Origin of the sequence: Pseudomonas sp. CK-NBRI-02, assembly GCF_008124495.1 — a bacterium.
Classification (GTDB): Bacteria; Pseudomonadota; Gammaproteobacteria; order Pseudomonadales; family Pseudomonadaceae; genus Aquipseudomonas; species Aquipseudomonas guariconensis.
This window is the reverse complement of the sequence record NZ_VSJH01000022.1, coordinates 1-57,671: the sequence shown is the minus strand read 5'-3', so window position 1 is coordinate 57,671 and position 57,671 is coordinate 1. Positions and strand designations below refer to the sequence as shown.

Below are 57,671 nucleotides of genomic sequence, written 5' to 3'. Positions count from 1 at the left end.
ACGTTTCCTTGTTTGACCTTTTACTGCGCTTGCGCCGTTGCCGCGTGCTTCATACGTCCCTACTCTCGATCAGCTGTTGGTGCTGAATCATTAAGGGAAATACGTATGAGGTACATGAGTGTCTGAAGCCCGGTCGTTTATCAATCTTGAAACCAAAAATTACGAATCGCTTAAATCAGAGCTGATGCTTTCACGAAATCAACTCGCGAAATTCGATATCTTAAATGCGCATCTTGCCGGCGGTGTGGTGATAAAAGGTGAGCTGGTTATTCTCGGTGATCCTTCTACACCAAACTGCACCAGCCATGAGGCCTTTCTGATGGCCGAGGCTGCAAACATCCACGCCGATCTGGCCCGCAATGGTCCAGATGACTTCCTTATCCAGAACTTTGACTTCATTAAAGGCTTGCTGGCCCACGCTTCAATGGGGGTGGGCATGGCCAGTGATGCCTGGAGCAGGCATCTGGAGAGCATCAAGAAAACACTTCAGGAAATAGAAAAGCTTTATCAGGACTTTCTGAGGGATGGACGTGGCAACCGGCGTGATAGGTTTTATGTAAAGCGCGCGGATTTATTTGCGAGGTTGAGGCAGCAACTGCGCTTTTTCGCCTCCTTTGGCTCGGGGCTGCGGGGAGACGGATCGATAAAAAGCCGCTTGGGTATCTCCACGAAGAGCTTTTTGCACACCGGTGAAATACCGGGGTATGCCGAAAAGGTCGCGGGTGTGGTGCGGGCGTCGAATCTGCTCAAGAGGGGGACCTACCTAGCCATGACAATCGAGGTGGGTTCCACGGCATTGTCTATTAATAAAGCCTGCACCTTGGGACGTGAGGAGGAATGCCGTAAAGCCAAATATGTAGAAGGCGGAGCGCTGGTCGGTGGTGTCGGTGGAGGCTGGGGGGGAGGCATTCTCGGCGCCGGTGGCGCTTCGTACATATGTGCCGCACTCGGGATTTCTTCATTGGGCACAGGCGCATTGATTTGTTCAGTTCTGGGGGGAGCGGTAGGAGGAACAATAGGAGGGATGCGCGGGAGCGAGTTGGGCGAGGCACAAGGTCTCAAGTTATATGAGGGGGGAGGGCTTTGACTATCAGTTTCGGGCTAACGATAGGGTTATTGATATTGGGTTCGCTGTGGGTTTCTCTTTGCGTATTGGCATATGTGTCGTGGCGCTATCTAGACTATCTAGAATCCTTGATGTCGAGAAGCAAATATGTGGTAGAGACTCGAGAGTATTATTCGAATGCAGGGCTGCCGGGGCGAATGATTCGGCTCATCTCAATTTCTTTGGCGCTGTCTTATTCCAAGATTGGAGTACGTAAAGGATTTGTGAACGCTGAGGATGTAAAAAACTTTCCGCTGCATATAAAAAGAAGATTGCTTTTGCTGTTGTATTTTCTCCATTTTTCCTTAGCAGCGTTGATTCTCGGTAGTTATCTGACGCCAAGCTGACAAATTTTCGCTTGCAGATAAAAAAGAGTCTCTATCTCTGTCAAGCAGGGCAGGCGAAGCAGTGCTGCAAAGGGGCGCAATGCGCCCCAAAACGCCACCGATCAATGCCTCGGCTCCAGATCCCCGGAATACAACTCATCCTCCGACTCTTCCGAAGCCGGAATCTTATGCTCCTCAGCCGCCCACGCGCCCAGGTCGATCAGCTTGCAACGATCAGAACAAAACGGCCGAAACGGGCTTTTCTCGCTCCATTCCACAGGGGCCCCGCAAGTCGGGCAGTCAACGGTCAATGGCTGGCTCATGGCTGGCCTCCTCGTAAAGTCAGGTAAAAGTGATGCAGACGATCGATCTGCTCATGCAACCAGCCCAGGTCTCGGTCGTTGACCACCACGTCATCGGCATGGCGCAACCGCTCCTCGCGGGCGGCCTGGGCCTTGAGAATCGCCTGCACCTGTTCCGGGCTGGTGTTGTCGCGGGCCAGGGTGCGTTGGATCTGCAACTCCTGTGGCGCATCGATCACCAGCACACGCTGGGTCTTCGCGATCTGGCCGGACTCCACCAGCAGCGGCGATACATAGATCGCATAAGGCGACTCCGCCTTGGCCAGGTAGCTGAAGATTTCCTGGCCGATCAGCGGATGCAGCAACGCCTCTAGCCATTGGCGCTGAGCGGGGTCTGCGAAGATCAGCTTGCGCAGGGCTGCGCGGTCGAGCTGGCCGTCCTCCTGCAATACGCCCGCGCCGAAGCGCTCGACGATACTCGCCAGCGCCGGCCGGCCAGGCTCGACGACCCAACGCGCTGCCTGGTCGGCATCGACCAGATGTACACCCAGCTCGACGAATCGCTCGGCCGCAGCGCTTTTGCCGCTGCCGATGCCGCCGGTGAGCCCGAGAATCCAGGGGGTAAATGCCGCAGTGGTCATCAGTGTCCAAACAGTTGCAGGTAGGAGACGTACATTTCATCACCCCAGAGCACTGCGATCCAGCCCGCAATGGCCAGATACGGCCCAAACGGCATGGCCGACCCCATCGATGCTCGGCGCAAGCGCAACAGGCACAGCCCAATCACCGCCCCCACCACCGATGACATTACCAGCGTCAACGGCAATACCTGCCAACCGCCCCAGGCGCCGATCAAGGCCAGCAACTTGAAGTCGCCATAGCCCAGCCCTTCCTTGCCAGTGAGCAGCTTGAATAGCCAATACACCCCCCAAAGGCTCAGATAGCCGATGGCCGCACCCCAGAGCGCATCGGGCAAAGGCGTGAACAGGCCAAAGGCATTGCACAACAGCCCCAGCCAGAGCGTGGGCATCACCAGTACGTCGGGCAGCAGTTGGTGGTCTGCATCGATCAAGCTCAGGCTCAGCAGGCACCAGGTCAACAACAGGGCGAACAACGCTTGCAGCGACGGCCCGAAATGCCAGGCCACCACTATCGAAAGCACTGCACAGCCCAGCTCCACCAACGGATAACGTGCATCGATGGCAACCTTGCACGCCGAGCAGCGACCGCGCAGCCACAGATAGCTCAGTACCGGGATGTTCTCCCAGGCGCGAATGCGATGGCCGCAATGGGAGCAGCGCGAGGCCGGCAGGCACAGGTCGAAGCGCTCATGCGTCACCACCGGCAGGCCCAGCACCTCCTGCGCCTCGCGCTGCCACTGACGCTCGAGCATGATCGGCAAGCGATACGCCAGCACATTGATGAAGCTGCCGAGCAACAGCCCCAGCAGCCCGGCGAAGGTCAGAAACAGCACCGGCTGATTGGCGAAAACAATCCAAAGATTCATGTCAGACCAAATTACCCAGCTGGAAGATCGGCAGATACATGGCGACCACCAGGCCACCCACCACCACCCCAAGGACCAGCACGATGGTCGGCTCCAACAGGCCGGTCAACTGGTCGAGTGCCTGGTTGACCTGTTCCTCATAATGGGCCGCGGCCTTGTTCAGCATCTGGTCCAGCGTGCCACTGGACTCACCGATCGCCGCCAACTGCACCAGCATCGGCGGAAACAACCCATCCGCCTCCATCGCCTGATGCAGCCCCTGGCCGTTGCCCATGGCCTGGCGCAGCCGCCCAATCGCCTGTTCATGCACCGGCCCACCGCTCACCGCCGCCACCGTGCCCAGCGCATCGAGCAGCGGCACCCCAGCCCCATAGGCCGTGCCCAGGCTGCGGGAAAATCGCGCCAACGCCGCTTCGGCCAGCAACGTGCCGAGCACAGGCAAGCGCAACACCTGGCGAGATATCCACAGGCGGGCAGGGGCATGGCGTTGATACAGCTGGCGCAACGACACACCCAACATTACAAGCGCGCCCAGCAACCACGGCGCATGCCGACCCAGCGCTGTGGATAAGTCGATCACCCACTGCGTGAACGGGGGCAGCGCCGAATCGAAACTGGCGAACAACCCCTGAAACCGCGGCACGACCTCCAGCAACAACAACGCCGATACCCCCAAGCCCGTCAGCAACAGCAGCAGCGGATACAGCATCGCCTTGCGCACCCGCCGCTGCAGCGCCCGGCGCCGCTCCAGCAGGTTGGCGAGTTGCTCGAGCTGCCGATCCAGCGTGCCGGACTGCTCACCCACCCGCACCAGGTTGCAATACAACCGGTCGAACCACCTCGGGTGACGCTGCAGCGCATCGGCCAGGCCCAGCCCTGCGCCCACATCCTGTTGCAATTGCGTCAGCAGCCGCCCCAGGTGTTCATCCCCACCGCTGCGCCCCATCACCTCGAATGCCTGCAACAGCGGCACCCCGGCCCTGAGCAAGGTCGCCAGTTGCCGGCTGAAGCCCGCCGCATCCGCCTTGTCGCGCCCAGCGCGCCAGCGCCACTGCACCCGGCTCGCCGGCCGCACGCGGGCAGCGCGGATGCCCTGGCGCTGTAACTCGGCCCGCACGAACGCCTGGCTGCGCCCCTCGGTGCGGCCATTGATCTTGTTGCCGTTTATGGTGGTGCCTTCCCAGGCGTACATGCGTGTCGAATGGCTCATGCAAACGTCCTTAATTGCCGCCCCGACAAGCCCCGTAACAGCTTGTCGCGTCCCTGACCGGGCGGGTTTCCCTATTGCTCACTAGAGTAGTCCAGCGAGCCCGGCCACCTGACGGGCAGGGGTGACAAAAGGTGTCGGTTCGGCTCTACTGCGCGCCTGTCTGCCTAGGTGCCGAGACTGCAACCCAGGCATAGCCGTATCAACAAGGAAAAGCGTTCATGAAAGGGCAACGGGGCATCACCCTGATCGAGCTGATGATTGTCGTGGCGATCATCGGCATCGTGGCGACCATCGCCATACCCATGTACACCAACCAGCAAGCCCGCGCCAAAGCCGGCGCCGGCCTTGCGGAAATCTCCGCACTCAAGACCGCAATGGAACTGCGCCTGAACGAAGGCAAGGACGTCACCGACGTCACCGCCCTCGGTGGCCAGCCCAGCACCGCCCACTGCGCCATCACCGCCCGCGGCACCGCCGCCGATGGCACGGCCAGCATCACCTGCACCCTCGCCGAGGCCCCCGCCAACGTGCTCGGCAAAACCCTCACGCTCACCCGCTCCGCCACCGGCTGGACGTGCACCACCAACGTCGAAGCAGACCTCGCCCCGACCGGGTGCAAGGCCTCCTGACCCAGGCGCCGGGGGAGGGGGAATAAGCGAGGCGAAACAGGCGTTTGCGTAACCGCCACGGCAGTGGTAGCGTTGCGCTCACGCCGGTGTAGCTCAGTCGGTAGAGCAGCGCACTCGTAACGCGAAGGTCGCAGGTTCGATTCCTGTCTCCGGCACCAGTTCAGGTTCCAGCGAAGGCCAGCAAAATCTCTGGAACCCCCGTAAAGCCCGCCTTCTGGCGGGTTTTTTCGTTATGGCGTTCCGTCGGATTCCGGCAGCAGCCAGCCGATTTAGGGGTAACGTTTGGGATAAAGTCGATTCGATAAAGGGGTTTACCCTTATGGCTCGTACTACTGCTCCCCTGACTGACACCGCCTGCCGTTCGGCCAAGCCTACTGAACGCCCCTACAAGCTTTTCGACGGTGACGGTCTTTACCTCCTTGTTTACCCAATGGCCGCAAAGGCTGGCGCTTCCGGTATGTGAAACCGGATGGGCGAGAGGGGCTGACCTCGTTTGGCAACTACCCTGTCATCGGGCTTGCAGATGCTCGGCAGAAGCGTCTGGAGACTAAGCGGATGCTGGCTGAAGGCATTGATCCGATTGAATCCAAGCAACAGGCCAAGGCCGAGGCGGTTGTCAGAGGCCACACATTCGAGCGCGTTGCCTTGGACTGGCATAAGGAAATGTCCGTGAAGTGGGCGCCTGGCCATTCCAGGACCGTGCTGAGTCGTTTGAAGACTCATGTATTCCCGCTGCTAGGCGCGCGCGCCATCGTTGATCTGGATACCTTTGACCTCATGCAGCCGCTTGAGGCGATCAAGAAGCGCGGCACGATCGATGTGGCCTTAAGGGTACAAAACTACCTGCAGAGCATCATGCGTGAGGCGAAGCGGCTGCGGCTGATCACGGTGAACCCGGCATATGACCTTGAGGGCTTCATCAGCGCACCACGGGTTACGCATCGGCCTGCACTCCCGCTCTCACGTCTGCCAGAGTTGATGGACCGCATCGAGAATTACAAGGGACGCACGCTCACTCGGCTGACCGTCATGCTGTCCCTGCATGTGTTCGTACGCTCCAGTGAATTGCGCTTCGCACGTTGGAGTGAGTTCGACCTGAAGCGCGGTATTTGGGAGATACCTGATACACGGCCCGCGTTAGACGGCGTTCCGTACTCGACCAGAGGGACAAAGATGGCGGGCGACATCCACCTTGTCCCGCTTTCACCGCAAGCGGTGATGTTGCTCGACCAGATTCATGCGATCACGGGGTACTTCGACCTGGTGTTCACCAGTGACGCTCGCTCGTGGAAGCCAATGTCCGAAAACACGGTCAACAGCGCTTTGCGGAACATGGGCTACGACACCAAGACCGAAATCTGCGGGCATGGCTTCCGGTCCATGGCGTGCAGTGCTTTGGTCGAATCTGGACTTTGGTCAGAGACGGCTATTGAGCGGCAAATGAGCCACAGGGAGCGGAACAACGTTCGGGCGGCATATATCCACAAGGCCGAGTTCCTGGAGGAACGGCGAATGATCATGAGTTGGTGGAGCCGTTACCTCGAAGCGAACCGGCAGGAGCATATCTCGCCGCATGAGTTCGCGAGTCAGACCGGGGCAAACGTTTCTAGCCTAAGAGCATGGCGTGGCGCAGCCGAGTGAGTGCACGACTTTGAAATTTAGATGATCCGCTTTTCATGCGGGTCCATCCAAACAGGGCTGCAAAGCCGCCCTGTTTGGATGGACCTTACCTAAAAAGATCAAAAGCACCACATCGGCCACTGGTTGCCTCGGTGTTCCGCACACGCCCAGTACCATTTTCAATCGCAAACCATGCGGGACACATCGCTTGACCCCCTAGGATTGCGGGCGTAGAAAAGACAGTGCAAAGGCTGTCGTTGACAGCACCCCAGGTGACCCGAGCCTTCAAGGTCACGCCGCTCCTGCGGTGGTTCTCCCCCCAAATGGCGATTCGCGTCCGGCAGCTCGCCCGGTCACTTCCCAGTGATGGATGCTCTTACACATATGGCCCTCGTGCGCCAGACACACCGTACCTCGCTGCCCTGCAGCAACCTATCCGCTTGGCCGACTATTGCGCCAACCTGTGCCCGTCTCTTTCTTCTGGAAAGAGACGGGCACTTCTACCACTGCTGCAGCCCTGATCGCACAAGGCTTTGCGGAATTCCCCCTCGTGACAATCGGCGTGACAAACGCCGATGTCACCAGCAACAGCGCTGTAGATGATGGTGCCGCAGACCAAGGAATGGACTGCACCTGACTGACAGTCAGGCATGCCCCGGTCATCGCATTGCTGCTTGCACCTGGCTCAGGATCTCGCGGCACTGGTCTCGTCAGCCAATGCAGCCTCCACCCGCCCACCGGTAATGGTGCTCAGGAGGCCAGATCATGAGATGCCCTTGCTCCCGGACGTAAGGAGCCGCCAGTCCCGCGTAGTGGACATTCCCCCACAGGTCGCAGGGGCCTTGATCCCTGATAACACTCAACATTCTTGGCGGGATGACGTGGGGCGAGGATCGGAGAACAGGCGATGAGGTGATCGACATGGCATTGGTAGGTAGGCGGGATGGCCGTAATTTTGGGTACGGCAGGCAACTGAGCTACGCAGGGCCACAAGCGCTGAAAGACATGTTCGGCGGAGGCCACTACGGCACGGTCAAGGCGCACTGTGATCGGTGGCAGGCATTCGTGAAATGGTGCCGCTCCGAACAAGGGCCCGGTATCAATGACGCGCGGCAGATTGATCGGAAGGTATTGGCGGACTATGCGGCGTATCTGCGCGACGTGGTTAGGCGCGGTGACCTTGCTGTCAGCACCGCACAAAATCGCCTATCCAGCGTTAACAGGACTATGGCAGCTCTTCGCGGTGATCAGTACGTGACATTGCCCAGTCCGAGCAAGGCGTTGGGTATGCAGCGCACCGGGGTTCGTCACGCCATCCCGCAGGGCCAGGATCGCAAACAGGTTGAGCAGATCGTCGATGCGCTTTGCAGTCGTGACCAGAGACGGGCCGCCGCGATCGTATTATTGGCGCGAGCCACCGGCATGCGCCTGCGTGAGACCATCTTGGCTGATCTGCCACGACTAAGCCGTGAGGCTAACGATCTAGGCAAGATCAACATTCAGGATGGCACCAAAGGCGGTCGCTCCGGAGCCTCGGCGCCGCGATGGATTGCAGTGGACGATCATGTTCGCGAGGCGCTTGGGTTTGCACGGCAGGTATCGCCTGCGGGTAGCTGCAACCTGATTGCGCGACACGAAAGCTATCTGACGTTTCTGCAAGAAATCGTCCGCCCTGCGCGGATCATCCTGCATGCAAACAATCTCAAGGGCTTCCATGAGCTACGAGCGGTGTACGCATGTGAGCGCTATGAACAAATCACCCAGCATCGCCCGCCTATCAACGGCGGTCAGTGCTGCCAGGTAGATAGGAACCTTGATCGCAACGCACGGAGGCGAATCAGTTACGAACTGGGGCACGGTCGGATAGATGTGGCCGCAGCTTACATCGGAGGACGGACATGACTAAGGCATTTGATATGGAACTATTCCTGGCTGGCGTGCTGACCGGGTCGACTGCCACGCGACAGCGTCATTTGTGGCAGGCGAAGCTTATCCACGCCGAAATCGCAGAGCGCTGGCAGCTAGATACGCCATGGGTTTGGAGGAGAAAACACGTGGCTTGGTTTCTTTATCATCGCCAAGGCCTGCGAAGTGAGGCAACGCGGTATTACTATTCACTCACTGTGCGACTGCTGGTTCGACGGTTGGGAAAAACTTGGATATTCGACGTCTGAGATAATATCTGCTGGCTGCAGACAGTACTCGGCTACCTTGTGTGTCGTTCTACGGCAGCCTCAAGGGATTGGTTTTCAGAGATTATGGACTACCAAGCAGAGCCACCATGTGGTATTTTCAACGCGGTGGCTGGATGAGCGACTGCGGTTATGTCCGTGAGTACGAGTCCGTACTCGACTATTTGAAGTCTTACAAATTCCATCCAGCCACCTCCTTCCTCACATCAGTTCAATACAATGACTACTACCAAACTTTTAGATATTCATGATCTAGCAGAGCTGTCTTATGCAGTGGGAGTTAGGGCTGAGCTGATAGAAGAATATTTAACCGCCCCTAGGCAGGTTGATTATTACGAAGTGATAAGAATAGCTAAGCGGGGAAGAAATCGTAAAGGAGAATACAGGCAGGTCTACAAAGCGAAAAGCAATTGGCTTTCGCAACTGCATCGATCTATATCTATGATTGTTACGAACAGTGTGGAGTTTGGCGAGCATGTACAAGGGTTTTTAAATGGTCGCTCAGCAGTTTCTAATGCGAAGTTGCATATGCGAAAAGACATCGTTGTGCATGCTGATATTAAAGATTTCTTTAACGCTATAACTGAAGCCCAAGTCTGTCAGTCAATAATGTCGCTTGGTTGTGCGCAATTTATAGCTAGTATTATAGCACGAGCATGTACTATCGATGGGCGTTTGTTGCAGGGCACTAGATGTAGTCCTGTTATATCCAATGTAGTGTGCAGAAATCTGGATTTAGATATGCTGGAGCTGGCCCGTGCCACGAAATCTACATTCAGTCGGTATGCAGATAACATAACGTTCTCCGGTAAGGCGCCTCCAAACAAAGAAAACATAGAAGCAGTTGTCAATGCGAGAGGATTTATTTTACAGCCAAAAGGTTGTTATGTTCAGTATCGTGGCTCGCGTCAATTTGTAACGGGGTTGTCAGTTGTTGATGGTGTAATGCCAAGGCTTCCAAAGCAGGTGAAGAAGAAATTAAGGCTAATTGCCTATTATGTAAAAAAATATGGTGACGGACATTTCGAATTTTCCTCAGGAAATCATTCGATAGCACCAACAAGAACTCAACTTGAGGGGTTCATCGCTTATGCCCACTCGGTTGAACCGGAGTTCGCAAAGAAACTATGGTCGATGGTGAGTTAGTTAGGCGATCGGGTTTCTATCTCGTTTGTGTTTTTCGCCAGTGACAACGTTTTCCCCGTATCTAATTCTGGTGCTTATATATGCTATATATTCCGTTGGGTAAGTTGTACCTTTGGAAATGTAGTTTGCAGCAATTTCTGCGACCAAGTCTGACAGCTCTATCAATTCTCGTCGATTTCTAGCGTAGGGCGTAGATACAGTGGGGGTAACCGTACGATTGTATTTGTCTTTGACTTCTAGTACGGCGGATGCCACAGCGGATCCAATGCTTGATATTTCTGAGTAAACTGTTTCGACGGTCTCGTGTTTTTTGCTTATTCTGTGAAACAGTGGAATCATTACCATTTCGTTCTCAATGTTTTCTGGGGACCAATCATCCACTTCGGTCTCTCTGTAGTAATATATATATGCGGAAAAGTCAGCTGTTGCGAGGTGCTGAAGTAGTATATGCGCAAGCTGAAAGTGCTTCACTAATTCTTTCAAAGGCATTTCTTCTGCTAGTAATTTTGATTCTTTGCTTAATAACGAACTGCGTTTTAATTTTTCTTTCCAGGTTTTAATTTCTGTCGCAAGATTCTCGGGTTTATCAGTTGTAACTACTGCCGTCAGGTTTAGGGGTTTGTAGTGCTCGGCCTGATTTGATATTGCTACACTGCAGTTTACTGGTTTAGCAGCATCAAAAATCACATCACCTGCTGAGTTTATGGCTGGCGAAGAATCAGTAGAGCTATTTTTATTATCGCCGAATTTAAATAAAGGGTAGAGTAGTCGCTTAAGTGATTCGCTATCATAAGTTGCGGAAACGGCAGCCCCATCTCTCGATATACCTTTCAAGCGCTCCCAAAGATCATTTGCTCGGGCAGGGGCAGTCAAAACTTGGCTTAATCTATTGATTGTATCTGAGTTTGAGATGGATTCGGGTGTTGTGACATCGAAGTTGAGTATAATAAAGTTTTTAAAGAATTCGTGTAGTTCGGGGTCTGTAAAGGCTATCTTCTCACTTCTGAGGATTGTTTTTATTTCATTAATGGTTTTTTCAAATTCAACACTGGATGTGCCTGACTCGTTATTTCTTGAGAAGAAAGCAATTTCATCGTTGCTGTGTTTAGCCGCTAGGCAGATGTTTCTGAAGTTGCGTAAGCTAGCCAGAGCTATGGTATCAGTTGCCGCCCCGTAGTGATCATGTTTGTTTGGGTTCTTAGGGTCCTTGTAAGTTAGCCACGAGTTTTTTACGATTTCACGAAAATCTTTATTGCTTTTGGCAGCAGATATTCTCAGGGATCGCTTAACTTGTAAGTGCAGTTTTGCTTCGTAAGCATCGTCAAATGTAATGATTATGTCATCAAGGGGGGCGCCATAAGCGGACTGCTGCAACGCGACAGTCTTAATTCTCATGTTAAGTGGGGGGCGTAACTCTCCAGTCAGCAATGCTGCTAGAAAATACGCTGAAACGTACCCCTCATAAGCAAATCCTGCGCCGCCGGTTAACTCAGAAGATTGTGCTTTTTTTTTGATTTTCATGGCTTTTTTATTTGAAGAAGACAAGGGTTTATAGCTCTGTCTTTTGCTCTGTCTAGGGTAAAGCCCAGTAGATCGTCTTGCACTATTGATTAAAAATATATGTAAGAAAGCAAAAGTGGCAATGGTCGTGGCTCTGTGCAGATCTGCTATGTCCCGATGCGCCACTCCGGAGCTACCCACTCAGATGTCCAGTCAAGCTCCTCGGACATAGCAGCAATTTGACCATATTCTTCGAAGTAGGCGTTGACGATTTTAGTGTCGGTGATAAATAGGGCATTTTCTAGTGATAGAGTAGCACTCTTTGTAAAGTTAAATGATCCCGTCCAGACGGCATAAGGCGTGATGGTTTCAAAGTCATTCGTTGAGCTTTCGTCGACCTTGGCAAAGACAATAAATTTGTTATGCATCCTTGGAAAAGCAGGATGTTTTTCGGAGTTATGATTACCCACGCATCTAATGGGGTTAAGGGAAGGGTCGCTCGCGATTGATATAGAGCTTAAAATGTTTCTGAATGAATATCTTGTTAAATTACATCTTAAAGCTTTGTACTTTCTGCGTAGTGCTTTCTTGAATCCGTACCGAGCGTCCATGTCGGGACGAAGAAAATCTTCCTTTTGTACGACAATAGAGACATTTTTTAGGCTGGCTAGTGCGTCGAGTATAGGAAAGCTTGTAAGCCAAGCGATAGCCCCAAAGGCTGCATCACATTCTTTAATGTGCTGTATTAGCTTATCTTCTAAATCTCTAAAGTAGACTTTTATGCCGGAGTCTGTAGACGTACTGTTGTCGTTAAAGCGTCTTGGGAAATTTCCATCGTTATCAAGTTGATATAGATTTAGGTTTTTCAAGCGTGTATCCCTGTCATGATTTAAGTGGCTCTTTGTTTTTTTGGGGCTTCTTGTCAAGCTAACCTGCGTATTTGTATTTCTTGGTTAAGGCAGTCCTCCGCCAAAAAGTTCGGAGGCCACGTCGCAGGCCTCGTCCAAGAGTTTGTAACGCTTTGCCATCGCAGACTTAATTTTCGTTGATGGCGGGGAGCTATAAAATGATCGCGTGCGATGGGCGACTTTTAGGTTTTTTGGTTTTGTACCGAGCTTAAGTATTAAACGCTGGGGGGCCAGCATATACTATCTTGCCACCGTCGGGGCCAGCCCCTGGGCCAAACTCTAAAAGGTATTCACATTGGTTTAAGATTTCAGGTTTATGATCTATAACTAAGATCGCCTTAAAAAGCTTAGCATACTGATGTATATGGCCTATGGCCTTTGCAGCAGATAGGTTGTCAAGCCCGGCCCCAGGTTCATCTATAATCAGAATTTTTTCTTTATTGGGCGAGATTAGAGCTTGTAGAAGTTTTACTCTACGAGACTCTCCGCCAGATAAGCTTCCGATTTTTCTACCTATACTTAAGTGAGATATTCCTAGTGCCTCGGAAATATTTACAATGCTGGCAATTTTCTTGCTCTGATCTAAAATCTCTTTAGGGAAAGAGTGAAGCGCTCGGCTGTAGAGATCTTTTATGTTTAGCTCCGCTATTCGGAAGTCGTCAACTTTGTTTGAGAATGATGCTCCATCGCAGGTCGGACAAGAAATTTTCAGTGTTTTTTCGAAGGTTCTACTGAATTCAACTAATCCTGTGCCACCGCACTCAATGCAGCAGCCCGCTTTACCTGGTTGGAGCAGGAAAAAGTCTTTTGATATCCCCGTAATTTTGGAGTAAATACCTGCAACTGTATTGCTCAAGTCTAACGCGGTTGAAATTGTAGATCTAATATTTCCGCGCATCTGTTTTTGCGATACATAGTTCACTTGTGGTAGGGCTTGGGAGATCGCTAGCGCAAATGAAGATTTACCAGAACCTGAAACACCACACACCGCAGTTAATGAGTTTTTCGGTATTGACGCTGAAATGTCTTTCACATTGTTATTGCTAACTTTCGGGAGGGGAATCAAGTCGCTTTCTGTAGTTTTTTCGTATTTCCTAGGTTCGATGGGGGGAGGGGGGGTGTACGGAACTATATAGCCACCCCCGTCACCCGGGGCGGGGCCTACACATATAATATTGTCGGCGGCATTTATGAAAAAGTCATTGTGCTCAATCATCACGATCGTATTTCCGCGATCGCAAATCTCCCTCATTTTTTGGATTAGGAGTAGGTGATGATTTTTGGAGACTTGAGAGGATATTTCGTCAAGGACGAATAATATGCCTGATATTTGTGTGTTGCATATTTGGGCAAACCGGAGCTTTTGTAGTTCCCCCCCTGATAAGCTTGGTATTTGGCGAGCTAGTGTAAGATATCCAAGGTCAAGCTCTATTAATGTGTCCAGTTGCTGTATTAATGAGTTGAGAGGTGGAGAAGAGTTATGCCGTGTTTTTTTTAATTTATCAGCAAGATCTGAAACTGGAAGTCTTATGAGGTCGAATAGTGAAATACTGTAAAGCTTGCTTTTGATAAATTTCTCACGATCTATCCCTGTGGAATCGCAATGAATACAAGGAGAGGGCTTCGAGAATTTTATAAAAAGATCGTACTCTGAAATTTTATTGCTCTGAGAGCACTGCTCCAATATTTTCATTGGCCCAACATAGCGTTCTTCTCTAGTTCTTCTCTTGCCCGAAAACGTAAAGCTGATTCTAAATTTATTGGAAGACTCACCAGTTAATATCTTTTTCCGGTGTGAAATTGGCAGCTGCGAGATAGTTTTCTTTAAATCTATTCCTTCGTCCTCGCAAAAGGCTCGAAGTAGTGCTCCGTGTTTAGAAAGGTTGGCGCCTGTCCAGCATTTAAATGGCATCCTTTCTAAAGACTTGGAGTAGTCTACCAATAAGTCCTCACATAGTGAAAACGAATGTCGACTTCCTCCGCAATGAGAACACTCATTGCCTGGCTTGTTTAAGCGAAGAATGGTTTGATCGATGTTAGTGTGAGTGCTCGGTGCGATTGAGTAGAGATAGCTAGGTATGTCTAGATACGAGTAGATGGTAGACTTTGGGTTTGAGTTAAAGTTATTTTGGGTTAGCGCAACTGCAGGAAGGGCGCCATGAAATGTATCTGCATTATATGTTGCATGGTCGTATGAGCCATGCTCAAGCTGGCTAAATTGTTGTTTGCAGATCGAGAAAATTGTACCATATGCTAATGATGATTTTCCGCCGCCACTAATGCCTGTTATAGCTGTAATAGTGTTTAATTTTATAGCGACATTTAAATTTTTCAGGTTGTTTGTTTTTGCACCGGTTACGACGAATTGTCTCTCTTTTGAACTTCCTTGCATTGGTAACTCCAGGTTTAAAATCTGTGAGTGACATGACTATGCCATTATGGTATCGTTTTCGCTCTGTGTCCATAACGTAAACGGAGTTAGCAATGGTCAAAAAGAAGGTTAGCTTAAAATTTTCTGAGGTGAATGAACACCCTGAAGCTGGAACGAAGTACACCACTACTTGTTCCGGCAGCAGAAGCGATTGCTGTACCAGAGTATGCACTCGTCCGGCTATCGGCTCCGACGACGGTAGTCTGGATTCTTGGGATGAATATCTCGAGGCAAACGCTGGCGTATTGCAATATTGATTTTGGAAAGGTGCCAATGGTTTGGCACCTTTTCTTATTCGGTAGGTTTAAGAATGGAAGCTTTCATACAGGATACTGTCTTAAAAATTAAAGACAGCGTGGATGTTTACGTGTCCATGTCTGATGCCGATATTTGCAGTATTCAGTTTTACCATATAAACACTAGGCAAAAGTTATCTATCCAGATTGATCCCGCTTTCAGTGAATTACTATCGGCGCTTGATGGTGTTAATGCGGTATCTGAGCTCATAGAGAAGTTGGGGTTTGAGTTTGATCTCGATGAGTTGGCGTCAGTATTAAAATATTTGATCGATAATGGTGTCCTTGAGTCGCCATCAAATATAGACCAAAATTCTCGATATTCGCGGCAACTAAACTTCCTATCAGACTGGATTTTTGGGTTGCCAGCAGAAGTTGCCCATAAGCGGATAGTAGATGCTCACTGTGTCATTTTTGGTGTTGGTGCAGTTGGCTCGGCAATTGCTATAAGCCTTGCGAGAGCCGGCGTGTCAAAATTTACGATTGTTGATCATAAGCAGCTTCAGTTGCAATCTTATGAGAGGCATCTATATTATTCAACGCATGATGTGGGGCAGCCAAAAGTACACGTATTAGAACGTTATCTTCGGAAAATCAACTCGGAAGTTAATGTGGTGTGTGTGCAAGAGAAGTTACTGCCAGCTACTGAACTTTCCGAGCTTGTGGATGGCACCTCATTGGTCGTCAATACTGCAGATGAGCCGTATATTGGTCACACTTCAGTAAAGCTAGGGCGCTATTTGTGGGCGAAGAATATTCCGCTCTATGTTGCTGGTGGTTTTGACGCTCATCTGATGAGTACAGGGGACTTTTATATTCCCGGTGAGTCGAATTGTGTTGACTGCTCAAGTAGCTTTTTTACTGTAGCATTAGCTGATTGGAAGCCGTCTTATAAAGTTCATGAGTCTAGCACCACTGACACTCATGTAATTGGAGGTAGTGGTGGGCTTGGCAGTATGGCCCTATTCGCAGCATCGTACGCTTGTATGCAACTTCTGAGTTACCTTGCTGGTGGTGATGCATATCGGTCTAGACTATCCGAGCGAGGAGAGTTTATGACTGGGAAAGGTGAAATTGAGTGGGTGCAGATTTCAGCTAGGGATAATTGCAATGTCTGTGGAAAATAAAGTTTTTAGGCTTAGAAGCTGCATTGCACTTGTTCATCGTGCTGGAACAGTTGAGTTTTTTGACAGTAACCTTCGAGTTGGATTTTCAATTGAGCTGGAGTACTCAGGTATCATTGAATTGCTTCATAAATTTGATGGTGTAATGACAGTCAGATCAATTGGTGACCTATTTTCTGAGGTGTTGCTAGATGAACTATGTAGTCTTGTGCTGTTTCTTAAATCTAAGTATGTGTTGATTGAGGTTGATGAGGAGTACGAACAGTCTATTCTATGTTCGTTTCCTAGGCTAATAAATACACTCGAAGGCTTTTTTCACTCTACGTCAGAAGTCAACAAGTCGCTCCAGAAAGGAGCGGATAAAGCTGTTTTGATTGTGGGGCTCGGCGCAGTAGGTACTTGGGTTTTGCATTGCTTGGTCAAGGCAGGCGTACAAAATATTACTGTCATGGATGATGATGTCGTTGAGGAGTCAAATCTCCATAGGCAGGATCTTTTTTTTGAGGAAAATATCGGGGTTCCAAAGGTAGTCGCTGCTTATGAAAATATAAAGCGCTGCTACGGCGTTGAGTTGACTATTTGCACGAAAAGAATGCAGTCAGTTGAGGATCTGGAGCAGCTCCAGAACCTGCCAGGCTTGGTTATAAACTGTGCGGATTATCCGAGCGTTGACCAGACGTCTAAGATTGTTTCTGATTATTGTTTGAAAAATAGAATATCGCACATTATCGGTGGAGGCTATAATTTGCATCTAACGTTAGTGGGGCAGGTTGTCATTCCAGGCGCTACGGCTTGTTTTCATTGTTTTGACAGGGTTCTTGCTCCGATCAATGCGATGGAGTTGTTTGGTGTGAAAAAACTGAATAGAAATTATAGGAAAATCGGAAGCTTGGGTCCTCTCTGCAGCCTCTCTGCATCGATTACAGCGACGGAAGCGATAAAGGTAATATTTGGTGCTCCATTAGAATTCATGGGTGTAACAAACAAGCGTCTGGAATTTAGTCTTAAAAATTTTGATTTTGGATCTTTTATTGTTCAGCGAAATGCTAACTGTAAATATTGCGGTTAAGCTGCAGTTGTTTAAAATTTGCATTGAGTGGTCTCAAGCCTCTTGCAAATGCCGGTAGTCGGTCCCATTGGTTGAATTAATAGCTAATGAATGCTGAGCGGCATTAGGATAATTTTAAGGGTAGAGATTTTATCTTTTTGGTGTTTTTTCAATTTAATCAATATATTGGAGCGCGATTCGATTCCTGTCTCCGGCACCAGAAAATCAGTTTCCAGAAGTCTATGACTGTCTACGAAACACCCCCAAAGCCCGCCTTGTGCGGGCTTTGTTGTTTCTGTCTGTCTCGTTTTGTCTCTGGGCATCTACGCGATTTAGGGATATGGCTAGGGATATCTCGGTTCGACAAGGAAACGTATCCCTATGGCGCGCACTGTGGTGCCTCTCACCGACCCCAAATGTGATGCGGCCAAGCCTTGGGAGAAGGATTACAAGCTGTTCGATGGCAAAGGCCTCTACCTGCTGGTGAAGCCGTCAGGGGTCAAGACCTGGCGTATGAAGTACACCAAACTTGATGGCCGTGATGGTTTAGCTACGTTTGGAAACTATCCGGCGCTCGGCTTGAAAGCGGCCAGGGGGCGACGCGCTAAGGCGCTTGAGCTCCTTGCTGCTGGGAAAGACCCCATCGAGCAGGCGCGCTTGGACAAACAGGAAGCGGCTAACGCCCGGGCGAATACATTCCGTTTGCTTGCTCAGGAATGGCACGCGGCCTGCGCCCGTAATTGGACACTTGGTCATGCTGCCACCGTATGGCGACGGATTGAATCACACCTGTTACCCACCCTCGGTGATCGTCCGGTCGCGGAGCTGAAAACACGGGATCTGCTTGTTCCACTGAAAGCGGCAGAGATCAAAGCCCGTTCATAAATGATTTAGCGGGTCAGTTCTGCACTTTCTTTGGGGTTGAGTTGTCAGGCGAGAACGGCCACTTTAGCTCGAAGGCTGCTGGTCGCGGGTGACTGCTTTCGACCCATAGCTGCCCTTTGTTCGGGGCAGCTATCGGCCAGAAGCGGTCTCTCGACGAGGGCGCCAGTCTGACGGTGCGCTCAGTACCCAAGTCGATCATGGCATCAAGCTCTGAGTCAGCATCCGTCCTCGTGGTGGGCCCAGAAGCGCGCAATAGCGCAGCTTGATGAGGTCCAATTCCAACACTGTCGCCGACCCACCAAATATGAGAGAAATCGTGCTTTCATGAAGTTGGTAATTCGCCCGTTTCCTCAAGCCTCAGCAGGTTTGCGCACAACGGGGCACGAGAATCAGCGCGTACTGACTTACAAGGCATCAAGGAGAGATTCGTGAAGTGGATTCGCAAACTGTTTGGTATGGACACTAAAGACTCAGAAGCCGCATCGCATGCTGCTGCAGAGAAAACGACTCGTAAAGATCAAGAAAGCCGCTATGAAGGCGATCAATACTTCTCGGATGAGCCCATAAACTCAAAGCATCAAGACCGGTTCGGTCGAGCGCCTTACGCAGCGCGTATCGCTGAGACAATCGCTAGGCGCCTTGACCCCTCAAGCATTGTCATCGGCCTGTTTGGCCCGTGGGGAGATGGAAAAACCTCAGTTCTCAAGATGATGGAGGAGTCGCTAGACCAGCACGGACAGGTCGTCACAATACGATTCAATCCTTGGCACTTTCCTTCCGAAGACGCACTTTTGCGCGGCTTCTTTTCGACCCTGGCTGAAGCTTTGGGTAAAGAGCCAGCATTCAAAGAAAAAGCAGCTGCCCTGCTCGAGTCCTACGGGGGGATCCTGTCTGTCATCTCAGTCGCTTTGCCGGGTGTAGAAATCAATCCAGGTGAAGCAGCGAAGCAGATCGGAGAATCGTTATCCAAAGTCAGTCTCGATAATCTCAAGGATCAAATTGACGCTCTTTTGGGCCAAAGCGGGAAAAGATTGGTGATCCTTATCGATGATATTGATCGGTTGGATAGGCATGAAACCCACGCCATTTTCAAGCTAGTAAAACTCTCGGCTAGCTTCAAATACACCTGCTACGTTCTGGCTTTCGATGATGAGGTAGTCGCTGCTGCATTGGGTGAGCGTTACGGCGCCGGCGGACAGGAAGCAGGGCGCGCTTTTCTCGAAAAGATCATTCAGGTGCCCTTGCATCTACCCCCCGCTGATCGAATGAGCCTGCGAGAAATCGCGTTTGAGGGCGTCGATCATGCTCTCAATCAAGCAGAGATTGTCCTTGAACAGCGTCAGATCGACGTATTCACCCGCCATTTTGTAGACGGCCTTGAGCCGAAGCTTGAAACTCCACGAGTCGCAAAGCTGTACACCAACGCACTCATGTTTGCACTTCCACTCGTCAAGGGAGAAGTCAACATCGCTGAGTTCATGCTTGTTGAAGGACTGAGGGTGTTGTACCCAAAGCTGCATGCGGCAATTCGCGACAACGCAGATTTGTTTTTACAGGGAGAGCCCCGCGAAGCATTGCGAGGTTTGGAAAGGTCTCCGTCTGCCATTGATCGGCTCCTCGAAACCGTAATGCCAGGTTCTGCTTCAGAAGAGCGGGGCCAAGTGCGAGAGCGACTTTTGAAACCTCTTTTTCCGCGAATCAGCAATATGACGTACGGAGGAGATTGGGAGGAGCGTTGGGCTAACGAGCGAAGAGTTTGTTCGAGCCGTTATTTCAGGCGCTACTTCGTTTACGGGGTGCCTGAAGGTGACATATCGGATAATCATTTGACAACCCTTATAGACGCCCTTGTCACCGCAGATACCGATTTACAGCGCAGCCTGTTGAGCTCGTATTCAAAGCGGGCCATGCCGCAGTTGATCCAAGCATTCAGGAACCGAGCGGACTCTCTGGATGAGGTTTCGGCATTAGCGATCGCAATCGCTGTCGCTAGGAATGGAGATCTTCTTCCGCGCGAACGCGGAGCTCTCATAATCGGCGGTACGATAATGTATGCGGGGATACTAATTTCTCAACTTATCAGGCGAATCCCGTTATCTGACAGGCAGTCGGCTGCTGAGGCAGTACTTGGAGCAGCATTTCCGTTGGCGATGGGGATGGAGTGCGTCCGATGGCTCACACACTCAGAGGACCGACCAGAAGAGCGCCGAGTTCTTCCTAATGGAGCGGACGACGTCCTTTACCAGTTGTTCGCTTTTCGAATCCGTGACGCGGACGATGTTGAACCGTTGTTTATTCAAGCAGGAAGAGACGCACCAAATCTTTACTGGTATTGGCGGCACGGAAGAAATCGAGGAGAGATCGAAGCGCGCTTACTCGAGATTTTTGATCAAGACCCAGCGAAGCTGGACGACTTTCTCGACACCTACATCGGAGAAGGATGGGAGGTGGAAAGTGGCCTGCCGGTTAGGTCTGACCTGAGGCGTGAGAGCTACGACAGCATCGCGTCAATAATCTCACCGAACTATGTTTTTGATAACCTCCGTACCCGCTATGGAGCCGAACTGGACGCCCCTCAGTACTATCAGGATGGAGAGCCAGCGAGAATGACTGCACACCAGTTCGCCTCTATACATCTTTCTATTGTCGCTGAGCAGACACCTGCGCCTGAGGAGGCCGACGGATCACGTAACGACCCTGAGCAATCTAAGTGATGCCGATCTAAGACGTTTATTTGATGAATTTAACGACTTTTGAAAAATGAGCTACGCCTTCAGGTCGGGCTGCACATCGAGGGTTGACGCTACATTTGGCAGAGCGCTCGCAAGAGATTGGCTGACACCCGTCGCTTGCGAGCGGCAGCTTTGGGTCGATAGCTGCCGGTCGGCTTAATGACCTATCACGACCGAGACGCTGTGAAATTCTGGACCAGCAATATTCTTGTCTCCCGGGTTAAGCTTTGAACGATGGTGGTCAGAGTGATGAACGGACCCGCAGCCATTCTTCCCAGCAATCCTCTGGAACGATGTCCTCATAACCCCGATCTTTTTCTAACGCGAAGGCAGCACTGAAGGGCACTGCCATCGCGGTGGCATTATCTCGAATCTCAAGCACCTCAGCTTCGCTGAGCGCAGAGCCTTTCCGATCCTCCGCCGCCTTTAGCAGAGTGACAAGCGCCGGTATAAAAATCAGACATAACGGGTCTGTAGACAAAGGTTAGCCTCATGCGGGTAGTAATAGAAATCAGTGAAGATTGTAGAAGCTGAGCAAAAAATGCAAAGCGAGTACTGAATCGCCCCTGGTTTCCTAGACACTCTCCAAGCTCAGAAAATGGCGTCTCTCATACTCTACTGGCGACAGCTGCATAGCACTGCCGTGTCGGCGTTTAGGGTTATAGAACATCTCGATGTAATCGAAAATATCACTTCGGGCTTCGTCACGTGTTGCGTAGATTTTTCGTCGGATTCGCTCCCGCTTCAACAGCTGGAAAAAGCTCTCGGCTACGGCGTTGTCATGGCAGTTTCCTCGCCGACTCATACTGCTGACCACGTTGTTGGCCTTCAGGAAGCTTTGCCAATCTGAGCTACTGAATTGACTGCCTTGGTCTGAATGAATCATCACTTGCTGCTGTGGCTTGCGGCGCCACACGGCCATCAGCAATGCGTCGATCGCCAAGTCGCTGCACATCCTGGGCTTCATTGACCAACCAATTACTTGGCGTGAGAAGAGATCCAGCACTACCGCCAGGTAGAGCCATCCTTCATAGGTGCGAATGTAGGTGATGTCTGTCACCCAGACCTTGTTCGGCTCACTGACCTTGAACTGCCGCGCAAGGTGGTTCGGCGAGGCTACGGTCGGCTTTCCGCCGTAAAAACCTGGACGCCGCCGATAGCCCGTTTGCGAACGCAGCCCCTCTGCCTGCATCAAGCGCCCTACTCGATTTCTCCCGCATGTCTCTCCCAGCTCACGCAGGTCATCGTGAATCTTGCGGTAGCCGTACACACCTCCGCTTTCCAGCCAAGCATGTTTGATCAAGCCAAGCAGACGTTGATCTTCTTTTGCTCGGGCAGATTGAGGCTCGGCCAACCAAGCGTAGTAGCCGCTGGGATGCACCTTGAGGGTTTGGCAAAGGCGCCGCACCGGGTAATCCGTCGAGTGCGTCTTGATGAAGGCGTACTTCAGCCGCACTCCTTGGCAAAGTCCGCGGCGGCCTTCTTTAAGATGTCTCGCTCTTCCGTCACGCGTTTGAGCTCGGCGCGTAGCTTGCGCAACTCGGCCTGCTGATCATCGTCTTGCTGACGCTTCGCTTGGGGCTTGCTGTAGACCTTGATCCAGGCGTAAAGGCTGTGCACGGACATGCCCAGCCGCTCGGCGACCTCGGCGACAGGTTTGCCTTTATCGGTCACTTGCTTGACCGCTTCAATCTTGAATTCTTCGGGTTAACGCTGACGACTCATGGCACCTCCTACTTGGGCCTCATTATGAGGCTTGGAGGTGTCTACGAAACCAGCGGCGATTCATACCGATCACGGCTGCATGGATATGGCGTACCGCTAGGGGCGTCAGCGGCCACTCGCGAAGGGTCGCTTTCGACCCACAGCGGCCCTTCGCAAAGGGCCGCAATCGGCCAAGAAGCTGCCGGTCAGTGTGTTGCGTTCATCGGTTGAATGTGCTGCCGGGAAGCGGACGCTCATGATCGGCAGCTGGCGTCCAGTATCTGCCTTTAGCCCTTATTCGCGCCTGATGCACATATGTGACGCTCCAACAATCAGAATTGGAGAGGGTCTCTAACCGCATCCTCAATCAGTTCAAATACATCCTCTGCACTATCTTGAAATTTCAAGCAAACCATCAGCAAACGGCCTTTGTGAGTAGCGTGCTTTAGTTCTGTTTGTGCTTGCTGATACTCTTCGGCTCAGATATTCGCCATCGGCGAGAGTTTATTGGTGATGAGGCGGCAATCTCATCAAAGTGCGGAAGGCACACTCGCCAATCTGGAAGAAGTGCCTACGAACAAAATGGAAAGTTGAGCCCATGAGATTCCTTCCTGACGGACCCTCCATTCCAGACATCCTCCTAGAGCGCTGTGATGCTGGCCGCGTTGTATTTCTCTGCGGTGCAGGCGTTTCATTGCCATCAGGAATGCCGACTTTTGTAGGTCTCACGCAGTACGTCATTGAGCACTTTGATCCCCCAGCCGACTCAGAAGTCATGGCTGCGTTTCGACCATGGGTGGAGGGGCAGTCCGCAGCGAATCCCTCTCGATCAAATCTTCAACCTTCTTCATCTGGAATACGGCAAGGATGAAGTTAACGCGCTGGTCACAGAGCGGCTGAGTGCCCCTCTAGAAATAAATGACTTTGGGCGTGAGCACGGTCTGATCAAGCGGATCTCTTCGAGCCAGAGCGGCGTGCCGCAGATTGTCACGACGAACTTCGACCGATTGTTTGAGGCCGGGCAGGACGGGGAGCATTTGGTTCTGCACGTGCCGCCTGCTTTTCCAGACCTGAACTACGGATCGAAAATAGAGGGGATCACGTATCTACACGGGCGGCTGGTGGAAGCCGCCTCTGAAAGTCATCCCTACGTTCTGAGCAGCGCGGACTTCGGACGTGCCTACCTTTCAGAAGGATGGGCCACTAGCTTCATCAGGCACCTCCTCGAACGATATACCGTCGTTTTGGTCGGCTATCAGGCGGAAGACCCACCCATAAAATATCTTCTTCAGGGCCTCAATCATGACGGTCAGTATGATCGGTCTAGGCTTTATGCCTTTGATCGCGGGCTTCCGGAAGAGATCGAAGTCAAATGGCGAGACCGAGGCGTCACAGCCATAGCCTATTCCAATCATCCAGACCTATGGCGGAGCCTGGAGGCCTGGGCAGACCGGGCCGATGATCCACGCAGGTGGCGTGCATCCATAATTGCTAAGAGCCAGCAGAACCCGAAGGATCTGGCGCCTTATGAGCGTGGCCAAGTTGCTCATGTCCTTCGCACCGTGCAGGGGGCGAGATTGTTTTCGGAGGCTGACCCAGCACCTCACCCGGAATGGGTGTGTGTAATGGATGCGAATATCCGATCAGCCAAACAGAGCCGCAGCTATGGTGCTGATGCAGAAACTTTCGACCCTAGCGCCGCTTATGGACTTGATGACGATCTGCTGGGGCTCACTGAGGATGATCGAAGACTGGGTGTCAGCAACGACAATCTCCTTATCTGGCGTGATGAGGACGATAGCCCGCATGATGTCCATCGATTGGGTGACCGGCAGCCCGAGGGCTTCGAGGCGGTCCCGAAAAGGCTAGGTCATCTCATGACTTGGGTCGGAAAGTCGCTTGATAGCCCTGTGCTTGCGTGGTGGGCGATTCGGAAAAACGGACTTCACCCGCGATTGCTGCATGAGATTGACTGGCAGATAGAGCACGGGACGGATCTTCACAAGCGAGCTCGACACACTTGGCGTCTGATTCTTGAGCACCATCGAGACTCTCGCAATCGTCAAATCAATGGCGACTGGTTCAGTCTGAAGAAGCTGATAGCGAAAGAGGGCTGGGGACCCAGCGTCCTTCGAGAGTTCAGGCGAGTAACCCTGCCCAGAGTTGATATCCGCTCGCCATTTGGCTTAGCGCAATCCAAACCACCATCTTCAACATGGGAGGAAATTCACCTCAGTGACCTCGGTGAGTTCGACGTCAAGTTCCTTGACCGGCATAACGAGGTTCTAGAAATCCCAGACGATATGTTGCCAGCGGTAGTTTCCATCCTGCAGGAGCAGCTAAAGATTGCCTCCGGTCTCCTTGTTGATATCGAGCCAGTCTACGTTGAGACCCCAACTTGCTATCCGGACCGAGAGGTCGTCGGTATAGAGCGTAGGACCGAAGACGCAGAGATTACGACTTGGTTCATCGAGCTCTTCGACCGAATGACTGACCTTAACCCAGAGCTGGCGAATGCCTATGCAATGGTCTGGCCCGAGACAGATCAGTTCTTTTTCCGGAAGCTCAAGCTTTACGCGTTCAACAAGACAACGGTTTTTGATGCTGACTTTGTTGCCAGCTCGATATTGGCCTTCGATCAAGAGGCCTTTTGGAGCCGTGATGCAGCCAGAGAGCTTCTTTTCTTGTTGGCGGATCGGTGGAGAGAGTTCTCTCAGGAGCGCCGAGACCAAATTACCGATCGGATCCTCTCGGGCCCTGATCAGCTTTCCCATTTGACTGAAGACCAACACCATGATCTGCGGGATAGGCTCATCGCCCGATATGCTCGGTATCTCGAAATTAAGGGTTGTGATCTCACGGAGAACTATAGGGAGCGGCTTGCCGGAATAATCAGGGGCATTTCTGAATGGGACGACGATTGGGCGACCTCGACGGTGACTAAATGGGGTTCACAAGCAGGCTGGGTTCGCACAGACGAAACCGCCGACGAGCTTATGAGCATTCCAGTGAATCAGGTCATAGCCACGGCGAAGGGAGACCTTAAACGCGATTTAGGCAGCCTCACCGAGAAGCGGCCCTTTACTGGTTTAGTGAAAGCCAATCCGCGCAAGGCATTGTCTGCGCTGACGATTGCAGGAAAGGCTGATGACTACCCAGAGGCGTTCTGGTCCTCGATGATAGATGAACTTCCCGCAGACATCCCGCCGAGACTTAGACGGGTATTTCTAAATCGAGTAGCGCGACTCCCGAATGCGGTTATCGCCAAGCTGCGTCATACCTTGGGCCGGTGGCTCGAGAAAAACTTGGTCGCGACCCTTAAGTTTGATGATGGTCTCGGTTGGGCAGTCTGCGATCACATTGTGGGTGGCATTCTAAGCGGTGGAGCAGACGCAGCGAAGAGCGGGATTGGCGAAGTCCGTCAAGGAGGGCAAGTCATTCAACGGTCCCGACGTACACTCGACCACGCAATCAACGGCCCCGTTGGCATGTGTACTGAGGCTCTGTTTCATGCAGTGTCCAGGGAGGAGAAAGAGGCTGGATCACTCATCCCTGATCACATCAAGCTTCGTATAGAGCGCCTTTTTTCGGCACCTGGTGAGGATTCGGATCATGCGGTGTCGATAGTGAGCAGAAGACTGAACTGGCTCATGTTCGTTGATCCCGTCTGGACTGTGGGGCGTCTTATTCCAATGTTGGAATTTGATCATCCTGCTTCGGAACCTGCGTGGAACGGGTTTCTTCATTTTGGGCGGGGGCCATGGCCGCCATTGGCCGCAATCATAAAACCGCTTCTGCTTCGTCTTTTTCCGTGGATCGAAGGCTTTTCATGGAACCAAGAGCTCTCAAACATAGCCGCACAATGGCTGGGCTTCATGCGGGTATTTCACCCGAATGAGCAGGGCGGTCTCTCACAAGTTGAAATGCGTTCGGTTTTGCGGGCAATGTCTGATGAAACTCGGAATCGATTCATTTTCTGGTTGGGTCTAGTTGGAAAGGAAAACGAGAATGGTTGGGCCGAACACGTCATCCCCTTAATCAATGAGGATTGGCCGAGAGAGCGTCGATATAGGACTGCTGCATCGATGAGGTCGTGGATTGGCTTGCTTGTGGACACCGGCGATAGTTTTCCAATCGTCTACGAGGCGATGAAGAAGTTTGTGGTACCGGTGGAGACAAATGACTATCCGTTCTACCGGTTCACCCGAGAGATCCGTGATGAAATGCCGATTACCGTTCTATTCCCTGAAACGACGCTGGATTTGATGAACAGAGCTACACCTCAGGTTCTCACCCGTCCGTCATATGAGCTACCGAAGGTGCTAGCACTGATTGCGGAAACCGAACCTAACCTGACATCAGATCCACGTTATTTGCGCCTGATAGATCTTGTTGAGCGCAGCTAGATTTCGGCTTTTATGACCGGCATCACCTAAGACGCCCAGGATACTCAGTGGCTGCTTCTGGCCGGTATCTGTCGCCCGCGAATGACCGCTAAGGGGCGAAAGCGGCCGGTCGTGAACGGCAACTTAAAACCCAAACTGGTCATCGCCGTGCGAAGTCTTTCGATCCGAAGCTTCCTGCCGGATCTTGCTGTAAACGGGCAGAAACAAATGACGTGAAATCAAGGATATATCGAAATATGAAGGGGCTAGTTGGCCTGAGCTTGCAGGTTAATTAGTACGATTTTACGCTTGGAAGTTTGAAGGCTATCAAGCCTGAAACTGCCCCGGTGCGGCACATTCGAGAATTCTAGTGAAGGATTTTGGAGCCACCTATCAGGCACAGAGCACCACAACCCCATCCTCTTCCTCATCCGGCACTTCATCCGTAACAATCACCCGCGCATGAGCGCTGCGCTCATCTTCAATCCGCAACCCGAAATACCGCTCATCGTTGTCATCCCAAAACGCTTCCACCTGGGCCATGGAGGCGTTTTCGAGGAGGACCTCGGCGCTGTGTTCCAGGATGATCGAGTAGCGTGTTTGGGTATTCATTACAAAGGGGCTCGCGACGGCGGGGTGGTGGTGGGGGTCGTAAAAAATGCGATGCCATTATGCCGTCTTGCTGGATTTCAGCCCTAACCACTCATCGTTTCAATGACGTTTCTGTACCCAACGGTATGGCTATCCGTCGGGTTATGGCCGGGCGGGATGGGATTTCGTAGCAATACCTTTCAGATCAAAGCCCAGTCCTTGCGCTGATCGAGCCGCAGGGATAAATTCCCCCGGTCGCGGCAAATTCCGCGTCCGGGTTTGGCGACCCGAACGAAAAGGCGCAATGGCGCCCAGATCACGATTGCAGGCGCTTTTTTTGTGCCCGCAGTCTCGTGTAATGGCGGCTGTGCGTGGGAGACCTTCGGGTCTGCCGAGTTCCTTTTCCTCGGTTCGCCAACCTGCGTACAGCTGCCACCCTAATCGTTTGGCGACGGTTGGCGTGGTGCTTCAAATGAAAAGGACCTCATGCATGACCATCACAAGTCTGTTCCGGATCCTCGCATCCGCTCTCCACCGCCCAACTCCTCGGGCTTCCCACCGCTTCTACCCCATCCACACCCAGGGCAACCCAACGCCAGCCCCAAGGCAGGTGCCCCATGACTGACCACGAACGCCTCACCACCCTACAAAGCTACGTCTGGACCCTCGAACTGCTCGGCGAATCGCTGATGCAGCGCGACGAGCAACTGGAGTGCGAGCACGAACCCCAACTGAGCTTTCGTGCCTCGGCGGGGATTCATCAGGCGATCAAGATCATCAGCCGGTTGGCCAGTGAGCAGTGTGGCAAGTTGCTGGGCGATGAGGAGCGCGTAGGCAGTTAGCCCGTGATGCTTGATTGAAGCCGCGTCTTGTTGTCAGGACGCGGCTTTTGTTTGGGCTGTGGATAAGTGAGTGCGGCGGTTGGGGAGCGGTGGTGTTCTCTTCGCGGGTAAACCCGCTCCCACAGGGGACGTGCCGCGCATGACTGCCGATGGCCACTGTTCGTTACTGCGCATTGGCCACGTCTGCGGCCATGCTGCGCAGCAGGCCGGCCAATAGGGCGGAGTCCGGCAGTGAAAGGATGGTGTCGTAGAGCAGGACCATGCTGTTGCAGGTCGCCTTGGGCTCATGGGTGAACTGCTCGGGGTTTGCCACGATTTCCACGGCGCGGCGGTCCTTGGCCATGACGCTCATCAGCACGCGGCGAAAGTCTTGCTCGTACACCGGCAAGGGTTTGGCGAGTACCGGGTGTTTGGTCGTTTGCTCCACCACGTCGTAGGTGATCAGTTGGCGTTGGGCGATCAGGTCGGCGAGTTTGTTGGCTTCGTAGAGCGTTTCGTTCATGCCGGTCCTTGAACTGCGTTGGCTGTCCTGATGGCCGGTGAGTGTAAGTGGGGTGGGCGGGCAGGGCCACCTTTGGGCCCAATCGCCGTGGGTTCAGTTGTCCAGCTCGGGCACTTCGCTGGCGTGCAGGGCAGGTGCTTTGAGGGTGGCCTCGGTGACCGACTGCGGCGCAAGGCCACTGCCACAGGGCTTGGCGATGGTGGTGGTCGCGGCGGGGGCTTGGAACCAGGTGGGCCAGGAGCTGCGGTGGCGGGTGTCGGCGTCGATGCAGGGGATCAGGCGTTCGGTGAGCACAGCGGTTTGCCGGACGGCCTTGGCGGTGCGGTACTTCACGCTGTGGATGCACTCGCGATCGCCGAACTCGCAGCGGTTGAGCGTGGTGCCGCCGCAGGGGCCGTTGGCCAGGCCTTTGGGGCAGGTTTCCGGGCAGATGTAGAGGGTGTCTTCCAGGCGGCAGGTACCGCAGGTGTCGCACCCGACCAGAGGCCTTTTCGCACTGCGTTCCAGGCGATGGAGCACGCGGGCGCCGGTTGGGGTGTTCCACACCGGGCGTTGCACGGCCCAGCCGAAGGCCTGGCTCAGTGGGTTGCGGCGGCTGAACAGCAGTGAATGCAGGCCGTGCAGCAGGTGATAGCGCGCGGTCTCCTTGGGCGAGGCGCTGACCTGGGATTCGCCCAATCGCCAGTTGGCGCCGGGCGGATGGAAGGTGACATCCGGCAGGCCGGGCATCTGCCAGCACGCTCGCCAGGCCGGGGCCCATTGTTCCAGTGAGTGCAGGCGTGCCTGCCAGTGTTCGAGGCTGCGCTCCAGGGCGTCCAGCTGCTCCAGGTCGTGGATGCCGGAGAGGTGGATGCCGGCATAGCCCATCAGGCGCAGGCCGATGATCTGCAGGGCCAGGCGTTCGAGGCTGCGGGCTTGGGCGTGGGCCTTGGAGACCTCGGCTTCGGCGGCGAGCACATCGTGCATGGACGGGGTGACGACGATGCCGGCGACGTGCTCGAAGATCTTCGCGCGCCCCAGGGTGAGGCCCATCACGCAGGCCGTGAGTGGCTTGGGGTGGGGCTGGCGGCGCATCCACTGGATGGCTTCGAGGTGCTTGCTGGCGTCATAGCCCAGTTGCAGGGCCAGAAAGTCCGCGCCGGCGGCGAGCTTCTTTTCGGCCTTGAAGTATTGGGCGCCGCCTTCTTCTTCGCGGTACTTGAACGGGTGCATGCCGGCGCCGAGCAGCCAGCCGGGGCGTGCCTGGCGCACGGTCTGCAGGGCAGCGATGGATTCCAGGTAGCGCACTGGGCGCTGGCCGGGGACGTGGCCGGGCAGGCGGTCGCCGGTGAGCAACAGCAGTTGGTCGAGGCCGGCGGCGTCCATCTGCTGCAACTGCTCCAGCAAGTGGTGGCGCTCGCGGTCCTTGCCGGAGAAGTGCAACAGGGCCGGCAGGGGTTGCCTGAAGCTTGAATAGGCCTCCAGCGGCGACATTTCGAAGGGGCTACCGACCCGGTCGGCGATGGCCATGGTCATGGGCCAGCCGCACAGGTGCTGGCGCGCCATGAGGGCTTCGAGGCTGGCGAAGCGCTCGCTGGAGGACTTGGGCACGAACTCCATGATGCAGACGAAGGTGTTGTCGTGCAGCGCGGTTTTCAGCTGGCTCATGGGCGCTCGGATATCGGGTTGGGGCACGGTGGCATTGTGGGGCAGGGCGAGGGTTGGGTCATGTCCGGTTGCGTAGGGAAATGCGCTGAAAGAGACATTCGAGGTGGTTGTGCTGGCCCTTTCGCGGGTCCTTGTTGCGCTCGACCTGTTCGACGATCATGAGCAATTCTTGAGTTGATCTCAAATTTAATGAGTTTGTCTCACAATGGCTCAGCCGGGAAAATTCCCTCATTCAATTTCAAGATTTCTGAGGGATAAGACATGGCACTGGCGCACAACCTGGGCTTTCCGCGTATCGGTCGGGACCGCGAACTGAAGAAGGCCCAGGAGGCGTTCTGGAAGGGCGAGCTGGACGAAGCCGGCCTGCGCGCCGTGGGCCAGGCGCTGCGGGCCGCCCACTGGCAGGTGCAGAAGGACGCGGGGATCGAGCTGCTGCCGGTCGGCGATTTCGCTTGGTACGACCAGGTGCTGACCCATTCGCTGACCTTCGGCGTGATCCCGGCCCGCTTCGCTGGCCACGAGGGGGCCAAGCCGACCCTGAACACCCTGTTCGCCATGGCGCGAGGCGTCAGCGACAGCTGCTGTGGCGGTGGCCACGCCCAGGAAATGACCAAATGGTTCGACACCAACTACCACTACCTGGTCCCGGAGTTCACCGCTGACCAAGCGTTCGCCCTGAGCTGGGAGCAGTTGTTCGAGGAAGTGGACGAGGCCAAGGCCCTGGGCCACGCAGTCAAGCCGGTGGTGATCGGCCCACTGACCTACCTGTGGTTGGGCAAGACCAAGGGCGCCGATTTCGACAAGCTCGAGCTGGTGGATCGCCTGTTGCCGCTGTACGACCAGATCTTCAACCGCCTGGCCGCCCAAGGTGTGGAGTGGGTGCAGATCGACGAGCCGATCCTGGCGCTGGATCTGCCTCAGGATTGGAAGAACGCCTACGAGCGCGTCTACAACATCCTGCAGCGCGCGCCGCTGAAAAAGTTGGTCGCCACCTACTTTGGCGGCCTGGAAGACAACCTGGGCCTGGCGGCCAACCTGCCGGTCGATGGCCTGCACATCGACCTGGTGCGGGCGCCGGAGCAGTTCCCGACCATCCTCGACCGCCTGCCGGCCTACAAGATCCTCTCCCTGGGCGTGGTCAACGGCCGCAATGTGTGGCGCTGCGACCTGGACAAGGCCTTGGACGTGCTGCGTTACGCCGCCGAGCGCCTGGGCGATCGCCTGTGGGTGGCGCCGTCGTGCTCGCTGCTGCACAGCCCGGTGGACCTGGCCCGCGAAGATCAGCTCGATGCCGAGCTCAAGAGCTGGCTGGCCTTCGCCGTGCAGAAGTGCCAGGAAGTGGCGTTGCTGGCCAAGGCGATCAACACGCCCGAGGCCGATGAGGTGATCGCGGCGCTGGCCCAGAGCCGCGCCGTACAGGCCAGCCGCGCCACCTCGCCGCGCATCCACAAGCCGGCGGTACAGGCTCGCGTAGCGGCGATCCAGCCCAAGGACAGCCAGCGTCAGTCGCCCTTCGCGCAGCGCATCGCCAAGCAGCGGGCGGGGCTCGATCTGCCGGCGTTTCCCACCACGACCATTGGCTCGTTCCCACAGACTTCTGCGATCCGCCTGGCGCGCCAGGCGTTCAAGCAGGGCACGCTGACCGAGGCCGACTATGTCGAAGCCATGCAGAGCGAGATCCGCCATGCCGTGCAGATCCAGGAACACCTCGGCCTGGATGTGCTGGTGCACGGCGAGGCCGAGCGCAACGACATGGTCGAGTACTTCGCCGAGCAGCTCGAGGGCTACGCTTTCACCCGCTTCGGCTGGGTGCAGAGCTATGGCTCGCGCTGCGTGAAGCCGGCGGTGATCTTCGGCGACCTGAGCCGGCCGAAGGCCATGACTGTCGGCTGGATCCAGTACGCCCAGGGCCTGACCGACAAGGTGATGAAGGGCATGCTGACGGGCCCTGTGACCCTGCTGATGTGGTCCTTCCCACGGGAGGATGTGAGCCGCGAAGTCCAGGCCCGCCAGCTGGCATTGGCGATCCGCGACGAGGTGCTGGACTTGGAGGCGGCGGGCATCAAGATCGTGCAGATCGACGAAGCCGCCTTCCGCGAAGGCCTGCCGCTGCGCCGTGGCGCCTGGCCGCACTATCTGGAATGGGCCACCGAAGCCTTCCGCCTCTGCGCCTCGGGCGTGCGTGACGAGACGCAGATCCACACCCACATGTGCTACAGCGAGTTCAACGATGTGATCGAGTCGATCGCGGCCATGGACGCCGATGTGATCACCATCGAGACCTCGCGTTCGGACATGGAGCTGCTGGAGGCCTTCGAGCGCTTCGACTACCCGAACGAGATCGGCCCTGGCGTGTACGACATCCACTCACCGCGCGTGCCGAGCAAGGACGACATCATCGGGCTGCTGAACAAGGCGGCCCAGCGTATCCCCGCCGAGCGCCTGTGGGTCAACCCGGACTGCGGCCTGAAGACCCGTGCCTGGCTGGAGACCGAGGCGGCGCTGGTCAACATGGTGGCCGCGGCCCGGGAGTTGCGCCGTACGGCACTGGCCTGATTCGAACCCTGAGCTGACGCTACATCGTGATGGATGTAGCGTTTTTTTGTGCCGGCACGAGAGACGAAGTCGCGCTCGACAGGGTAGTGGCACATTAGTAGCATCCATGCCCGCGATGGAGGCACCCCACCGATCGCGGCCTCCCCCCATGGATGATTGTTCGATGCAAAAGAGCGGATACCTGTGCCTGGCGTTCATGATCGCCGTCGGCTTCCCGAGTTTTTTCCTCGATCGTGAGCTGATGATCGCTTCATTGCTCGCGATTGCCGCCTTCTCGTTTGGCTACTTCGTGTTCTACCTCATCCGCCACAAGCTCTATCACGGGATGCTGCAGGGCATCTTGCTGTCGCTGTTGGTGATCGCTTTCAGCTTCGTGCCGGTGTTGGGCTGGATCGTGCTCATTGGCTTTGTGCTCTACAACATCGCCAAGGCGGTGGAGGGGCTCAAGGTCCTGGTGCCGGACGTGCTGGTCAGTGCGCTGATCTATGGGCTGCTGACGGCACGGGTGGCGTTCGATGTGCGTGACCTGCTGGCCATCTCGGTCTTGGCGATGATCTATCTGTGCGTGTGCGTGCAGTACTGCCGCCGCCTACAGGGGCTGGGCACGGAGCTGGCGCTGTTCAAGATGAGCATCATGTGGCTGTCGATTCCGTTCGTGGTGCTGACCATCGTGTCCATCGTCTCGGCGCTGGGCAATCTGTTCCGCACTGTCAGCTCGACCTTCACCCGCACGATACTGACGCCCCAGACGGTCTCGGCCCATATGCGCGCGGGCGTTCAAGTGGCCGAGTACACCCGCCATGTGCAGAGCTCCGTGACGCAAACCGTGACCCAGGTGCTGCCGGGTGCAGGCGCCACCATTGCGGGGGCCTCGGGTGGCCTGGCGAGCGATGTGAAGCAGGCCAAGGGCAAGGTGTGAGGCCCAGGCCATAGGGGGCGCTCTGCGCCCCCCGGGCGATGGATCAGCGTTCGATCGCCAGTGCCACGCCTTGCCCGCCGCCGATGCACAACGTCGCCAGGCCTTTCTTGGCGTCACGCTTGATCATTTCGTGCAGCAGGGTCACCAGCACGCGGCAGCCCGAAGCACCGATGGGGTGGCCCAGGGCGATGGCGCCGCCGTTGACGTTGACGCGCTCGGCGTTCCACTCCAGCGCCTTGCCCACGGCCAGGGCCTGGGCGGCGAAGGCTTCGTTGGCCTCGATCAGGTCCAGCTCGCCCAGTTGCCAGCCGGCTTTGTCCAGGCAGCGCTGGGTAGCCGAGACAGGGCCGATGCCCATGATCGCCGGGTCCACGCCTGCACTGGCGTAGGCGCTGATCTTCGCCAGCACCGGCAGGCCCAGGGCCTTGGCCTTGTTCGCGCTCATCAGCAGCACGGCGGCGGCGCCGTCGTTGAGGCTGGAGGCGTTGCCGGCGGTGACGCTGCCGTCTTTCTTGAAGGCCGGGCGCAGTTTACCCAGGGCTTCGGCGGTGGTGCCGGGGCGCGGTTGCTCGTCGGTGTCGAACACCAGCGGCTCGCCTTTTTTCTGCGGCAGGACGATCGGGGTGATCTCATCCTTGAAGCGGCCCGCCTCGATGGCGGCCACCGCCTTGCGCTGGGACTCGGCGGCAAAGGCGTCCTGCTGCTCGCGGGTGAGGCTGTATTTTTCCACCAGGTTCTCGGCGGTGATGCCCATGTGGTAGTCGTTGAAGGCATCCCACAGGCCGTCGGTGATCATGGTGTCGACCAGTTGGCCGTGGCCCATGCGCTGGCCGGTACGGGCCGAGGGCAGGACGTAGGGCGCAAGGCTCATGTTCTCCTGGCCACCGGCGATCACCACCTCGGCATCGCCGCAGCGGATGGCCTGGGCAGCCAGGTGCAGGGCCTTGAGGCCCGAGCCGCAGACCTTGTTCAGGGTCAGGGCGGGCACGCTGTAGGGCAGGCCGGCCTTGATCGCGGCCTGGCGCGCCGGGTTCTGGCCGGCGCCGGCGGTCAGCACCTGGCCGAGTATCACTTCGTCGACCTGGGCCGGGTCCAGTTGGGTCTGCTCCAGCAGGCGCTTGATGACGGCGGCGCCCAGGTCCACAGCGGGCACATTGGCCAGGGCACCCTGGAAGCTGCCGATGGCGGTACGGGTGGCGGCGACGATGACCACGTCGTTCATCTTGTTGTTCTCCGTGCAAGGGGTGGACGCCGGCTCGGCGTATTACCGGCAGCATCGGCGGGTTTGGTTCATTTGTTAAGTTTGTTTTTCTTTTGCATTGATCTGAAATTCAAATCAATGGAGTCGTTTCAGGGCGTCCAAAGGCCGCTGGCACTAAGCTTGGCTTCAGCTTCGCGTCGCACACTGCGGTTTCCAAAAACAAAACGGAGCTTCCCGTCATGCGCCAGATCCTGATCGCCACTGCCTTGATTTTCGCCAGTGCCAGCGCCTTCGCCGAACCCAAGTGCACCACTGCCGAGCGCAGCACCTGGCAGGACGCCGACCAGTTCCAGGCCCAGCTCAAGGAGCAGGGTTACCGCATCAACAAGTTCAAGATCACCAAGGGCAACTGCTACGAGATCTACGGCTTCGACAAGGACGGACGCAAGGTCGAGATCTACCACGACCCGGTGAGCGGCAAGGCGGTCAAGAGCGAGATCCATGACTGATGGCCAGCGTGCGGCTCTGGGACCCCTTGCTCAGGTGCTGCCACTGGTCGCTGGTGTTCGTGTTCTTCGCCAACTCGTTCTTCAACGAGGAAGGTGACGACTGGCACCAGTGGTTGGGCTACTACGCACTCGGTGTTGTGATCGTGCGCCTGGTGTGGGGCTTCGTCGGGCCGCGCAGTGCGCGCTGGGCGGACTTCTGGCCGACCCCGACGCGCCTTGCGGCGCATGCCCGGGCCTTGCGGCGGGGTGAGCATTACCAGCGGCTGGGTCATACGCCGATCGGCGCACTGGTGATGGTGCTGATGCTCGCCTGCGTCGTGGGGCTGGGAGTGACCGGCTGGTTGTCCCAGGAGGTGGATGCCCTGTGGGGCGTCGATTGGCCCAACGATGTGCACAGCTTCCTGGCCAACGCGCTGCTGGCGCTGGTCTGCGTGCACCTGCTCGCGGCACTGGTCGAAAGCCTGCGCCTGAAGGAAAACCTGCCCCTGTCGATGCTCACCGGGCGACGGCGTCAGCCCCAAGACCCGCGATGACTGCACGCCTGAGCGCCAGGTTGTTTTTGAATCGCGCCAATCACCCCCGTAATATGTGTCGGATAACCTGCGGGGGTAGTCTCACCCTCTGATCAAACGGAACCGTCCCCTGCGGCGCGCTTCCTCGGCACAAACCTGAAGAGGTACAGACATTGGCCATCATTCATCCTAAGGTTCGCGGTTTCATCTGCACCACGACTCACCCGAAGGGCTGCGAGCTCAACGTCCGTGACCAGATCGAAGCCACCCGCAAGCTGGGCGTGCGCGAGGATGGTCCGAAGAAGGTCTTGGTCATCGGCGCATCCAGCGGCTACGGCCTGGCGGCACGCATCACCGCAGCCTTCGGCTTCAAGGCCGACACTCTGGGCGTGTTCTTCGAAAAGCCGGGCACCGAGACCAAGGCCGGTACCGCGGGTTGGTACAACGCCGCTGCCTTCGACAAGTTCGCCAAGCAAGCCAGCCTGTACAGCAAGTCGATCAACGGCGATGCCTTCTCCGACGAAGCCCGCGCCAAGGTCATCGAGCTGATCAAGAACGAAATGGGCGGCAAGGTCGACCTGGTCGTCTACTCCCTGGCCTCGCCCGTACGCAAGCTGCCGCAGACCGGTGAACTGGTGCGCTCGGCACTCAAGCCGATCGGCCAGCCGTACAAGTCGACCGCCATCGACACCAACAAGGACACCATCATCGAGGCCAGCATCGAGCCGGCCACCGAGCAGGAAATCGCCGACACCGTCACCGTCATGGGTGGCCAGGACTGGCAGCTGTGGATCGACGCCCTGAGCCAAGCCGACGTGCTGGCCGAAGGCGCACGCACCGTGGCTTTCAGCTACATCGGCACCGAAATCACCTGGCCGATCTACTGGCACGGCGCCCTGGGTCAGGCCAAGCAGGACCTGGACGAAACCGCCCTGCGCCTGGACAAGAAGCTGGCCAGCGAAATCAAGGGCGGCGCCAACGTAGCGGTGCTCAAGTCGGTGGTCACCCAGGCCAGCTCGGCCATTCCGGTGATGCCGCTGTACTTGTCGATGGTCTTCAAGATCATGCAGGAGAAGGGCGTTCACGAAGGCACCCAGGACCAGCTGGACCGCATGTTCCGCGACCGCATGTACCGCGCCGACGGCGCACCGATGCCGGTGGACGAGAAGGCCCGCCTGCGTCTGGACGACTGGGAACTGCGCGACGACGTTCAGGACGCCTGCAAGGCCCTGTGGCCGCAAGTGACCACCGAGAACCTGTTCCAGCTGACCGACTATGCCGGTTACAAGAAGCAGTTCCTCAATCTGTTCGGCTTCGAGCGTGCTGACGTCAACTACGACGAAGACGTCGCCACCGATGTGAAGTTCGACTGCATCGAGCTGTAAGCCTGTCGCCCCACCGTTGGGGCGATACTCGCTGAAGCCTGCAAGCCCTCTCGCAGGCTTCGCCAGTGCCCACACGCGCAGCGCCTTCCAGGTGTTGCGCGGGCTCCGTGGGAGCAGGTGTAGCCTGCGACGGGCTGCGCAGCGGCTCCTGCTAGGGGATGGCTGAAGACGCTTTTTTTGCTAGCGTTGGCGCACCACTGCAGGGAGCGCGTCATGAGCAGCCTGACCCAGCCCGCCACCGCCTTTCGCCACAGTACCGCCGACGGCTACAGCCTCGGAGGCTTCCTCTGGCGCCACGCTTCCCCCGACCCCCAGCGCCCGCTGGTGATCATCAATGCCGCCACCTCGGTGCGCTGCCGTTACTACTCGCGTTTTGCCGACTACCTGTTCGCCCAGGGCTTCGACGTGCTGACCTACGACTACCGGGGCATCGGCGAGTCGCGGCCGGCTTCGCTGCGCGGCTTCAAGGCGTCGTGGAGCGACTGGGGGCGGCTGGACTTCGAGGCGATGCTGCAGTTGGCCGCCGAGCGCTTCGCGGGCCAGCCGGTGGATGTGGTGGCGCACAGTTTCGGCGGCTGTGCAGTAGGGCTCGCGCCGTCCAGCGGGCGGGTACGGCGGGTGGTGATGGTCGGCGCACAGTTCGCTTACTGGCGCGACTACGCGGCGAACGAGCGCTGGCGGCTGGTAGGTAAATGGCACGTGGTGATGCCGTTGCTGACCCGACTGTGCGGGTATTTCCCGGGCAAGCGCCTGGGCTGGATGGAGGACACGCCGGCGGGTGTGGTGCACGACTGGACCACTCGCACGCCGCGCTACGAGCAACGTCCGAGCGGGCGGACACTGGCGCAATTGCCGTTCGCCCAGGTGCAGGCCGCGACGTTGGCGATCAGCCTCACGGACGACCCGTTCGGGACCGTGGCGGCGACCGAGCGGTTACTGGGCTACCTGCAGCACGCCGAGCGGCGGCACCTGCGGTTGGCGCCTGGAGATATCTCGGTCGCGCAGATCGGGCATTTCGCGTTCTTCCATGACCGCTTCCGCGAGACGCTCTGGCCGATTGCCCTGGCCTGGTTGCAGCAGGGCAGGCTGCCTGAAGCGGTACCGGGACGGATCATCAGCTGAGGTGGCCTGGGCCGCAAAGCGGCCCCGGCGATATCAGGCGTTACGCTTGAGCGGCTGCTCGGCGAAGGTGACGCCGGCCAGCCCGTGCTTGATCAGTGCACGGATGTTGCCATGGTCGCTGCCTTCGGGGGTGGCCAGCACGCTGCGGTAGTGCTCGCCGAACGCCAACAAGGCTTCCTGGTCGCTCAAGCCTTCGAGCAGGGCCAGGCCCAGGGTCTTGCACGAGCCTTCGTTCTGGCCGGCGGCGTTCTCGACGCCACCATTGCTGAAGGCCTGGGGCTGGTAGCTGTAGTTCGCGGCGATGAACGCCAGGGTGTCGGCGAAAACATGCTCGCCGCTGGCGAGGCTGTTACGCAGGGTGGACAGATCAGTCACGTGGCTTTCCTTTTTCGAACGCCGCTTGTTGGTCGGCGCTGGCTTCTTTCTGGTACTGGGCTTTCCAATCGGCATAGGGCATGCCGTAGACCTTCTCGCGGGCATCGTCCAGGCTGACGTCGATCTGGCGCTCGTCGGCGGCGGCCTTGTACCACTTGGACAGGCAGTTGCGGCAGAAGCCGGAGAGGTTCATCAGGTCGATGTTCTGCACGTCGGTGCGCTTTTGCAGGTGTTCGACCAGGCGCCGGAACGCGGCGGCCTCGAGTTCGAGCTGTTGTTGCGGGGTCATGGGGCTTCCCTCAGGTCATGCGATTCTTCAGGTGGCGGCCACCGTTGATGACCACCTGGCTGCCGGTGCTGTATTGGCTTTCGAGCAGGAACATCACCGCCTCGATCAGCGGGCGGGCGCCGGGCTCGAACTCCAGCAGGGCTTTTTTCAGGGTCTGCTGGCGGTAGGCGTCGTCGCCACCTTCCTTGAGGATCAGCAGGCCCGGCAGGATACCGTTGACGCGCACCTTCGGCGCGTATTTTTCGGCGAACGACAGCACCATGTTCTGCAGCGCGGCCTTGGTCGCGGCGTAGCCGATGTGGCTCTTGCTGCCGCGTGAGGAAGTTTCGTCGCAGATGTGGATGATGTCGGCCTTCTCGACCTTGCCTAGCAAATCGCCCAGGGCCAGGTTGAGGTGATAGGGCGCCTCGACGTGCAGGCGGAACATGGTCTGCAGGTTGTCCAGGCCATCGTCCAGCCACAGCGAGGCGTTGTGGATGATCGCGCGCAAGCCGTCGTAATGGCTTTGCAGGTACTCGATCAGCGCCTGGCGGTCGGCCTCCTGGCACAGGTCGGCGCGAAACTGCACGATGTTCGGGTGGGGCGTTTGTGGGTGAATGCTGCGGCTGGCACTGACCACCGTATGGCCGGCCTGTGCCAGTTCAAGGGCCAGGGCCAGCCCGACGCGCTGGCTGGCGCCGGTGACGAGGATTGGGCTGTTCATGATCGGGGCGTCAACTTGTCTGTCCTTGCATTGATGCCCCAGCATACCCGAACTGTTTCGCTCTTGTGCGGCTGCGCCTCAGCGGCTGCGCAGCCCGCGCGATGCCTGGCCGGTGGCAGGTACTGTTGGGTTCAGCCAGCCGGCCAGCAGACGGGTGGACAGCGGGATGAACAGATAGACCATCACCGGCGTCAGGGCCAGGGTGCTGATCAGTACCCGTGGCAGCAGATCCAGCGGCGCCAGCCAGTGGCCGAACAGCACGTTGAACAGCAGCGAGACCGGAAAGAATGCCAGCCAGATGGCGGTTGCTTGCTTCCAGCGTGGCGGTTTTTGCACTGTATTGGTGCCGAACCAGTCGTCCAGGCCGCTGACGCGCCTCTCTTTGGGGCGCTCGAACAGGCCGTCGCCACGTTGCAGCCAGGCCCGACGCGAGGCCGAATGCTCCCAGGCGTGCAGAGTGGATTCGTTGGTGAAGCGGAAGATGATCTGGAACTCATCGCCCTCGGCCGGTGGCGCGAGGATGCCCGAGCCCAAATAGCCGGGGAAGTCGGTGGCCAACTGCTCGCCTTCATGAAGCCAGGCCAGCAGGTCCTGGTAACGGCCATGGGCGGCGCGGCGCGACACCATCAGGGTGACGGGAGGGGTAGACATCGTGTATCTCCTGGCGACGGGGCTGGCGGGTAGCTGGCCCCTAGGCTTACATCGCCCGGGGTGGTGGGCGATGCGAGCAGGCTTGCAAGAATCGGGCACGGATTATCGCTCAGGATTCGTGACCGGTCAGTGTCAGCCGGCGGATGGTTGCACTGACCTGGCGGAGTGTCCCGGCGTAGAATGCAGAATCTGAAACAAGAGGCGTTGTCCGTGCACATCAATGATCAGGTGGCCACCTCGGCCGGCCTGGAACACCAAGAGCTGTTCCCCATTCGCGAAGTGGCCCGGCTGACCGGTGTCAACCCTGTGACCCTGCGCGCCTGGGAGCGCCGCTACGGGTTGATCCAGCCCACCCGCACCGACAGTGGCCATCGTCTCTATTCCCAGGCCGATATCGACGATATCCGCAGCATCCTCGGCTGGCTGGAGCGTGGCGTGGCGGTGAGCAAGGTGGGCAGTATCCTGGCCCGCAATCAGGGCGTGACGCAGGATGGCCAAGGCGCCGGCAATGCCGAGGAGCTGGCCGGCTGGCGCGGCCAGGTGCAGGAGGCGACCCAGCGTTTCGATGGCCTGGCACTGGAACGGTTGTTCGACCAAGTGTTTGCCTGCCATGCCCTGGACGCGGTGTTCGATGAGGTCTTCATGCCTGTCTGGCGCGGCTTGCGAGCGGGGCAGGGCGGTTTTGGCCGGGTCAGTGAGTGGTTGTTCCTCGACCAGTTTTTGCGAGGCAAGGTGCTGCTGAGACTGCAGCTGTCGCGCGGGCCCTGGAGCCAGCGCGTGGTGCTGGCGCCGTTGTCGGGCCAATGCCATGAGCTGGAGTTGCTGGTGGCGGGGCTGTTGCTGGGCAGCGACGAAGTGGGCGTCACGGTGCTGGCGACCGGGCAGCCCATGGAGGAGCTGGCGCTGGTGTGCGAGCGCCTCGCGCCCGATGCCTTGGTGATGTTCTCCCATCAGCCCCCCACTCAGGCGCTGGGCAAGCGCCTGGCGCGGCTGACCCTCGGCGTTGGGTGTCCGGTGGTGCTGGCGGGGGAGGTGGCGGAGCTGGCCCAGGAACAGCTGGGCGGTAGCCCGGTCGCCTGCCTTGGCGCGCAAGGCAGCCTGATGCGCAGGCGCTTGCGCCAGTACCTGGCCGGGCAGTTGGATACTTAGGCGTGCATCTGCTGATGGGCCTGGAGGATGTACTCGCGCAGGCGCTCGAGGTCGTCGGCCGGGCTGCGGGACAGGTCGTAGGCGGCCAGGTCCGGGCCGATGCGCCGGCGCAGCACGCCTTTGAGGCGGATGGGTTCGATGCCCTCGGGGGCGAAGTTCAGGGCGAAGCGCACCGGCGCCTCGGGTAGATCCCGCACTTGCACCAAGGTGCCTTTGGAGGAAATGTCCCGGATCCACAGGCCGCTCTGCTTGCCATGGGTATCCAGCAGCGGGGCCGGCTGCTCCAGCGAAAGACGCCAAGGGCGCGGGGTGGGGCCTTCTTCGAAGATTTCAGGCGAACCCACCTGCAGATGCACGGCATGGAACTCGTCTTCGACCAGCTGCAGCGGGAAGCTGATCTGCTGGTTGTTGTACTGGGCCTGAAGCGTGACTTGCTCATTAGCCACCAGGCGGGCGAGCAGTTCCTGCACATGGCGGTCGCCATTGACCAGCAGACTCGACATGGAGTCGGACACATTGAACTGGGGCGAATGCTGCATGTCCTGGATGAAATCCAGTTCGTCCTGGGTCAGGAGGGCATGTGCTTGCATGATCGGGCTCGAAGGTAGCGATTTCTTCAAGGGGATTGACCGCGCGCAAAGCGCTTCGTTCAGCTACGTTCGTCGGATTCCAGCGCGTGCAGCCGGGCCTGCGCTTGGGCCAGTGCCCGCTCCAGTTCTACCTGACGGCTGACGTCCTTCTGGATGCCGATGAAATAAGTGCGCTGGTCGGCGGGGTTGTGCACCGGCGTGATCGACAGCTCGTTCCAGAAGGCGCTGCCATCTTTGCGGTAGTTGCGCAGCACCTCCCGGCATGGCCGGCCTTCGGTCAGGGCCCTGCGGATTCGCGCGCGGCCGAGTTGGTCGCGATCATCGGCCTGCAGGAAGCGGCAGTCCTGGTAGAGAATTTCGTTGCGGGCATAGCCAGTCAGGCGTTCGAACGCTGCGTTCACGTAGATCAGGATGGTGTCGTCGCCTTCCTGTTCGGCGACCACGATTCCGTCGTTCGACGCATCGATCATCGATTGCAGCAGTTGCGCGTTGATCATGTCCGGGCCTTGGGCAAGCGGGGGACTTCGGTGGGAGTGCGGCCTTTTGCCACGGGTGAATGCTAGTATCCTACGTTTTCACTCAGTTTCGGAATCCTCTGCCCGATGAAAGTCGCCATTATTTCAGGCTCGGTGTATGGCACCGCCGAAGAAGTCGCCCGTCACGCCGAGTCTGTGCTCAAAGCCGCCGGTTTCGATGCCTGGCATGCCGCCCGTGCCAACCTCCAAGACCTGCAGGGCTTTGCCCCGGATGCCTTGCTGGCCGTGACCTCCACCACTGGCATGGGCGAGCTGCCGGACAACCTGATGCCGCTGTACAGCACGATCCGCGACACCCTGCCGGCGGCCTGGCGAGGATTGCCCGGCGCGGTGATCGGCTTGGGCGATTCCAGCTATGGCGATACCTACTGCGGTGGTGGCGAGCAGATGCGCGAGCTGTTTGCCGAACTGGGCGTGCGGGAAGTACTGCCGATGCTGCGCTTGGATGCCAGCGAGACCGTGACCCCCGAGGCTGATGCCGAGCCGTGGCTGGCTGAGCTGGCGGCGGCGCTCAAGGTTTGATACGGGCGCATACCTAACACGGCCCGTTCGCGGGTGAACCCCTACAAGCTCAACGCAATCCTTGTGGGCGCGGGTTTACCCGCGAACAGGACGTCGCCGCGGCTACAGGCCTGACGCAGGCCGTTCGCGCACCAACTGCAACCACGCCTGTGCTGCTTTCGACAGGTAGGCCCCACGGCGCCAGATGAACGCGATGTCCCAGCGCAGATCCGGTGGGTTCAATGGCACCCGCACCACGCCTGGACGTTCCAGAGCCCGTGCCACGACCCGCGGCAGCAGCACCACCCCTTGCCCGGCCGCCACCAGTGCGGCCAGAAAGTCCGCTTGCCCGCTGCGTCCCCCTTCCTTGGGCGTGAAGCCTAGTTGTTGGCAGGCACCGAGCAGCCGGTCATTGAGCACGAAACTGCGCTGATACAGCAGAAATGGTGTGTCCGCCAACTGCAGCAACTCGATCTGGAGCTCCTTCGCCAAGGCATGCGCCTGGGGCAACAGCGCATCGAGCGGCTCATCGCAGAATGGCTGGTACACGAACGCCGGGTCCGTGGGCGTGATGCAACCGCCCAGCTCCAGTTCGCCACTGCTGACGGCCTGTTCCACCGTGCGGCTGCCGCCCTCGATCAGCTGGATCGATATGTTCGGGTGACGCCGCCGGTATTCGGCGAACAAACCGGCGAACAGCGCATCGCTGCCCAGCAGCGGCAAACCCAGGCGCAGTTCGCCGCGGGCCATCTGGCTGAGATCGTCCAGCTCGTTTTGCAGCTCCTGGCGCTGGCGCAGCAATGCCTCGCCGCGTGCCAGGACGATGCGCCCGGCGGCGGTCAGGTGCAATTGCGAGCCTTGGCGCTCCAGCAAGGGCTGACCTAGGGCCTGCTCGAGTTGCGCGACTTGTTTGCTCACGGCGGACTGGCTGATGTGCAGGGTCTGCGCCGCCTGGGTGAAGCCCCCGCGGTGCACGACTTCGATGAAGCTGCGAAGCTGCTTGAATTCCATGTTTCGAATTCCGTTTTGGAATGGCGATCAGTCTAACAATTCGCTTCTGGCCTAGGCAGGGCAAATCTAGAATGGACCCCAGCCGAGGACCCTTCCCAATGAAACCCGCCTTACTGAAAAAATACCTGCGCCTGCTCGTCGAGCTGGCGGTCCTGCTTGCCTTGTTTCTGCTCGGCGGCCAGCTTTCCACTTGGCTGGGATGGCCGATCCCGGGTGGGGTGATGGGCTTGGCCTTGCTCCTGCTGTTGTTCGCCTGCGGCGTGCTCAAACCTGCCACCTTGCAGGCCGGCGCGGGTTGGTTGATGGCTGAAATGCTGCTGTTTTTCATTCCGGCGCTGATGAGCCTGCTGGACTACGGTGGCCTGCTGCGCAGCGAGGGTTGGCGCATCCTGCTGGTGATCGCAGTGAGCACCCTGATGGTGATGGTGGTGACCGCCGTCACGGTGGAACTGGTCTGCCGCTGGAGGCTGCGCCATGAGCCTTGAGCCAATGCCGTTGTTCTGGCTTGTCCTGACCCTTGTTGCTTACTTGGGCAGCCGCTGGCTGTACCGGCGCAGTGGGCGCTATGTCCTGTCGCCGCTGATTCTGGTGCCGGCATTGCTGTTGACGGTGGCCGTGCCGCTGCACACTGCGTATGCCGAGTACGCGCGCGACACCCACTGGTTGATGGGCGTGCTGGGCCCGGTGACCGTGGCCTTCGCAGTGCCGATCTGGCAGCAGCGGATGATGCTGGCGCGCCATTGGCCGGCGCTGCTAGTGGGCATGCTGGCCGGTAGCATGGCTTCGATCGCCAGCTCCTGGGGCCTGGCGCACCTGCTGGCACTCGACAATGCGGTGAGCCGGTCGTTGTTGCCGCGCTCGATCACCACGCCCTTTGCCATGCCCTTGGCCCAAGACCTGGGCGGCGTGCCGGAGCTGACGGCGGTGTTCGTCATGTTCACCGGCGTACTTGGCGCCATGTTCGGGGGCGTGTTGCTGCGCGTGCTGCCTTTGCGTACGCCCCTGGCCCGTGGCGCGCTGTTTGGCGTCGGTGCCCATGGCGCCGGGGTCAGTCGGGCGCAGGAGGTGGGCCGTGAGGAAGGCTCGGTGGCCGGCTTGGTCATGGTGCTCACCGGCCTGCTCAACCTGTTCGCCGGCCCCCTGTTGGCAAGACTGCTGTGACCGTTCGTGCCCCTGACCCGCAAAGCCAGCAAGCTGGCTGCCAACGCAAGTTTCGTCGCCCGGTGTGCTGGCTAGACTGAGCCTCGACATAGAGAGCACATGTAAGTGCCGAGGTAACTTGCAATGAACGCAGCCCTGCCTTATGACGCCAACACTTATCTACCGGGACAACACTGATGCCACTGGCCGAAATACCATTGTGCGTCTGGCGTACCCGAGCTCAGAGTTTTGCCTTTCGGGGCCAGACCATCCGCTACTGGACAGCAGGGCAGGGAGAGCCACTGCTTCTACTTCACGGTTTCCCCACGGCCAGCTGGGATTGGCACTACCTGTGGGTACCCTTGACCCAGCGCTTTCGTGTGGTCGCTTGCGACATGCTCGGCTTTGGCGACTCGGCCAAGCCGCTGGACCATGACTACAGCCTGATGGAGCAAGCCGACCTGCAACAGGCCTTGCTCGCCCATCTGAACATCGATCAGCCTGTGCATTTGCTGGCCCACGACTACGGCGGCACCGTTGCCCAGGAGTTGCTGGCGCGCCACTGTGAACAACGCATCGAGATCGCCAGCTGCGCATTCCTCAACAGTGGGCTGTTCCCAGAGTGCTACCAGGTCTTGCTGGTGCAAAAGCTGCTGCTCAGCCCCCTAGGCTGGCTGGTGTCCCGCAGCTTTGGGCGCGATGACCTGGTGCGCAACGTCAGCCATATCTATGGCCCTTGCACGCACCCGAGCGAAAGTGCCCTGGATGATTATTGGAGTCTGATCGTTGCCAATCGCGGCACGCGCATCCTGCACAAGCTGATCGGTTACCTGCCCGAGCGACGCCTGCACCGTGAGCGCTGGGTGGGCGCCTTGCTGCGACGATGTGTACCGCTGCGTTTCATCAATGGCGTGGCCGATCCGCTGTCAGGCGCGCGGATGCTCGAGCGCTACCGGCAGTTGGTACCCGATCCCGACACCGTGGCGCTGCCGGGCATTGGGCACTATCCCCACACCGAGGCTCCGCAACAGGTGCTGCGCCATTACCTGTCGTTTCGTGAACAGCCGATGATCGAGGCGCCACGCAAGGTGGCCTGGTCCTAGGGGGTTGCAGGCATAAAAAAGGCCGCTGCATCGCAGCGGCCAATCGAGACGTTAGATCAAGGAGCTTCAAAATCAACGTCGGTGAACCTTGGTGGCCCGAAAGGCTGGGGGGCGCCTTCGTACCGATCCAATGCCGTAAGAATAGGTGTATCTCGAGGTGGGAAAAACACCTCCTTATGACATTCACCTTTACATTGCCGGTGATAATCCTTCCCCTCGTCTCGAGGCTCATTGCGGCGTTTTCAGTAGGTTCTTCAGGTCTGAACGTAGGTTAGTACACCTGCATTTCCATCAGCTTTGTTCTTTCTGATTTCTGCACATTGCGATTTCCTACATTGCATTGAGACAGAAGTCATGAATTTTCCCTTGACCTTTCCTTCCACGGTCTCGCCTGTCGCTGGCCAGGATGTCCTGAGCGCTTTGGTCGTGTTGACCATGATGATGCAGGCCGAAGTTGCGCTTGCGCCCGGCTTGCCGCCTCGTGTCACGCCTGTCGACGATCCCGAGCGGTGGCTGGACGAACATTGGCAGGTCAAAAGCGATCACTGGTGGATGGAGCAGTCCCCGCTGCTGAATGAACAGCTTCGGGCGTTGCTGACTCTGCAGGTGCGAGCCCGTGCCTTGCGTCGTGGCGCTCCCAGACAGGACATCGAAGCTCTGCTGCCAGACGCTGATCCCGTCTTTGCATCCGTCTCACTGAAGACGAAAGAGGGTGAGCTGGTGCGTATTCCTGGCTTTGTGGCGCTGTGCGATAACCCCTATGACGATGAGCTGTCTTTCGTCCTCTACGGCTTGGGGGCCGGTGTCTGGTTCGATAGCCATCAACGTATGGTCGAGACATTAGTCCGCTACCTGCGGGCGGATAATTGCTGGACACAGGGTCTGCCCGCCCGAGCGCGTGCGGCCCTGACGGACACCACGTCCGTCGAGCTGGTGTTGAGGCCGCTGCGGAGTCGACCTGAGGTGTATCTGCTTGAAGATATGCAGTTGCTGCAACGCCGGTTGGTCATCGACGGGCTTGCTGCTGAGCCTGAAAACGGTGAGGGTGCCGTTGCCCTTGTGCCCTTGTTCGAACAACTCCAAGCAAGCGTGGCCGATGCCGTCGGTGCTTTGCGCAAGGACCTGGCGCCGCAGTGGTTGCGACACCTGTCGCCTGCCGAGCGCGAGCGGTTGGCGAAGCTGCATCAGGTTGTGAACGAAACCGAGCGCCAACTGGCCGAGCAAACTCAGCACAGTGACTTCTACACCTATGCCAGCCAGCAACTTGACGCTTGGTTGACCGCTAAAGGGTTTGCGCAATTGTCTGCCGAACAGGTACGACTGCATGTCAGACACGACTTCACAGCGGATGCGCCGCCGCAAATGGTTTCACTGCTCGAATGGGTCTGTGGCGGTGCTTACCATGGCAAGCGCCTGGCAATGACGATCCAGCACGAGGGCCTGCGCAATGCCCTGGGCGACCAAGGCGTATGGTCGCTCGCCAATGAATTACAACTGCATCGAGGTTATGTCGAGCACGTCGAGCAGATCTATGCCCTCGACGAAAACCGCTATCTGCTGAGCAGAGCGCTGGATGCCAGGCTGCAACTCGCCAGGCAGGCGGCGGACTTCCAGGGCCTTGATCGCAGAGCGGTGCGGTTGCTCGAGCAGGCCACACAGGACACATGGGCGCAGCGCTCCGGAACAAGCACCATCACGGTGGCCCTGTTGTCCATCAATGGCGAAATGCTTCTGACCGATCATCTGTACATCTACAGCGATGATATCCATGTGCTCTATGCGCCCGGGTCGCCGGCGGGCGATCTGCAAGCGTTCAACTCACCTGGGCAGATGAGTTTCGCGCTGGGGGCACTGACCGCCATGCCTGCGGGGCGCGACTACCTCGTCGAGCGTGTCCGCCATGCCGACCGTCCTGCGTTGAATCGATATCTGACGCGTATAGCCAGCCTGCCTCAGGAATGGTCACGCGAGACGATCACCCTGCATCCGCAGGACATTGACGGCTGGCAGCAAGTGATCCAGCACTGGACCGAGTTGAGGGTGATGAAGATTCTCGACGATCTCGAAGAGATCCGGCCGGTGGTACCTGCCAGGCCGGACGGGACGCTGCAACGACGCGTGGACGACATCGACCACGAGTTGCGCGTGCTGATGACGGATTACCAGGCAGCTGCCCAGGTGCCGACGTTCATGGCCTATGCCCGTGACCGCGTGAGCGAGCGCATCAATCGTTTCCCGGGCAAGAAGGAGGGATGGATCGATGCCGATACCGTTCTGGTCGAGCTGGAGCATGGCGTTCGTCAGTCCTTGACCCAAGTGGTGGCCAGCGGATACCCCGCGGATTTCAATTTCAGGGACTTCGCCAGGCTGACGTCGACCGTGGGCCAGGACCTGTCCCATTTGAGCAACCGAGCGATCGATGGTTACATCCGGGCCGCCAGGCTCGGTGAGGGGTACTGCGATGAGATCCGCAAGAGTTATCTCGACCCGGACGCAGATGCCCAGTCCAGGCCGCTGGAGCTGCATCGCCACATCACAGGCATGAAAATTCAACGCGATTGTCTGGTGGAGCTGCAGAGCGGACGCCTCAGCGACGCGCATGCCGACTGGCTGAAACCGGTCTGCATGGCATTTCATCGGGGCAGTTTTGTCGACGATTGCAAATTGGCAATGCTGAAGATCAACGGGGCCGCTGTAGTCGGTGGGTACCTGCTGCAGTCGCCCCAGGCCAAGGGCACTTTGGTCTATCTCAGCGATGGGCCTGGTGGGCGGTACCTTTATACGGTCGAGGATTTTGTCGAGCAGTGGCGAAGCGATGCTCTGCAGGACTGGGTCTACGCGCATGTCTCGATTGACGATGAACTGTTGATCCGCGAACTCAATGAGAGCGTGCGAAACGATGACTTCGCCGATGCGTCAGAAAGCAAGGGAAATGCGAGGATCGCCCGGTCGTTGCAGGTGCTGTACAACATCCGGGATCTTTCGGTTGCTCTACGCCAGCGTATACAGCGCTTGCTGGCCGATGCGAAACGCGATGCCTACAGCGCGGCGAGGCGTATCACCCAAGAGGTGTTCTGGCTGGTCGGTCTGGTGGCGGATGTCATCGCCTTGGCGTTCCCGCCGGCGCGAATCGTTCTGGGCTTCATCAAGGCCGGCGCTGGGTTCTACCGCAGCCTCGCGGCGTTGCGTGATGGCGATAAGACGGCAGCACTGTTATCCCTGCTCGGAGCCGTCGCCAGCTTGCCCGGGATTACGGATGTGGTGAAGTTCTATGGTACCCAGCTGGTTGATCGAGGCAGCAAACTCTGGTCGACGTTGTTTCCTGGGGAGTCATCCGCACTGAGTCTATGGGTGAAGAACCAAGTCGAGGCACTCAAAGCGTTCTATGAGCGGCATGAGGTGTTCAAGGAGCTTGGCTCGGGTGCTTTCCAACCGTTGAATAAACGATTCGAGGAAGAGTTGTCGTGGTATACGCAACTGGTTGCTTCCACAGAGCAATCAGCCCCTCGTCAGTTCACCTGAGGCCGCCATCGGGGTCAGGGACGGCACCTCAACGCATGAGCTAGGCCTCTGGCTCATACCCCATACGCTTGCTGACGGCGCCTGCCGCCGCCAGCAAGCGCTTCGCCGCCGGTCCCTGTTCGTCGGCATGGAAGATCGACGTCGGACCGACCACCGTCATCACCGCGGCAATCTGGCCCATGGCGTTGAACACCGGCGCGGACAGCGCGTCCACGCCGGGCATCAGCAAACCGTGCACGTGATGCAGCCCGCGTGCACGGATCTGGGCCAGCACGGGCTCGTAGTCGCTGAATGACTGGTCCATGGCGGCCAGCTCCTGGTCGCGCAGTTCCACTGTCTCGCGTTCGGGCAGGTGGGCGGCGAACACCAGGCCTGTGGACGAACTGAGCAGCGGCAGGACCGAGCCGATCTGCGTGACCACCGTCACCGCGCGCACCGCAGGCTCGATGCTAACCACCGTCGCCCCCTGATTGCCCCACACCGCAATGAAACAGCTTTCGTTGAGCTCGTCGCGCAGTTGCGACAGGGGCAGCGCCGCGACCTTCAGCACGTCGATGCTACCCAGCGCCGCCATGCCCACCCGCAGTGCCTCACGGCCCAGCCCATAATGGTTGGTGGCAGGATCCTGCTCGGCGAAGCCGCTGGCGATCAGCGCCTGCAAGTAGCGATGCACCTTGCTCGCCGGCATGTCCACGTGTTCGGCCAGTCGCGACAGCGACGTGGATGGAGAGAGTTCGGCAAGGGCTTTGAGAATGTCGGTGCCGACTTCCGCCGAGCGGACCTTCTGCTTGCCGTTGTCGGCAGGGGAGCTGGCTTTGGCCATGGGATGGGAATCCAGGGGAGACAGGTGGGCGTCTTTATAGCTTGACGCCTTTCGGCAATCAAATTACGTTATTCGTAATCTGATTACGATAAAAACAATGCAGACGCGCTGCAACGCCTGGAGTACTCACCGGAACGCGCCGGACAGGGCCAGCAGCCAGCTGCCAGCAACGGCTCTCATCGAGCCCGGAGGCACCCGATGAATCTCGATTCTTCCCCTGATCTTCAGTACCTGAGCGGCTTCGGCAACGAGTTCGCCAGTGAAGCGCTGCCCGGCGCCCTGCCGGTCGGGCAGAACTCCCCACAGAAAGCCCCTTACGGCCTGTACGCCGAACTGCTCTCGGGTACCGCGTTCACCATGGCCCGCAGTGAGCTGCGTCGTACCTGGCTGTACCGCATTCGTCCCTCGGCGCTGCACCCGCGCTTCGAGCGTCTGGAGCGTCAACCGCTGACCGGCCCGCTGGGCCAGATCACCCCCAACCGCCTGCGCTGGAGCCCCCAGCCGATCCCGTCCGAGCCCACCGATTTCATCGAAGGCTGGCTGCCGATGGTGGCCAACTCGGCCTCGGAGAAGCCGGCTGGCGTGAGCATCTACATCTATCGTGCCAATCGTTCCATGGAACGGGTGTTCTTCAATGCCGACGGCGAACTGCTACTGGTGCCGGAGCAAGGCCGCCTGCGCATCGCCACCGAACTGGGGGTGATGGAAGTCGAGCCGCTGGAGATCGCCGTGATCCCTCGGGGCATGAAGTTCCGCGTCGAGCTGCTCGACGGCCAGGCCCGTGGCTACATTGCCGAGAACCATGGTGCCCCGCTGCGCATCCCGGACCTGGGCCCGATCGGCAGCAATGGCCTGGCCAACCCGCGTGACTTCCTGACCCCAGTGGCGCGCTACGAAGAGGTCAGCGGGCCAGTGCAACTGGTGCAGAAGTTCCTCGGCGAACACTGGGCCTGCGAACTGCAGCACTCGCCGCTGGATGTGGTCGCCTGGCACGGCAGCAACGTGCCGTATAAGTACGACCTGCGTCGCTTCAATACCATCGGCACGGTCAGCTTCGACCATCCCGATCCTTCCATCTTCACCGTGCTCACCTCGCCGACCAGCGTCCACGGCATGGCCAACATGGACTTCGTGATCTTCCCGCCACGCTGGATGGTGGCCGAGAACACCTTCCGTCCACCTTGGTTCCACCGCAACCTGATGAACGAATTCATGGGCCTGATCCAGGGGGCCTACGACGCCAAGGCTGAAGGTTTCCTTCCGGGCGGTGCCTCGCTGCACGGTGTGATGAGCGCCCACGGGCCAGACGCCGAAACCTGCGAGAAGGCCATCGCCGCGGACCTGGCGCCGCACAAGATCGACAACACCATGGCATTCATGTTCGAGACCAGCCAGGTGCTGCGTCCGAGCCGTCATGCCCTCGAGTGCCCGCAACTGCAGGCCGACTACGATAGTTGCTGGGCCACCTTGCCGAGCACCTTCAACCCGAATCGGAGATAACCCATGAACCAGACCGCCATCGCCCGTAGCTGGGTCGAGCACGCCAACGGGCACAGCGACTTCCCGTTGCAGAACCTGCCCCTGGGCATCTTCAGCCGTCCAGGCCAGGCACCGCGTTGCGGCGTAGCCATCGGTGACGCGATCCTCGATCTGGAAGCCGTGCTGGGCGCCGGCCTGTTCGACGGCCAGGCCAAGGTCGCAGCCGAAGCCACCCGAGGCGGCGCGCTGAATGCGTTCTTCGCCCTGGGCCGTGAAGCCCGTGTGGCCTTGCGCGAGCGTTTGATGGTGCTGCTGGGCGAGCACAGCGAGCATCAAGCGGCCTTGAAGGCTGCCCTGTATCCGGCCAGCGATTGCCAACTGCACCTGCCTGCGAAGATCGGCGACTACACCGACTTCTACGTAGGCATCGAACACGCCAAGAACGTGGGCAAGCTGTTCCGCCCGGACAACCCGCTGCTGCCCAACTACAAATACGTGCCGATCGGTTACCACGGCCGTGCCTCCACCATCCGTCCCTCTGGTACCGACGTGCGCCGTCCCAAGGGCCAGACCCTGCCGGCCGGGCAGACCGAACCGAACTTCGGCCCGTGTGCGCGCCTGGACTACGAGCTGGAATTGGGCATCTGGATCGGCCAAGGCAACGACATGGGCCAGCCCATCCCGGTGAGCGACGCCGCTGAGCATGTGGCCGGCTACTGCCTGCTCAACGACTGGTCCGCGCGCGATATCCAGGCCTGGGAATACCAGCCACTGGGCCCCTTCCTGTCCAAGAGCTTCATCACCAGCATCTCGCCCTGGGTGGTTACTGCCGAAGCCCTCGAGCCGTTCCGTTGCGCCCAGGCGCCGCGTCCTGAAGGCGACCCGCAGCCTCTGTCCTACCTGCTGGACAAGCGTGACCAGGCCGCGGGTGCCTTCGATATCGAGCTGGAAGTGCTGCTGGTTACCGAGAAGATGCGCGAGCAGGGCCTGCCAGCCCATCGCCTGACCCTGAGCAACACCCGCAGCATGTACTGGACCGTGGCCCAGATGGTGGCTCACCACAGCGTCAACGGTTGCCAGTTGCAGCCGGGTGACCTGTTCGGTTCGGGCACGCTGTCCGGCGCCACGCCCGGCTCGTTCGGCAGCCTTCTGGAGATCACCGAAGGTGGCAAGCATCCGGTGGAGCTGGCCAGCGGCGAGGTGCGCAAGTTCCTGGAGGACGGCGACGAGATCATCCTGCGTGCCCGCTGCATCCGTGACGGCGTGGCGAGCATCGGCTTCGGCGAATGCCGCGGCAAGATCATCTCGGCCAACTGAGAGGTCAGGGCGATGGAGCTGTTCACCTATTACCGTTCCACTTCCTCGTATCGGGTACGCATCGCCCTGGCGCTCAAGGGGCTGGATTACCAGGCCCTGCCGGTCAACCTGCTCAAGGGCGAGCAGCGTGGGGCGCACTACCTGGCGCTCAACCCCCAGGGGCGAGTGCCCGCGCTGCGGACCGATGGCGGGGAGTTGCTGGTGCAGTCACCGGCGATCATCGAGTACCTCGAAGAGGTTTATCCACAACCTGCGCTGTTGCCGGCCAGTGCCGAGTCTCGGGCCAAAGTGCGGGGTGTGGCGGCGATCATCGGCTGCGACGTCCACCCGCTGCACAACGTCAGCGTGCTCAACCAGTTGCGTCAGTTGGGCCATGACGATACCCAGGTCAACCAGTGGATCGCCCACTGGATCGGCCAGGGCCTGGCGGCGGTGGAACAATTGATCGGTGATCGAGGCTTCTGCTTCGGTGACGAGCCGGGGTTGGCAGATGTCTACCTGGTCCCTCAGCTCTACGCCGCCGAGCGATTCAATGTCGACCTCAGCGGCTATCCACGCATCGCTCGCGTGGCTGCTTTGGCACAGGCACACCCGGCCTTCGCCGAGGCGCATCCCTCCTGCCAGCCGGACACCCCGGCTCAGTGAATCGAACGCTTGGTCGACGGGAGTTGGCCAAGCCGTTCGCTCAATTTCAGACGCTGGATCGGGTCGTCGGTCAGCAGCAAGGCGTGCTCCAAGTCATAGCGCTCGGCCTGGGGGCAATCCAGGTGCTGGTAGAGCGTGGCGCGGGCCAGGTAGTCGCTTGCCAGTACCGGGCCTAGTTGCATCACCCGTTCGGCGTCGATCAAGGCGGCCAGGTCGTTTTCGTTGCTGCTGTGCAGATGTCGCAGGTTGCGCGACAGGCGCTGGAGCATCTGCATGGGGGCAGCGCTGTGCATGTGTTCGGCGCTCAACGGCATATGGGGACCGAACTGGCGGGCCAGCAGTTCTCGGCAGTCGGCGGGGTACAACCGTCGTCCGCCACAAGGATCGAGCAAATGGTCGGCCCCGGGCACACGCAGCAGGAAGTGGCCGGGGAAGTTCACGCCCTCCAGGGGGATCGATAGGCGTCGCGCCAGTTCCAGGGCGAGGATGGCCAGGGTCAACGGCTGGCCGCGGCGGCGCTGCAAGACTTTGTCCATCAACGCCACCTGGGGCCGCAACGGATGGTATTCATCCTGCGCGAAACCCAGGGCATTGAGTTGACGCAGCAGGGGCTGGGCCAGCTCGTGGAGCGGCAGCATTGGCAGGTTGGCGCTGATTTCTCGCTGCAAGTCGTGCACTTGGGCGAGGCTCGCCGCCGGGTCCACCGTCCGGTCGTGCTCGGCCGCTATCCACAGCGTTGCTTCCAGCAGGGCGACAGGCTCGCGATCCAGGCAGGCCAGGCAGGCTTGACGTGGGTTCATGGGCACTCTCCGCATACGCTTATCTTTTAGCCTTGGCGCGTGCTTTCGTCCAGTGGTCCGCCAGAGGCTCGGAGCCTGGCGGCCTGCCTATACTGGAAGGAGCACCTCTCGGGGGAGCCCGTTGATGTTCGCGCTCATGCAAAGCACCCGCACCCAGTCCTTGCACCTGTGCATCGACCCGCCAACAGGCCTCAAGGCCGTCGTGGTCATTCATAGCGAGCAGTTGGGCCCGGCCATGGGCGGCTGTCGCTATCTACCCTACGCCGATGATGAAAGTGCCATGACCGACGCCATCCGTCTGGCCCAGGGCATGAGCTACAAGGCGGCATTGGCGGGCCTGCCTTTGGGGGGCGGCAAAGCGGTGATCGTGCGCAATCCGCATGTGGAAAACCGCGCCGCGCTGTTCGAAGCATTCGGCCGGTTCATCGATACCCTGCAGGGGCGCTTCATCACCGCCGTGGACAGCGGCACCTCCACCCTGGACATGGACTGCATCGCCCAGACCACACCCCATGTCACCAGCACCACAGCCTCAGGCGACCCGTCGCCGCATGCCGCGATGGGTGTGTTCGCGGGCATTCGCGCCACGTCCATGGCGCGTCTGGGCAGCGATAACCTGGAGGGGCTGCGCATCGCTGTGCAAGGCTTGGGCAATGTCGGCTATGCCTTGGCCGAACAGTTGCACGCGGCGGGCGCGGAATTATTGGTCAGCGACCTGGATCCTGGACGCGTGCGCCTGGCCGTGGAGCAATTGGGGGCACATCCTGTGACCAACGACGCGCTGATCAGCACTCCCTGCGACATCTTTGCCCCCTGTGGCGTCGGGCCGGTGCTCAATGGCCAGAGCGTGATGCAGTTGCGCTGCGCTGCCGTGGCAGGCGCGGCGAACAACCAGCTCACTACGCTGCAAGTGGCGGATCAGCTGGAAAATCGCGGCATCCTCTATGCGCCGGACTACGTGATCAATGCCGGTGGCCTGATCTATGTGGCCCTGACCCACCGGGGCGAGGACCTGGGCACCATCACCGCACACCTGGCGCGCATTCCCACGCGGCTGACCGAAGTATTTGCCCATGCCCAGGCGGAGAAGCGTTCACCAGCGCGGGTGGCGCAGATGCTGGCGGAGCGGTTGCTCTACGGATGAGCCTGGGTCATTCAGCCTGATTCTCAAGCAGCTCGGCCAAGGCATCCGGCTGGTTCTTGAAGGCCCGGGCGAACACGTCGCGGTTCTTGGCCATGTAGATGCCGGCTTCCTCGACTTGCTGTTCGCTCAACGATGGCACGGCCTTTTGCAGCACCTCGGCCAGGCGCTCGGCCAGTTCGAGCATTTTGTCGTGACGGTCTGCTTCGGCCTTATCCATGAACAAGCGCTCCGGGTCGCGGCTGCTGCGGTACACCACTTCGACGGCCATTCATCACCTCTGTGCCTTTTGCTGTTGGGGTTATGGGTTAACTGTATTTATATACAGTACTCGCTCCAGCCACCGTGATGCAACTCAAGTGATGGCCTTTTCCCTTCAGAGCCTAGCCCACAGGTGTCTTGCGGCAATTGGTCGCCTTCCAAGGCAAAGGCCTGGCCTTTTTACTGCATGCACAAGCGTCACAGAGGTGACGCATCATCCTTCAGCTCGTATCGGGGAAAACGAACATCGTGAACATCAAATGGGCAGAAAAACTACGCAAGGGCCTGCATGGCTCGGCGGACTCGCTGGGCAACCTGTGCGTCGAGGCGTTCCACTACCTGGCGTTGTTCGGCATCGGCGCCATCACTGCCTATGCGGCGGTGGTGACCTTCCTGGACATGCTGGGCAAAGGTGGGGTCAGCGTCGATGACATCCTGCTGCTGTTCATCTACTTGGAGCTGGGGGCGATGGTCGGTATCTATTTCAAGACCAACCACATGCCGATCCGCTTCCTGCTGTATGTGGCGATCACCGCGCTGACCCGTCTGCTGATCGGCGATGTCTCGCACCACAAAGCGCCAGACGTCGGGCTGCTGTATCTGTGCGGCGGCATCCTGCTGCTGGCGTTTTCGATTCTTGTGGTGCGCTACGCCTCGTACCGCTATCCGTCCACCAAGGTGCTCGATGCCAATGGCAAAGAGGTCGAGGACGGCAAGTAGGGGTCAGTTGGCCAGGCCTGGGCCATGCTGTTGTTGCTCGGTTGCGAACCCGGCGCTGAACGGGTTGAAGGGTAGCCGT

51 protein-coding genes, 1 tRNA gene and 1 pseudogene are annotated in these 57,671 nt (G+C 58.0%); 30 read left to right on the top strand and 23 right to left on the bottom strand.

Annotated elements, in window-relative coordinates; all coding sequences use genetic code 11:
* The first annotated feature begins 118 nt into the window (after positions 1-118).
* Complete coding sequence (locus DQ397_RS15960; protein WP_043209641.1) at positions 119-1,087, top strand: hypothetical protein; 969 nt, start codon at positions 119-121, stop codon at positions 1,085-1,087.
* Between the two features lie 466 nt (positions 1,088-1,553).
* Here the strand turns inward: DQ397_RS15960 and yacG are convergent, their stop codons facing one another.
* Genes yacG through DQ397_RS15940 form a run of 4 tightly spaced genes read right to left on the bottom strand, consistent with a single transcriptional unit; the run spans position 1,554 to position 4,450 of the window.
* Positions 1,554-1,754 carry a DNA gyrase inhibitor YacG gene (gene yacG, locus DQ397_RS15955; RefSeq protein WP_043209639.1) on the bottom strand — a complete coding sequence of 67 codons (201 nt, stop codon included), beginning with the start codon at positions 1,752-1,754 and terminating at the stop codon, positions 1,554-1,556.
* Positions 1,751-2,374, bottom strand: coding sequence for a dephospho-CoA kinase (coaE, locus tag DQ397_RS15950; protein WP_043209638.1), 624 nt, complete (start codon positions 2,372-2,374; stop codon positions 1,751-1,753). The genes yacG and coaE overlap by 4 nt, the downstream gene beginning before the upstream one ends.
* Entirely contained in the window at positions 2,374-3,240 is an 867-nt protein-coding gene (locus tag DQ397_RS15945; RefSeq protein WP_043209636.1) for an A24 family peptidase, read from the bottom strand. Before DQ397_RS15945 ends, coaE begins: the two co-directional genes overlap by 1 nt.
* Before the next feature lies 1 nt (position 3,241).
* The gene (locus tag DQ397_RS15940) at positions 3,242-4,450 is read right to left on the bottom strand and encodes a type II secretion system F family protein (protein ID WP_043209633.1); all 1,209 of its coding nucleotides are present in this window, start codon (positions 4,448-4,450) and stop codon (positions 3,242-3,244) included.
* A 218-nt stretch (positions 4,451-4,668) separates the two neighbouring features.
* Between DQ397_RS15940 and DQ397_RS15935 the strand changes: the two genes are divergently transcribed.
* From DQ397_RS15935 to DQ397_RS15905, 6 genes and pseudogenes are all read left to right on the top strand, one after another.
* Positions 4,669-5,079: a pilin gene (locus DQ397_RS15935; protein WP_043209632.1), complete on the top strand. Its 411-nt coding sequence runs from the start codon at positions 4,669-4,671 to the stop codon at positions 5,077-5,079.
* Positions 5,080-5,161: 82 nt separating this feature from the next.
* A tRNA-Thr gene (locus DQ397_RS15930) sits at positions 5,162-5,237 on the top strand.
* Between the two features lie 161 nt (positions 5,238-5,398).
* A pseudogene (locus tag DQ397_RS15925) lies at positions 5,399-6,720 on the top strand (tyrosine-type recombinase/integrase).
* 900 nt (positions 6,721-7,620) lie between these two features.
* Entirely contained in the window at positions 7,621-8,601 is a 981-nt protein-coding gene (locus tag DQ397_RS15915) for an integrase domain-containing protein (protein ID WP_043209701.1), read from the top strand.
* Complete coding sequence (locus DQ397_RS24770; protein WP_043209628.1) at positions 8,598-8,873, top strand: hypothetical protein; 276 nt, start codon at positions 8,598-8,600, stop codon at positions 8,871-8,873. Before DQ397_RS15915 ends, DQ397_RS24770 begins: the two co-directional genes overlap by 4 nt.
* 237 nt (positions 8,874-9,110) lie before the next feature.
* Complete coding sequence (locus DQ397_RS15905) at positions 9,111-10,037, top strand: reverse transcriptase family protein (RefSeq protein ID WP_148921581.1); 927 nt, start codon at positions 9,111-9,113, stop codon at positions 10,035-10,037.
* On the opposite strand, the gene DQ397_RS15900 is transcribed toward DQ397_RS15905, so the two are convergent.
* The 3 genes from DQ397_RS15900 to DQ397_RS15890 form a co-directional block, all read right to left on the bottom strand.
* Positions 10,038-11,558, bottom strand: a complete 1,521-nt coding sequence (locus DQ397_RS15900) for a hypothetical protein (protein WP_148921580.1) — start codon at positions 11,556-11,558, stop codon at positions 10,038-10,040.
* Between the two features lie 146 nt (positions 11,559-11,704).
* Entirely contained in the window at positions 11,705-12,406 is a 702-nt protein-coding gene (locus DQ397_RS15895) for a phospholipase D-like domain-containing protein (RefSeq protein WP_052352443.1), read from the bottom strand.
* 247 nt (positions 12,407-12,653) lie between these two features.
* Positions 12,654-14,837: an ATP-binding cassette domain-containing protein gene (locus DQ397_RS15890; protein ID WP_148921579.1), complete on the bottom strand. Its 2,184-nt coding sequence runs from the start codon at positions 14,835-14,837 to the stop codon at positions 12,654-12,656.
* Between the two features lie 349 nt (positions 14,838-15,186).
* Here DQ397_RS15890 and DQ397_RS15880 point away from each other — a divergent pair, with 349 nt between their 5' ends.
* From DQ397_RS15880 to DQ397_RS15865, 4 genes are all read left to right on the top strand, one after another.
* Entirely contained in the window at positions 15,187-16,299 is a 1,113-nt protein-coding gene (locus tag DQ397_RS15880) for a ThiF family adenylyltransferase (RefSeq protein ID WP_080642083.1), read from the top strand.
* Positions 16,283-17,365, top strand: coding sequence for a ThiF family adenylyltransferase (locus DQ397_RS15875; RefSeq protein WP_080642082.1), 1,083 nt, complete (start codon positions 16,283-16,285; stop codon positions 17,363-17,365). Before DQ397_RS15880 ends, DQ397_RS15875 begins: the two co-directional genes overlap by 17 nt.
* 360 nt (positions 17,366-17,725) lie before the next feature.
* Positions 17,726-18,229, top strand: coding sequence for an integrase arm-type DNA-binding domain-containing protein (locus tag DQ397_RS15870; protein WP_306106460.1), 504 nt, complete (start codon positions 17,726-17,728; stop codon positions 18,227-18,229).
* A gap of 428 nt (positions 18,230-18,657) precedes the next feature.
* Positions 18,658-20,943, top strand: coding sequence for a P-loop NTPase fold protein (locus DQ397_RS15865; protein WP_043209626.1), 2,286 nt, complete (start codon positions 18,658-18,660; stop codon positions 20,941-20,943).
* Between the two features lie 259 nt (positions 20,944-21,202).
* Here the strand turns inward: DQ397_RS15865 and DQ397_RS24765 are convergent, their stop codons facing one another.
* Both DQ397_RS24765 and DQ397_RS15855 read right to left on the bottom strand, forming a co-directional pair.
* Entirely contained in the window at positions 21,203-21,442 is a 240-nt protein-coding gene (locus tag DQ397_RS24765; RefSeq protein WP_043209625.1) for a hypothetical protein, read from the bottom strand.
* Positions 21,443-21,535: 93 nt separating this feature from the next.
* Positions 21,536-22,653 (bottom strand): IS3 family transposase gene (locus tag DQ397_RS15855; RefSeq protein ID WP_372240772.1). Its coding sequence is split into 2 segments (ribosomal slippage): positions 21,536-22,452 and positions 22,452-22,653, totalling 1,119 coding nucleotides; the frame shifts between segments, so codons are not numbered across the junction.
* 752 nt (positions 22,654-23,405) lie between these two features.
* On the opposite strand from DQ397_RS15855, the gene DQ397_RS15850 reads away from it, so the two are divergent.
* The gene (locus DQ397_RS15850; protein WP_238556611.1) at positions 23,406-27,071 is read left to right on the top strand and encodes an SIR2 family protein; all 3,666 of its coding nucleotides are present in this window, start codon (positions 23,406-23,408) and stop codon (positions 27,069-27,071) included.
* A 372-nt stretch (positions 27,072-27,443) separates the two neighbouring features.
* Here the strand turns inward: DQ397_RS15850 and DQ397_RS15845 are convergent, their stop codons facing one another.
* Positions 27,444-27,662 carry a hypothetical protein gene (locus DQ397_RS15845; protein ID WP_043209622.1) on the bottom strand — a complete coding sequence of 73 codons (219 nt, stop codon included), beginning with the start codon at positions 27,660-27,662 and terminating at the stop codon, positions 27,444-27,446.
* 596 nt (positions 27,663-28,258) lie between these two features.
* Between DQ397_RS15845 and DQ397_RS15840 the strand changes: the two genes are divergently transcribed.
* Entirely contained in the window at positions 28,259-28,483 is a 225-nt protein-coding gene (locus DQ397_RS15840) for a hypothetical protein (protein ID WP_043209620.1), read from the top strand.
* Between the two features lie 163 nt (positions 28,484-28,646).
* Here DQ397_RS15840 and DQ397_RS15835 read toward each other — a convergent pair whose 3' ends face one another.
* Positions 28,647-28,985: a hypothetical protein gene (locus DQ397_RS15835; RefSeq protein WP_043209617.1), complete on the bottom strand. Its 339-nt coding sequence runs from the start codon at positions 28,983-28,985 to the stop codon at positions 28,647-28,649.
* Between the two features lie 93 nt (positions 28,986-29,078).
* Complete coding sequence (locus tag DQ397_RS15830; RefSeq protein ID WP_080642081.1) at positions 29,079-30,632, bottom strand: methylenetetrahydrofolate reductase C-terminal domain-containing protein; 1,554 nt, start codon at positions 30,630-30,632, stop codon at positions 29,079-29,081.
* A 261-nt stretch (positions 30,633-30,893) separates the two neighbouring features.
* On the opposite strand from DQ397_RS15830, the gene metE reads away from it, so the two are divergent.
* On the top strand, positions 30,894-33,188 hold the full coding sequence (gene metE, locus DQ397_RS15825; RefSeq protein ID WP_043209616.1) for a 5-methyltetrahydropteroyltriglutamate--homocysteine S-methyltransferase: 2,295 nt from the start codon (positions 30,894-30,896) through the stop codon (positions 33,186-33,188).
* Between the two features lie 163 nt (positions 33,189-33,351).
* Complete coding sequence (locus DQ397_RS15820) at positions 33,352-34,107, top strand: hypothetical protein (protein ID WP_043209614.1); 756 nt, start codon at positions 33,352-33,354, stop codon at positions 34,105-34,107.
* A 43-nt stretch (positions 34,108-34,150) separates the two neighbouring features.
* Here the strand turns inward: DQ397_RS15820 and DQ397_RS15815 are convergent, their stop codons facing one another.
* The gene (locus DQ397_RS15815; RefSeq protein WP_043209612.1) at positions 34,151-35,329 is read right to left on the bottom strand and encodes an acetyl-CoA C-acetyltransferase; all 1,179 of its coding nucleotides are present in this window, start codon (positions 35,327-35,329) and stop codon (positions 34,151-34,153) included.
* Positions 35,330-35,547: 218 nt separating this feature from the next.
* Here DQ397_RS15815 and DQ397_RS15810 point away from each other — a divergent pair, with 218 nt between their 5' ends.
* The 4 genes from DQ397_RS15810 (at position 35,548) to DQ397_RS15795 (ending at position 38,836) form a co-directional block, all read left to right on the top strand.
* Entirely contained in the window at positions 35,548-35,817 is a 270-nt protein-coding gene (locus DQ397_RS15810; protein WP_043209611.1) for a PepSY domain-containing protein, read from the top strand.
* Complete coding sequence (locus tag DQ397_RS15805) at positions 35,817-36,350, top strand: cytochrome b/b6 domain-containing protein (RefSeq protein WP_043209610.1); 534 nt, start codon at positions 35,817-35,819, stop codon at positions 36,348-36,350. Before DQ397_RS15810 ends, DQ397_RS15805 begins: the two co-directional genes overlap by 1 nt.
* A gap of 152 nt (positions 36,351-36,502) precedes the next feature.
* Complete coding sequence (gene fabV, locus DQ397_RS15800; protein WP_043209609.1) at positions 36,503-37,714, top strand: enoyl-ACP reductase FabV; 1,212 nt, start codon at positions 36,503-36,505, stop codon at positions 37,712-37,714.
* A 213-nt stretch (positions 37,715-37,927) separates the two neighbouring features.
* On the top strand, positions 37,928-38,836 hold the full coding sequence (locus DQ397_RS15795) for an alpha/beta fold hydrolase (protein ID WP_043209606.1): 909 nt from the start codon (positions 37,928-37,930) through the stop codon (positions 38,834-38,836).
* 33 nt (positions 38,837-38,869) lie between these two features.
* On the opposite strand, the gene DQ397_RS15790 is transcribed toward DQ397_RS15795, so the two are convergent.
* The 4 genes from DQ397_RS15790 to DQ397_RS15775 all read right to left on the bottom strand — a co-directional run bounded on the left by DQ397_RS15790 (position 38,870) and on the right by DQ397_RS15775 (position 40,854).
* A complete protein-coding gene (locus tag DQ397_RS15790) occupies positions 38,870-39,211 on the bottom strand; it encodes a HopJ type III effector protein (protein ID WP_043209605.1) in 342 nt (113 codons plus the stop codon).
* Complete coding sequence (locus DQ397_RS15785) at positions 39,204-39,500, bottom strand: DUF1244 domain-containing protein (protein WP_043209604.1); 297 nt, start codon at positions 39,498-39,500, stop codon at positions 39,204-39,206. The genes DQ397_RS15790 and DQ397_RS15785 overlap by 8 nt, the downstream gene beginning before the upstream one ends.
* Positions 39,501-39,510: 10 nt before the next feature.
* Entirely contained in the window at positions 39,511-40,203 is a 693-nt protein-coding gene (folM, locus tag DQ397_RS15780) for a dihydromonapterin reductase (RefSeq protein ID WP_043209603.1), read from the bottom strand.
* Between the two features lie 78 nt (positions 40,204-40,281).
* A complete protein-coding gene (locus DQ397_RS15775) occupies positions 40,282-40,854 on the bottom strand; it encodes an antibiotic biosynthesis monooxygenase (RefSeq protein ID WP_043209601.1) in 573 nt (190 codons plus the stop codon).
* Positions 40,855-41,034: 180 nt separating this feature from the next.
* On the opposite strand from DQ397_RS15775, the gene DQ397_RS15770 reads away from it, so the two are divergent.
* Positions 41,035-42,003 carry a MerR family transcriptional regulator gene (locus DQ397_RS15770; protein WP_080642079.1) on the top strand — a complete coding sequence of 323 codons (969 nt, stop codon included), beginning with the start codon at positions 41,035-41,037 and terminating at the stop codon, positions 42,001-42,003.
* Here DQ397_RS15770 and DQ397_RS15765 read toward each other — a convergent pair.
* The gene (locus DQ397_RS15765; protein ID WP_043209597.1) at positions 42,000-42,593 is read right to left on the bottom strand and encodes a hypothetical protein; all 594 of its coding nucleotides are present in this window, start codon (positions 42,591-42,593) and stop codon (positions 42,000-42,002) included. The two genes, DQ397_RS15770 and DQ397_RS15765, sit on opposite strands and share 4 nt — an antisense overlap.
* A gap of 59 nt (positions 42,594-42,652) precedes the next feature.
* Positions 42,653-43,090, bottom strand: a complete 438-nt coding sequence (locus DQ397_RS15760) for a PAS domain S-box protein (protein WP_043209595.1) — start codon at positions 43,088-43,090, stop codon at positions 42,653-42,655.
* Positions 43,091-43,195: 105 nt separating this feature from the next.
* On the opposite strand from DQ397_RS15760, the gene DQ397_RS15755 reads away from it, so the two are divergent.
* Positions 43,196-43,651, top strand: coding sequence for a flavodoxin (locus tag DQ397_RS15755; protein WP_043209593.1), 456 nt, complete (start codon positions 43,196-43,198; stop codon positions 43,649-43,651).
* A 102-nt stretch (positions 43,652-43,753) separates the two neighbouring features.
* Here the strand turns inward: DQ397_RS15755 and DQ397_RS15750 are convergent, their stop codons facing one another.
* Positions 43,754-44,641, bottom strand: coding sequence for a LysR family transcriptional regulator (locus tag DQ397_RS15750; protein WP_043209590.1), 888 nt, complete (start codon positions 44,639-44,641; stop codon positions 43,754-43,756).
* Between the two features lie 98 nt (positions 44,642-44,739).
* Here DQ397_RS15750 and DQ397_RS15745 point away from each other — a divergent pair, with 98 nt between their 5' ends.
* The 4 genes from DQ397_RS15745 to DQ397_RS15730 all read left to right on the top strand — a co-directional run bounded on the left by DQ397_RS15745 (position 44,740) and on the right by DQ397_RS15730 (position 50,406).
* A complete protein-coding gene (locus DQ397_RS15745; protein ID WP_043209588.1) occupies positions 44,740-45,126 on the top strand; it encodes a CidA/LrgA family protein in 387 nt (128 codons plus the stop codon).
* Positions 45,116-45,802 (top strand): LrgB family protein, encoded by a 687-nt coding sequence (locus DQ397_RS15740; RefSeq protein WP_043209587.1) that lies wholly within the window; start codon positions 45,116-45,118, stop codon positions 45,800-45,802. The genes DQ397_RS15745 and DQ397_RS15740 overlap by 11 nt, the downstream gene beginning before the upstream one ends.
* A 176-nt stretch (positions 45,803-45,978) precedes the next feature.
* A complete protein-coding gene (locus DQ397_RS15735; RefSeq protein ID WP_043209585.1) occupies positions 45,979-46,884 on the top strand; it encodes an alpha/beta fold hydrolase in 906 nt (301 codons plus the stop codon).
* A 354-nt stretch (positions 46,885-47,238) separates the two neighbouring features.
* Entirely contained in the window at positions 47,239-50,406 is a 3,168-nt protein-coding gene (locus tag DQ397_RS15730) for a hypothetical protein (protein ID WP_043209582.1), read from the top strand.
* A 40-nt stretch (positions 50,407-50,446) separates the two neighbouring features.
* Here DQ397_RS15730 and DQ397_RS15725 read toward each other — a convergent pair whose 3' ends face one another.
* Positions 50,447-51,229 carry an IclR family transcriptional regulator gene (locus DQ397_RS15725; RefSeq protein ID WP_043209580.1) on the bottom strand — a complete coding sequence of 261 codons (783 nt, stop codon included), beginning with the start codon at positions 51,227-51,229 and terminating at the stop codon, positions 50,447-50,449.
* Positions 51,230-51,427: 198 nt separating this feature from the next.
* On the opposite strand from DQ397_RS15725, the gene hmgA reads away from it, so the two are divergent.
* From hmgA to maiA, 3 genes are read left to right on the top strand one after another with little or no spacing between them, the layout of a single operon-like run.
* A complete protein-coding gene (hmgA, locus tag DQ397_RS15720; protein ID WP_043209578.1) occupies positions 51,428-52,729 on the top strand; it encodes a homogentisate 1,2-dioxygenase in 1,302 nt (433 codons plus the stop codon).
* 3 nt (positions 52,730-52,732) lie between these two features.
* A complete protein-coding gene (gene fahA / locus DQ397_RS15715) occupies positions 52,733-54,025 on the top strand; it encodes a fumarylacetoacetase (protein WP_043209577.1) in 1,293 nt (430 codons plus the stop codon).
* A gap of 12 nt (positions 54,026-54,037) precedes the next feature.
* Positions 54,038-54,670, top strand: coding sequence for a maleylacetoacetate isomerase (gene maiA, locus DQ397_RS15710; protein ID WP_043209575.1), 633 nt, complete (start codon positions 54,038-54,040; stop codon positions 54,668-54,670).
* On the opposite strand, the gene DQ397_RS15705 is transcribed toward maiA, so the two are convergent.
* Entirely contained in the window at positions 54,664-55,470 is an 807-nt protein-coding gene (locus DQ397_RS15705; protein WP_043209573.1) for a SirB1 family protein, read from the bottom strand. The two genes, maiA and DQ397_RS15705, sit on opposite strands and share 7 nt — an antisense overlap.
* Positions 55,471-55,594: 124 nt before the next feature.
* Here DQ397_RS15705 and DQ397_RS15700 point away from each other — a divergent pair, with 124 nt between their 5' ends.
* The gene (locus DQ397_RS15700; protein WP_090346826.1) at positions 55,595-56,614 is read left to right on the top strand and encodes a Glu/Leu/Phe/Val dehydrogenase dimerization domain-containing protein; all 1,020 of its coding nucleotides are present in this window, start codon (positions 55,595-55,597) and stop codon (positions 56,612-56,614) included.
* A 7-nt stretch (positions 56,615-56,621) separates the two neighbouring features.
* On the opposite strand, the gene DQ397_RS15695 is transcribed toward DQ397_RS15700, so the two are convergent.
* Positions 56,622-56,882, bottom strand: a complete 261-nt coding sequence (locus DQ397_RS15695) for a YebG family protein (protein WP_043207364.1) — start codon at positions 56,880-56,882, stop codon at positions 56,622-56,624.
* 239 nt (positions 56,883-57,121) lie between these two features.
* Here DQ397_RS15695 and DQ397_RS15690 point away from each other — a divergent pair, with 239 nt between their 5' ends.
* Complete coding sequence (locus DQ397_RS15690) at positions 57,122-57,592, top strand: phosphate-starvation-inducible protein PsiE (protein ID WP_043207367.1); 471 nt, start codon at positions 57,122-57,124, stop codon at positions 57,590-57,592.
* Positions 57,593-57,671 lie beyond the last annotated feature (79 nt).

Coding starts and splice junctions, on each gene's coding strand:
- yacG (WP_043209639.1), bottom strand. CDS start 1,754: ATGAGCCAGCCATTGACCGTTGACTGCCCGACTTGCGGGGCCCCTGTG.
- coaE (WP_043209638.1), bottom strand. CDS start 2,374: ATGACCACTGCGGCATTTACCCCCTGGATTCTCGGGCTCACCGGCGGC.
- DQ397_RS15945 (WP_043209636.1), bottom strand. CDS start 3,240: ATGAATCTTTGGATTGTTTTCGCCAATCAGCCGGTGCTGTTTCTGACC.
- DQ397_RS15940 (WP_043209633.1), bottom strand. CDS start 4,450: ATGAGCCATTCGACACGCATGTACGCCTGGGAAGGCACCACCATAAAC.
- DQ397_RS15935 (WP_043209632.1), top strand. CDS start 4,669: ATGAAAGGGCAACGGGGCATCACCCTGATCGAGCTGATGATTGTCGTG.
- DQ397_RS15915 (WP_043209701.1), top strand. CDS start 7,621: ATGGCATTGGTAGGTAGGCGGGATGGCCGTAATTTTGGGTACGGCAGG.
- DQ397_RS24770 (WP_043209628.1), top strand. CDS start 8,598: ATGACTAAGGCATTTGATATGGAACTATTCCTGGCTGGCGTGCTGACC.
- DQ397_RS15905 (WP_148921581.1), top strand. CDS start 9,111: ATGACTACTACCAAACTTTTAGATATTCATGATCTAGCAGAGCTGTCT.
- DQ397_RS15900 (WP_148921580.1), bottom strand. CDS start 11,558: ATGAAAATCAAAAAAAAAGCACAATCTTCTGAGTTAACCGGCGGCGCA.
- DQ397_RS15890 (WP_148921579.1), bottom strand. CDS start 14,837: ATGCAAGGAAGTTCAAAAGAGAGACAATTCGTCGTAACCGGTGCAAAA.
- DQ397_RS15880 (WP_080642083.1), top strand. CDS start 15,187: ATGGAAGCTTTCATACAGGATACTGTCTTAAAAATTAAAGACAGCGTG.
- DQ397_RS15875 (WP_080642082.1), top strand. CDS start 16,283: ATGTCTGTGGAAAATAAAGTTTTTAGGCTTAGAAGCTGCATTGCACTT.
- DQ397_RS15870 (WP_306106460.1), top strand. CDS start 17,726: ATGGCGCGCACTGTGGTGCCTCTCACCGACCCCAAATGTGATGCGGCC.
- DQ397_RS15845 (WP_043209622.1), bottom strand. CDS start 27,662: ATGAATACCCAAACACGCTACTCGATCATCCTGGAACACAGCGCCGAG.
- DQ397_RS15840 (WP_043209620.1), top strand. CDS start 28,259: ATGACTGACCACGAACGCCTCACCACCCTACAAAGCTACGTCTGGACC.
- DQ397_RS15835 (WP_043209617.1), bottom strand. CDS start 28,985: ATGAACGAAACGCTCTACGAAGCCAACAAACTCGCCGACCTGATCGCC.
- DQ397_RS15830 (WP_080642081.1), bottom strand. CDS start 30,632: ATGAGCCAGCTGAAAACCGCGCTGCACGACAACACCTTCGTCTGCATC.
- metE (WP_043209616.1), top strand. CDS start 30,894: ATGGCACTGGCGCACAACCTGGGCTTTCCGCGTATCGGTCGGGACCGC.
- DQ397_RS15820 (WP_043209614.1), top strand. CDS start 33,352: ATGCAAAAGAGCGGATACCTGTGCCTGGCGTTCATGATCGCCGTCGGC.
- DQ397_RS15815 (WP_043209612.1), bottom strand. CDS start 35,329: ATGAACGACGTGGTCATCGTCGCCGCCACCCGTACCGCCATCGGCAGC.
- DQ397_RS15810 (WP_043209611.1), top strand. CDS start 35,548: ATGCGCCAGATCCTGATCGCCACTGCCTTGATTTTCGCCAGTGCCAGC.
- DQ397_RS15805 (WP_043209610.1), top strand. CDS start 35,817: ATGGCCAGCGTGCGGCTCTGGGACCCCTTGCTCAGGTGCTGCCACTGG.
- DQ397_RS15795 (WP_043209606.1), top strand. CDS start 37,928: ATGAGCAGCCTGACCCAGCCCGCCACCGCCTTTCGCCACAGTACCGCC.
- DQ397_RS15785 (WP_043209604.1), bottom strand. CDS start 39,500: ATGACCCCGCAACAACAGCTCGAACTCGAGGCCGCCGCGTTCCGGCGC.
- folM (WP_043209603.1), bottom strand. CDS start 40,203: ATGAACAGCCCAATCCTCGTCACCGGCGCCAGCCAGCGCGTCGGGCTG.
- DQ397_RS15775 (WP_043209601.1), bottom strand. CDS start 40,854: ATGTCTACCCCTCCCGTCACCCTGATGGTGTCGCGCCGCGCCGCCCAT.
- DQ397_RS15770 (WP_080642079.1), top strand. CDS start 41,035: ATGCAGAATCTGAAACAAGAGGCGTTGTCCGTGCACATCAATGATCAG.
- DQ397_RS15765 (WP_043209597.1), bottom strand. CDS start 42,593: ATGCAAGCACATGCCCTCCTGACCCAGGACGAACTGGATTTCATCCAG.
- DQ397_RS15760 (WP_043209595.1), bottom strand. CDS start 43,090: ATGATCAACGCGCAACTGCTGCAATCGATGATCGATGCGTCGAACGAC.
- DQ397_RS15755 (WP_043209593.1), top strand. CDS start 43,196: ATGAAAGTCGCCATTATTTCAGGCTCGGTGTATGGCACCGCCGAAGAA.
- DQ397_RS15750 (WP_043209590.1), bottom strand. CDS start 44,641: ATGGAATTCAAGCAGCTTCGCAGCTTCATCGAAGTCGTGCACCGCGGG.
- DQ397_RS15745 (WP_043209588.1), top strand. CDS start 44,740: ATGAAACCCGCCTTACTGAAAAAATACCTGCGCCTGCTCGTCGAGCTG.
- DQ397_RS15740 (WP_043209587.1), top strand. CDS start 45,116: ATGAGCCTTGAGCCAATGCCGTTGTTCTGGCTTGTCCTGACCCTTGTT.
- DQ397_RS15735 (WP_043209585.1), top strand. CDS start 45,979: ATGCCACTGGCCGAAATACCATTGTGCGTCTGGCGTACCCGAGCTCAG.
- DQ397_RS15730 (WP_043209582.1), top strand. CDS start 47,239: ATGAATTTTCCCTTGACCTTTCCTTCCACGGTCTCGCCTGTCGCTGGC.
- DQ397_RS15725 (WP_043209580.1), bottom strand. CDS start 51,229: ATGGCCAAAGCCAGCTCCCCTGCCGACAACGGCAAGCAGAAGGTCCGC.
- hmgA (WP_043209578.1), top strand. CDS start 51,428: ATGAATCTCGATTCTTCCCCTGATCTTCAGTACCTGAGCGGCTTCGGC.
- fahA (WP_043209577.1), top strand. CDS start 52,733: ATGAACCAGACCGCCATCGCCCGTAGCTGGGTCGAGCACGCCAACGGG.
- maiA (WP_043209575.1), top strand. CDS start 54,038: ATGGAGCTGTTCACCTATTACCGTTCCACTTCCTCGTATCGGGTACGC.
- DQ397_RS15705 (WP_043209573.1), bottom strand. CDS start 55,470: ATGAACCCACGTCAAGCCTGCCTGGCCTGCCTGGATCGCGAGCCTGTC.
- DQ397_RS15700 (WP_090346826.1), top strand. CDS start 55,595: ATGTTCGCGCTCATGCAAAGCACCCGCACCCAGTCCTTGCACCTGTGC.
- DQ397_RS15695 (WP_043207364.1), bottom strand. CDS start 56,882: ATGGCCGTCGAAGTGGTGTACCGCAGCAGCCGCGACCCGGAGCGCTTG.